Source organism: Rhodococcus sp. DMF-1 (assembly GCF_021441945.1).
Lineage (GTDB): Bacteria > Actinomycetota > Actinomycetes > Mycobacteriales > Mycobacteriaceae > Rhodococcus > Rhodococcus ruber.
In genome coordinates this window covers 1,426,527-1,482,469 of record NZ_CP090442.1, presented here as the reverse complement: position 1 = coordinate 1,482,469, position 55,943 = coordinate 1,426,527, and the positions used below count along the sequence as shown (strand labels likewise).

56 protein-coding genes (2 of these 56 cut by a window edge) are annotated in these 55,943 nt (G+C 71.1%); 28 read left to right on the top strand and 28 right to left on the bottom strand.

Annotated elements, in window-relative coordinates:
* The 6 genes from LZP97_RS06930 to LZP97_RS06905 form a co-directional block, all read right to left on the bottom strand.
* Positions 1–131: the beginning of a shikimate dehydrogenase gene (locus tag LZP97_RS06930; RefSeq protein ID WP_048773559.1), read on the bottom strand. Its footprint begins 712 nt before the window's first position; 131 of the gene's 843 nt are visible here — the first part of the coding sequence; the start codon lies at positions 129–131; the stop codon falls past the left edge of the window.
* Positions 128–1,894 carry an endolytic transglycosylase MltG gene (locus tag LZP97_RS06925; protein ID WP_048773561.1) on the bottom strand — a complete coding sequence of 589 codons (1,767 nt, stop codon included), beginning with the start codon at positions 1,892–1,894 and terminating at the stop codon, positions 128–130. The genes LZP97_RS06930 and LZP97_RS06925 overlap by 4 nt, the downstream gene beginning before the upstream one ends.
* Entirely contained in the window at positions 1,891–2,415 is a 525-nt protein-coding gene (ruvX, locus tag LZP97_RS06920; protein WP_174557569.1) for a Holliday junction resolvase RuvX, read from the bottom strand. Before ruvX ends, LZP97_RS06925 begins: the two co-directional genes overlap by 4 nt.
* A complete protein-coding gene (gene alaS, locus LZP97_RS06915) occupies positions 2,415–5,081 on the bottom strand; it encodes an alanine--tRNA ligase (protein ID WP_010595169.1) in 2,667 nt (888 codons plus the stop codon). Before alaS ends, ruvX begins: the two co-directional genes overlap by 1 nt.
* A gap of 207 nt (positions 5,082–5,288) precedes the next feature.
* Positions 5,289–6,389 (bottom strand): cytochrome P450, encoded by a 1,101-nt coding sequence (locus LZP97_RS06910; RefSeq protein ID WP_172603565.1) that lies wholly within the window; start codon positions 6,387–6,389, stop codon positions 5,289–5,291.
* Between the two features lie 74 nt (positions 6,390–6,463).
* Positions 6,464–7,873 (bottom strand): replication-associated recombination protein A, encoded by a 1,410-nt coding sequence (locus LZP97_RS06905; RefSeq protein WP_010595172.1) that lies wholly within the window; start codon positions 7,871–7,873, stop codon positions 6,464–6,466.
* A 149-nt stretch (positions 7,874–8,022) separates the two neighbouring features.
* Here LZP97_RS06905 and LZP97_RS06900 point away from each other — a divergent pair, with 149 nt between their 5' ends.
* The 3 genes from LZP97_RS06900 to LZP97_RS06890 all read left to right on the top strand — a co-directional run bounded on the left by LZP97_RS06900 (position 8,023) and on the right by LZP97_RS06890 (position 11,449).
* Positions 8,023–9,666: an alkaline phosphatase D family protein gene (locus LZP97_RS06900; RefSeq protein ID WP_082170408.1), complete on the top strand. Its 1,644-nt coding sequence runs from the start codon at positions 8,023–8,025 to the stop codon at positions 9,664–9,666.
* Entirely contained in the window at positions 9,663–10,937 is a 1,275-nt protein-coding gene (locus LZP97_RS06895) for an alkaline phosphatase family protein (protein WP_082170409.1), read from the top strand. The genes LZP97_RS06900 and LZP97_RS06895 overlap by 4 nt, the downstream gene beginning before the upstream one ends.
* Positions 10,938–11,023: 86 nt before the next feature.
* Complete coding sequence (locus tag LZP97_RS06890) at positions 11,024–11,449, top strand: CBS domain-containing protein (RefSeq protein WP_010595175.1); 426 nt, start codon at positions 11,024–11,026, stop codon at positions 11,447–11,449.
* Positions 11,450–11,588: 139 nt separating this feature from the next.
* Here the strand turns inward: LZP97_RS06890 and LZP97_RS06885 are convergent, their stop codons facing one another.
* Both LZP97_RS06885 and aspS read right to left on the bottom strand, forming a co-directional pair.
* Positions 11,589–12,728 carry a kinase gene (locus LZP97_RS06885; protein WP_082170410.1) on the bottom strand — a complete coding sequence of 380 codons (1,140 nt, stop codon included), beginning with the start codon at positions 12,726–12,728 and terminating at the stop codon, positions 11,589–11,591.
* A gap of 215 nt (positions 12,729–12,943) precedes the next feature.
* Positions 12,944–14,722, bottom strand: coding sequence for an aspartate--tRNA ligase (gene aspS / locus LZP97_RS06880; protein ID WP_010595178.1), 1,779 nt, complete (start codon positions 14,720–14,722; stop codon positions 12,944–12,946).
* Between the two features lie 145 nt (positions 14,723–14,867).
* Here aspS and ypfJ point away from each other — a divergent pair, with 145 nt between their 5' ends.
* Together ypfJ and LZP97_RS06870 are read left to right on the top strand one after the other, a co-directional pair.
* On the top strand, positions 14,868–15,782 hold the full coding sequence (gene ypfJ, locus LZP97_RS06875; RefSeq protein WP_010595179.1) for a KPN_02809 family neutral zinc metallopeptidase: 915 nt from the start codon (positions 14,868–14,870) through the stop codon (positions 15,780–15,782).
* Positions 15,783–15,870: 88 nt separating this feature from the next.
* Positions 15,871–17,310, top strand: coding sequence for a lipase maturation factor family protein (locus LZP97_RS06870; protein WP_017681674.1), 1,440 nt, complete (start codon positions 15,871–15,873; stop codon positions 17,308–17,310).
* A 406-nt stretch (positions 17,311–17,716) separates the two neighbouring features.
* Here the strand turns inward: LZP97_RS06870 and LZP97_RS06865 are convergent, their stop codons facing one another.
* From LZP97_RS06865 to LZP97_RS06855, 3 genes are all read right to left on the bottom strand, one after another.
* Positions 17,717–19,123 carry a wax ester/triacylglycerol synthase family O-acyltransferase gene (locus LZP97_RS06865; RefSeq protein WP_017681676.1) on the bottom strand — a complete coding sequence of 469 codons (1,407 nt, stop codon included), beginning with the start codon at positions 19,121–19,123 and terminating at the stop codon, positions 17,717–17,719.
* Between the two features lie 43 nt (positions 19,124–19,166).
* Entirely contained in the window at positions 19,167–19,817 is a 651-nt protein-coding gene (locus tag LZP97_RS06860) for a response regulator (RefSeq protein ID WP_017681677.1), read from the bottom strand.
* A 90-nt stretch (positions 19,818–19,907) separates the two neighbouring features.
* Positions 19,908–20,330, bottom strand: coding sequence for a pyridoxamine 5'-phosphate oxidase family protein (locus LZP97_RS06855; protein WP_010595183.1), 423 nt, complete (start codon positions 20,328–20,330; stop codon positions 19,908–19,910).
* Between the two features lie 211 nt (positions 20,331–20,541).
* Here LZP97_RS06855 and LZP97_RS06850 point away from each other — a divergent pair, with 211 nt between their 5' ends.
* Positions 20,542–22,248, top strand: a complete 1,707-nt coding sequence (locus tag LZP97_RS06850) for a sensor histidine kinase (RefSeq protein WP_048773566.1) — start codon at positions 20,542–20,544, stop codon at positions 22,246–22,248.
* Positions 22,249–22,363: 115 nt separating this feature from the next.
* On the opposite strand, the gene LZP97_RS06845 is transcribed toward LZP97_RS06850, so the two are convergent.
* On the bottom strand, positions 22,364–23,533 hold the full coding sequence (locus LZP97_RS06845; protein ID WP_017681680.1) for an RNA polymerase sigma factor: 1,170 nt from the start codon (positions 23,531–23,533) through the stop codon (positions 22,364–22,366).
* A gap of 7 nt (positions 23,534–23,540) precedes the next feature.
* Positions 23,541–23,948 carry a YciI family protein gene (locus LZP97_RS06840; protein ID WP_026137985.1) on the bottom strand — a complete coding sequence of 136 codons (408 nt, stop codon included), beginning with the start codon at positions 23,946–23,948 and terminating at the stop codon, positions 23,541–23,543.
* Between the two features lie 210 nt (positions 23,949–24,158).
* Here LZP97_RS06840 and LZP97_RS06835 point away from each other — a divergent pair, with 210 nt between their 5' ends.
* A complete protein-coding gene (locus LZP97_RS06835; protein WP_017681682.1) occupies positions 24,159–24,569 on the top strand; it encodes a hypothetical protein in 411 nt (136 codons plus the stop codon).
* Between the two features lie 95 nt (positions 24,570–24,664).
* Positions 24,665–25,834 carry a carboxylate-amine ligase gene (locus LZP97_RS06830; protein ID WP_048773587.1) on the top strand — a complete coding sequence of 390 codons (1,170 nt, stop codon included), beginning with the start codon at positions 24,665–24,667 and terminating at the stop codon, positions 25,832–25,834.
* Between the two features lie 6 nt (positions 25,835–25,840).
* Here LZP97_RS06830 and LZP97_RS06825 read toward each other — a convergent pair whose 3' ends face one another.
* The 3 genes from LZP97_RS06825 to LZP97_RS06815 all read right to left on the bottom strand — a co-directional run bounded on the left by LZP97_RS06825 (position 25,841) and on the right by LZP97_RS06815 (position 28,959).
* Positions 25,841–26,278: a nucleoside deaminase gene (locus LZP97_RS06825; protein ID WP_010595190.1), complete on the bottom strand. Its 438-nt coding sequence runs from the start codon at positions 26,276–26,278 to the stop codon at positions 25,841–25,843.
* 65 nt (positions 26,279–26,343) lie between these two features.
* The gene (locus LZP97_RS06820; RefSeq protein WP_048773568.1) at positions 26,344–28,245 is read right to left on the bottom strand and encodes an ATP-binding protein; all 1,902 of its coding nucleotides are present in this window, start codon (positions 28,243–28,245) and stop codon (positions 26,344–26,346) included.
* Between the two features lie 111 nt (positions 28,246–28,356).
* Positions 28,357–28,959 (bottom strand): LppP/LprE family lipoprotein, encoded by a 603-nt coding sequence (locus LZP97_RS06815; protein ID WP_010595192.1) that lies wholly within the window; start codon positions 28,957–28,959, stop codon positions 28,357–28,359.
* A gap of 118 nt (positions 28,960–29,077) precedes the next feature.
* Between LZP97_RS06815 and LZP97_RS06810 the strand changes: the two genes are divergently transcribed.
* The 4 genes from LZP97_RS06810 to LZP97_RS06795 all read left to right on the top strand — a co-directional run bounded on the left by LZP97_RS06810 (position 29,078) and on the right by LZP97_RS06795 (position 30,546).
* Positions 29,078–29,317 carry a hypothetical protein gene (locus LZP97_RS06810; protein ID WP_010595193.1) on the top strand — a complete coding sequence of 80 codons (240 nt, stop codon included), beginning with the start codon at positions 29,078–29,080 and terminating at the stop codon, positions 29,315–29,317.
* Positions 29,318–29,455: 138 nt separating this feature from the next.
* Entirely contained in the window at positions 29,456–29,965 is a 510-nt protein-coding gene (locus tag LZP97_RS06805) for a hypothetical protein (protein ID WP_017681685.1), read from the top strand.
* Between the two features lie 91 nt (positions 29,966–30,056).
* On the top strand, positions 30,057–30,242 hold the full coding sequence (locus LZP97_RS06800) for a hypothetical protein (RefSeq protein WP_026137988.1): 186 nt from the start codon (positions 30,057–30,059) through the stop codon (positions 30,240–30,242).
* 55 nt (positions 30,243–30,297) lie between these two features.
* The gene (locus LZP97_RS06795) at positions 30,298–30,546 is read left to right on the top strand and encodes a DUF6308 family protein (protein WP_010595194.1); all 249 of its coding nucleotides are present in this window, start codon (positions 30,298–30,300) and stop codon (positions 30,544–30,546) included.
* 44 nt (positions 30,547–30,590) lie between these two features.
* Here the strand turns inward: LZP97_RS06795 and LZP97_RS06790 are convergent, their stop codons facing one another.
* The gene (locus LZP97_RS06790) at positions 30,591–31,034 is read right to left on the bottom strand and encodes a hypothetical protein (protein ID WP_010595195.1); all 444 of its coding nucleotides are present in this window, start codon (positions 31,032–31,034) and stop codon (positions 30,591–30,593) included.
* Positions 31,035–31,326: 292 nt separating this feature from the next.
* Between LZP97_RS06790 and LZP97_RS06785 the strand changes: the two genes are divergently transcribed.
* The 4 genes from LZP97_RS06785 (at position 31,327) to LZP97_RS06770 (ending at position 34,087) form a co-directional block, all read left to right on the top strand.
* On the top strand, positions 31,327–31,686 hold the full coding sequence (locus LZP97_RS06785; protein ID WP_010595196.1) for a hypothetical protein: 360 nt from the start codon (positions 31,327–31,329) through the stop codon (positions 31,684–31,686).
* A gap of 129 nt (positions 31,687–31,815) precedes the next feature.
* A complete protein-coding gene (locus LZP97_RS06780) occupies positions 31,816–32,262 on the top strand; it encodes a hypothetical protein (RefSeq protein WP_010595197.1) in 447 nt (148 codons plus the stop codon).
* A gap of 153 nt (positions 32,263–32,415) precedes the next feature.
* A complete protein-coding gene (locus LZP97_RS06775) occupies positions 32,416–33,081 on the top strand; it encodes a HEAT repeat domain-containing protein (RefSeq protein ID WP_048774352.1) in 666 nt (221 codons plus the stop codon).
* Between the two features lie 4 nt (positions 33,082–33,085).
* On the top strand, positions 33,086–34,087 hold the full coding sequence (locus LZP97_RS06770; RefSeq protein WP_010595199.1) for a MerR family transcriptional regulator: 1,002 nt from the start codon (positions 33,086–33,088) through the stop codon (positions 34,085–34,087).
* A gap of 279 nt (positions 34,088–34,366) precedes the next feature.
* Here LZP97_RS06770 and LZP97_RS06765 read toward each other — a convergent pair whose 3' ends face one another.
* Entirely contained in the window at positions 34,367–34,750 is a 384-nt protein-coding gene (locus tag LZP97_RS06765; protein WP_017681686.1) for a VOC family protein, read from the bottom strand.
* A 149-nt stretch (positions 34,751–34,899) separates the two neighbouring features.
* On the opposite strand from LZP97_RS06765, the gene LZP97_RS06760 reads away from it, so the two are divergent.
* On the top strand, positions 34,900–35,358 hold the full coding sequence (locus LZP97_RS06760; RefSeq protein WP_017681687.1) for a hypothetical protein: 459 nt from the start codon (positions 34,900–34,902) through the stop codon (positions 35,356–35,358).
* Here LZP97_RS06760 and LZP97_RS06755 read toward each other — a convergent pair.
* On the bottom strand, positions 35,345–35,644 hold the full coding sequence (locus tag LZP97_RS06755) for a protease inhibitor I42 family protein (protein WP_017681688.1): 300 nt from the start codon (positions 35,642–35,644) through the stop codon (positions 35,345–35,347). The genes LZP97_RS06760 and LZP97_RS06755 overlap by 14 nt on opposite strands.
* Before the next feature lie 143 nt (positions 35,645–35,787).
* Between LZP97_RS06755 and LZP97_RS06750 the strand changes: the two genes are divergently transcribed.
* A complete protein-coding gene (locus tag LZP97_RS06750; protein ID WP_017681689.1) occupies positions 35,788–36,225 on the top strand; it encodes an SRPBCC family protein in 438 nt (145 codons plus the stop codon).
* 70 nt (positions 36,226–36,295) lie between these two features.
* On the opposite strand, the gene LZP97_RS06745 is transcribed toward LZP97_RS06750, so the two are convergent.
* A complete protein-coding gene (locus tag LZP97_RS06745; RefSeq protein WP_017681690.1) occupies positions 36,296–38,116 on the bottom strand; it encodes an NAD(P)/FAD-dependent oxidoreductase in 1,821 nt (606 codons plus the stop codon).
* A gap of 183 nt (positions 38,117–38,299) precedes the next feature.
* Here LZP97_RS06745 and LZP97_RS06740 point away from each other — a divergent pair, with 183 nt between their 5' ends.
* The 6 genes from LZP97_RS06740 to LZP97_RS06715 all read left to right on the top strand — a co-directional run bounded on the left by LZP97_RS06740 (position 38,300) and on the right by LZP97_RS06715 (position 44,910).
* Positions 38,300–39,286: a glycoside hydrolase family 26 protein gene (locus LZP97_RS06740; RefSeq protein ID WP_017681691.1), complete on the top strand. Its 987-nt coding sequence runs from the start codon at positions 38,300–38,302 to the stop codon at positions 39,284–39,286.
* Between the two features lies 1 nt (position 39,287).
* Positions 39,288–40,529 (top strand): PP2C family protein-serine/threonine phosphatase, encoded by a 1,242-nt coding sequence (locus LZP97_RS06735; RefSeq protein ID WP_010595207.1) that lies wholly within the window; start codon positions 39,288–39,290, stop codon positions 40,527–40,529.
* A complete protein-coding gene (locus LZP97_RS06730) occupies positions 40,526–42,490 on the top strand; it encodes a glycosyltransferase (protein ID WP_010595208.1) in 1,965 nt (654 codons plus the stop codon). The genes LZP97_RS06735 and LZP97_RS06730 overlap by 4 nt, the downstream gene beginning before the upstream one ends.
* The gene (locus LZP97_RS06725) at positions 42,487–42,825 is read left to right on the top strand and encodes an STAS domain-containing protein (RefSeq protein WP_010595209.1); all 339 of its coding nucleotides are present in this window, start codon (positions 42,487–42,489) and stop codon (positions 42,823–42,825) included. Before LZP97_RS06730 ends, LZP97_RS06725 begins: the two co-directional genes overlap by 4 nt.
* Positions 42,815–43,240, top strand: a complete 426-nt coding sequence (locus LZP97_RS06720; RefSeq protein ID WP_010595210.1) for an ATP-binding protein — start codon at positions 42,815–42,817, stop codon at positions 43,238–43,240. The genes LZP97_RS06725 and LZP97_RS06720 overlap by 11 nt, the downstream gene beginning before the upstream one ends.
* Before the next feature lie 260 nt (positions 43,241–43,500).
* Positions 43,501–44,910: an amino acid permease gene (locus tag LZP97_RS06715; RefSeq protein ID WP_017681692.1), complete on the top strand. Its 1,410-nt coding sequence runs from the start codon at positions 43,501–43,503 to the stop codon at positions 44,908–44,910.
* A 1-nt stretch (position 44,911) separates the two neighbouring features.
* On the opposite strand, the gene LZP97_RS06710 is transcribed toward LZP97_RS06715, so the two are convergent.
* The 5 genes from LZP97_RS06710 to LZP97_RS06690 form a co-directional block, all read right to left on the bottom strand.
* Positions 44,912–45,931, bottom strand: a complete 1,020-nt coding sequence (locus LZP97_RS06710) for an Rv2578c family radical SAM protein (protein ID WP_040271206.1) — start codon at positions 45,929–45,931, stop codon at positions 44,912–44,914.
* A 101-nt stretch (positions 45,932–46,032) separates the two neighbouring features.
* Positions 46,033–48,003: a 5-oxoprolinase/urea amidolyase family protein gene (locus LZP97_RS06705; protein ID WP_010595213.1), complete on the bottom strand. Its 1,971-nt coding sequence runs from the start codon at positions 48,001–48,003 to the stop codon at positions 46,033–46,035.
* Positions 48,000–48,656 (bottom strand): urea amidolyase associated protein UAAP2, encoded by a 657-nt coding sequence (locus LZP97_RS06700; RefSeq protein ID WP_010595214.1) that lies wholly within the window; start codon positions 48,654–48,656, stop codon positions 48,000–48,002. The genes LZP97_RS06705 and LZP97_RS06700 overlap by 4 nt, the downstream gene beginning before the upstream one ends.
* 2 nt (positions 48,657–48,658) lie before the next feature.
* A complete protein-coding gene (locus LZP97_RS06695; protein WP_010595215.1) occupies positions 48,659–49,489 on the bottom strand; it encodes an urea amidolyase associated protein UAAP1 in 831 nt (276 codons plus the stop codon).
* A complete protein-coding gene (locus LZP97_RS06690) occupies positions 49,486–51,036 on the bottom strand; it encodes an amino acid permease (protein ID WP_010595216.1) in 1,551 nt (516 codons plus the stop codon). Before LZP97_RS06690 ends, LZP97_RS06695 begins: the two co-directional genes overlap by 4 nt.
* A 198-nt stretch (positions 51,037–51,234) precedes the next feature.
* Between LZP97_RS06690 and LZP97_RS06685 the strand changes: the two genes are divergently transcribed.
* The 4 genes from LZP97_RS06685 (at position 51,235) to LZP97_RS06670 (ending at position 54,924) form a co-directional block, all read left to right on the top strand.
* Positions 51,235–51,912: a TetR/AcrR family transcriptional regulator gene (locus LZP97_RS06685; protein ID WP_048774313.1), complete on the top strand. Its 678-nt coding sequence runs from the start codon at positions 51,235–51,237 to the stop codon at positions 51,910–51,912.
* Between the two features lie 35 nt (positions 51,913–51,947).
* Complete coding sequence (locus tag LZP97_RS06680; protein ID WP_048774315.1) at positions 51,948–52,316, top strand: type VII secretion target; 369 nt, start codon at positions 51,948–51,950, stop codon at positions 52,314–52,316.
* Positions 52,313–53,506, top strand: coding sequence for a hypothetical protein (locus LZP97_RS06675; RefSeq protein ID WP_010595219.1), 1,194 nt, complete (start codon positions 52,313–52,315; stop codon positions 53,504–53,506). The genes LZP97_RS06680 and LZP97_RS06675 overlap by 4 nt, the downstream gene beginning before the upstream one ends.
* 254 nt (positions 53,507–53,760) lie before the next feature.
* A complete protein-coding gene (locus tag LZP97_RS06670) occupies positions 53,761–54,924 on the top strand; it encodes an amidohydrolase (RefSeq protein ID WP_017681341.1) in 1,164 nt (387 codons plus the stop codon).
* A 64-nt stretch (positions 54,925–54,988) separates the two neighbouring features.
* Here the strand turns inward: LZP97_RS06670 and LZP97_RS06665 are convergent, their stop codons facing one another.
* The 3 genes from LZP97_RS06665 to LZP97_RS06655 form a co-directional block, all read right to left on the bottom strand.
* Positions 54,989–55,333, bottom strand: coding sequence for a DnaJ domain-containing protein (locus LZP97_RS06665; RefSeq protein ID WP_048774317.1), 345 nt, complete (start codon positions 55,331–55,333; stop codon positions 54,989–54,991).
* A 269-nt stretch (positions 55,334–55,602) separates the two neighbouring features.
* Positions 55,603–55,908 (bottom strand): hypothetical protein, encoded by a 306-nt coding sequence (locus tag LZP97_RS06660; protein ID WP_010595222.1) that lies wholly within the window; start codon positions 55,906–55,908, stop codon positions 55,603–55,605.
* A 25-nt stretch (positions 55,909–55,933) separates the two neighbouring features.
* Positions 55,934–55,943, bottom strand: the final stretch of a protein-coding gene (locus LZP97_RS06655) for an Hsp20/alpha crystallin family protein (RefSeq protein ID WP_010595223.1). The gene runs 407 nt beyond the window's last position; 10 of the gene's 417 nt are visible here — the last part of the coding sequence; the start codon falls outside the window, past its right edge; the stop codon is at positions 55,934–55,936.

Here is a 55,943-nt window from a genome sequence, read left to right as displayed (position 1 = left end):
GTCCAGTCCGTCAGACCCAGTGCCCGGTAGGCAGCCAGGTGAAGCAACGGGGACTTCGAATGCGCGATGGGGCTGCCGAGGACCGCGGCCCTGCGGGCGCCGGTCACGATGTCATCTGCCACTGTCGTCATCTGCCACTGTCGAGGATTCCGCTGTCCAGCGCCTGCTGCGTATTCGTCAGGTGTTCGTCGTAGTTGTCGGCGAACAGGGTCGTGCCCTGAGCGTCGATGGTCACGAAGTACGTCCAGTTCCCCGCCTCCGGGTTCTCCACGGCCTGCAGCGCCTCGATGCTCGGCGACGAGATCGGGGTGGCGGGCAGTCCCGGGCTCGCGTACGTGTTCCAGGGGGTGACCTGCGCCCGGTCGGCATCGGTGGTCGCCAGCTCGGTTTCGTCGAGGGCGTAGTTGACCGTCGAGTCGAACTGCAACGGCTGCCCGATCTCGAGCCGGTTGAGGATCACCCGGGCGACCTTCGAGAAGTCGTCCGGCAGCGCCTCGCGTTCCACGAGGGACGCGGCGACGAGCATCTCGTACGGCGTCAGTCCCACCTTCGCCGCAGCCTGGGTGATACCCGTCTCGTCGTAGCGCTCGGCGCTGGTGGAGACGAGGTACCGGAGTATGTCCGCTGCCCCGGCGCCGGGATCGAAGTCCCAGCGCCCCGCCGCGATGAGTCCCTCGAGCTGCCGGCTGCGGTCGGGCACGTTCGCGACGGCGGCCCGCGCCCATTCCGGCACACCGAGCGCGGCGAGGTCGGTGCTCGCACCCGCGGCGTCGAGTTCCTCGTAGGTCAGACACGTGCGTTGCCCGTCGCGTTCGAGGCAACTGGCCTCCGCGATGAGCGTGTAGATCCCCTTGCGCACGGCACCGGTGTTGACATCGCGGATGTCGTGCAACTGCCGGCCCTCGGAGATCACCAGCGCCCCGACCCGGTTCGCGGGGTCGACCAGCGCGGCGACGGCCTCGCGGGCGGGAAGCTTGCTGGCGATCGAGTAGAAGCCCGGCTGCAACGAGTTCATGCCGGGGTTCTGGACGGCGGCGTTGTAGAAGGCGTCGGAGCTGGCGACGATGTCCGCTTCCTTGAAAGCGGCGCCGATCTGCTCGGCGGTGTCACCCGGGTGCACCTGCACGACGACGGCCGGACCGCCCGCACCGGTGTAATCGGGCGGCAGGTCGGGGCCGGTGAACTTCTGGTAGGCGAAGAACCCGCCGCCGAGGAGCAGAACCAGCACGGCCGCGACGGCGAGCATCCCGACGATCCGGCCGCGCGTGCGGCGGCCCCGGGCCGAGCGGGCGTGGGCCCGGCGGGCCGGGGACATCCCGACGGGCTCGGGGGCGGCACGGTCGGCGGAGTCGGTCCAGTCCCGTCCCGCCGCGGACGTCTCGGTGTGGCCGCGCGGATCGTCGTCGGCCGCGGCGTACCCGAACTGGTCGTAGCCCGACTCGTCGTAGGCGGGCCGCTGCTCGTAGTCGTCGTGTCGGTAGGCGCCCGGCGCGGGGTCGTATCCGTCGTGGTCGCGGGGGTCGTAGTCGGGCGGCTCGTAGCCCTGGGTCTCGTAGGTCCGGGCCTCGAAGACCTGGGTTTCGGAACCCGGCTCGTCGGCGGGATGTCCACCGTAGGGCCGGCGCTCGGGCTGCGACGGGGCGCCGGGGTCGTATTCGTCGAGCCGGTAGACGTGCTCGGTGGTCGGGGCGTCGTCGTAGGGATGCCCACCGGCCGGATGCGGTGGCGGCTCGTAGCGGTGCCCGCCCCCGGTGTGGTCCGGCGGCTGCGAAGCCTCCGTCCCGTGCCGCGGCCGGTACCACTCGTCCTGCTGGGCGGGTTCGAACCCGGGACGATCCCCGGAGACGTGGTTCGCCCCGGTGGACTCGTCGTCCGGCCTCCCGTGCCGGCTCATCGTCCGCTCTCCGGCTTGCCGTCCTCGGCCACGTTCACCACTGCACTCCGCTCGTCCAACCAACCCTGCAAGATGGCGACGGCGGCGGCCTGGTCGATCACCGGCCGCGCACCGCGCGCACTGACTCCGCTCTCGCGGAGGGCCCGCGCCGCAGTGACCGTCGTGAATCGTTCGTCGGCCATCCGCACGGGAATCCCGGTCAGCCGCCGGCGCAACCGTCCCGCGAAATCACGGGCCAGTTTCGCGGCCTTGCCGGGCTCCCCGCGCAGGGTCTGCGGCAGTCCGACGATAACCTCCACGGCCTCGTACTCCGTGACGATGTCCACAATGCGCCGGATATCCGGCGCGTCGGGCCCGCGTTCCTTCGAGCGCGGCACGGTCTCGACCGGGGTGGCCAGGATCCCGTCCGGATCCGACGAGGCGACGCCGATCCGGACACTTCCGACATCGATGCCGATGCGGCGGCCGCGGCCGGGATCGTCGACACCCGGGCGGTCGGGACCGGCGAAGTCGGCCACGATCAGCCGGCCAGCTCGCTGAGCCGGGCGCGGAACGCGGTCAACGCCGCGGGGATCCCGGCGGGGTCGGATCCCGATCCCTGTGCCATGTCGGGCTTGCCGCCGCCGCGGCCGCCGATGACCGGTCCGAAGCTCGAGACCAGGTCGCCGGCCTTGATGCCCTTGGCCTGCGCGGCCTTGGTGGTGGCGACGACGAACGGCACCTTGCCGTCGGCCGAACCGAGCAGCAGCACCACGGCGGGCTCGCTGCCGAGCCGGCCGCGGACGTCGGAGGCGAGGCTGCGCAGGTCGTTGCCGGCCACGCCCTCGGGGGCCGCCTCGGCGACGACGAGCAGATCACCGGTGCGCTGTGCCTTCTCGGCGAACGTGCCGGCCGAGGCGAGCACTGCGGCGGCGCGGGTGCGTTCGAGTTCCTTCTCGGCCGCCTTCAGCCGCTCGACCAGCGATTCGACGCGCGCAGGCACCTCCTCGGAGGGCACCTTCAGGGTCGAGGACAGACCGGCGAGCAGGGCCCGTTCCTTGGCCAGGTGCCGGTACGAGTCCAGGCCGACGTATGCCTCGACACGGCGCACACCCGAGCCGACGGACTGCTCGCCGAGCAGGGTGACGGTGCCGACGTGGGAGGAGTGCTCGACGTGCGTGCCACCGCACAGCTCCATCGAGAACGGGCCGCCGATCTCCACGACGCGGACCTCGTCGCCGTAGTTCTCGCCGAACAGCGCCATCGCACCCATCTTCTTGGCCTTGTCCAGGTCCGTGACGAAGGTGTTGACCGGGTAGTTCGCCGCGACCGCCTCGTTGGTGACGGCCTCGATGTCGGCCTTCTGCTGCTCGCTGAGCGCACCGGGCCAGGAGAAGTCGAACCGCAGGTAGCCCGGCTTGTTCAGCGAACCCGCCTGCACGGCGTTGGGGCCGAGGACTTCGCGCAGCGCGGCGTGGACCAGGTGGGTACCCGAGTGGCCCTGCGTGGCGCCCTTGCGCCAGGACGGGTCGACCTGCACGAGGACGGCGTCGCCCTCGGTGACCTGGCCCTCGAGCACGGTCACCTTGTGCACCCACAGCTGCTTGGCGATCTTCTGGACGTCGTTGACCTTGATGCGCAGGCCGCCGGCGGTGATGGTGCCGACGTCGGCGATCTGTCCGCCGGACTCGGCGTAGAGGGGGCTGCGGTCGAGGATCAACTCGACGTCCTGGCCGGCCTGCGCCGCGTGCAGCCGCTCCCCGCCGGTGATGACGGCCAGCACCGTCGCCTCGGTCACCAGCTCGGTGAAGCCGGTGAACTCGGTGGGGCCGCGGTCGAGCAGTTCCTTGTAGACGGTCAGGTCGGCGTGGGCGTGCTTGCGGGCACGGGCGTCGTCCTTGGCGCGCTGACGCTGCTCGGCCATGAGGGAACGGAAGCCGTCCTCGTCGACGGTCAGGCCCGCCTCGGAGGCCATCTCCAGCGTCAGGTCGATGGGGAACCCGTAGGTGTCGTGCAGAGTGAAGGCTTCGGTGCCACCGAGAACGGACCTGCCCTGCGCCTTCGCGGACTCGACCGCGCCCTCGAACAGCTTGCTGCCGGTGCCCAGGGTCTTGAGGAACGCCGTCTCCTCACCGACGGCGACGGTCTCGATGCGCGAGAAGTCCGTCGCCAGCTCCGGATAGGACGGGCTCATGGTGTCGCGCACGACGGCCATGAACTCGGCCATCGTCGGCGCGTCGGCGCCGAGCAGGCGCGCGGAACGCACGATTCGGCGCAGCAGGCGGCGCAGGACGTAGCCGCGCCCGTCGTTGCCGGGGTTGACGCCGTCGACGATGAGCATGGCGGCGGTGCGGGCGTGGTCGGCGATGACCCGGAAACGCACGTCCGAGGCATGGTCGGCGCCGTAGACGCTGCCGGTGAGCTCGGCGGCCTTGTCGATGACCGGGCGCAGCAGGTCGGTCTCGTAGACGTTCTCGACGCCCTGGAGCAGGAACGCGACTCGCTCGACACCCATGCCGGTGTCGATGTTCTTCTTCGGCAGTGGCCCGAGGATCGGGTAGCCCTCCTTGGCCCCGCCCTCCCCGCGCTCGTTCTGCATGAACACGAGGTTCCAGATCTCGATGTAGCGGTCCTCGTCGGCCTCGGGGCCGCCCGGGGCGCCGTATTCGGGGCCGCGGTCGTAGAAGATCTCCGAGCAGGGGCCACAGGGACCGGGGATGCCCATGGACCAGTAGTTGTCCTTCATGCCGCGGCGCTGGATGCGCTCGGCGGGGACGCCGATCTTGTCGTGCCAGATCGAGTACGCCTCGTCGTCGTCCAGATACACCGTCGCCCAGAGCTTCTCGGGATCGATGCCGTAGCCGCCGTCGTCGACGGAGCCGGTCAGCAACGACCACGCGTGCCCGATCGCCTCTTCCTTGAAGTAGTCGCCGAACGAGAAGTTGCCGGCCATCTGGAAGAACGTGTTGTGCCGGGTGGTGATGCCCACCTCCTCGATGTCGAGGGTGCGCACGCACTTCTGCACCGAGGTCGCGGTGCTGAACGGCGGGGTCTGCTGGCCGAGGAAGTAGGGCACGAACGGGACCATGCCGGCGTTGACGAACAGCAGGTTCGGATCGGCCAGGATCAGCGACGCGCTGGGCACCTCGGTGTGGCCGGCCTTCACGAAGTGGTCGAGAAAGCGCCTGCGGATCTCGTGGGTCTGCACGTCGATGGTCCTCTTTGTCTGACGGTGTGGACTACCGTGCCCGTCCGGACACGGCGAATCGGCCATCGTTCAGCCTATCGCGCCGACGTCGGCGGCCGCCGTGAGCATCCGCCGGGCGTGAGCGAAGTATCGTTCGGCCCTGTCGACCGGCGGCCCGAGGCGGCACAGCGACCGTCGACGGACCGGCTGACACCCGGCGGTACGCGCTCAGTCGAACTGCAGCGGCAGCTTCGCGAATCCGCCGATCGGATAGCGGGCGCGCACGGCGGCGCACCCGTCGGCCGGCATGATCCGCGCGGTGCGGCCGAGCAACTCCTCGAACAGCACCCTCAGCTCGAGCCGGGCCAGCGGGGCGCCCGGGCAGTAGTGCACGCCCCGGCCGTAGACCAGGTTGTCGGCGGGGTCGCGGTCGAGCCGGAACTCGTCGGGGTCACCGAAGACCGCCCCGTCCCGGTTCACCGACGCCCACAGCACCTGTACCCGCGCATCGACGGGCAGCGGGCAACCGGCGACCCGGCGCTCGGCAGTTACCCGGCGGCGGCTGGCGACGAACGGCGGGTCGATCCGCAGGATCTCGTCGCTCGCGGCAACGAGCAGCGTCGGGTCCGCCCGCAGCCGGTCCTGCACCTGGGGGTGGTTCGCCAGGAAGCCGGCGACCACGCCGACGCTCGCGGCGATCGTCGACAGCTCGCCGACGGTCCAGTTGCGCACGATCGAGACGATCTCCTCGTCGCGCAGCGGCCGGCCGTCCACGGTTTCGTGCAGCAGTTCGCCCGTGGGATCGGTGACGGGCTCGCCGCGACGGGCGTCGAGCTGGGCGCGGATGTGGCCGTCGAACTCGACGGCGATCGTCGACAGCGCCGTCCGGTCCCCGGCGCGGGTGGCGCGACGATTCTTCTCCGCCCACGCCCGCAGCGGCGCCCGCAGCGCATCGGGCCAGCCCATGAACGCGCACGTGACGTTGTCGGCGAACGGCTCGGCCAGCACGGACATCACCTCGACCGCGCGTCCGCGGGGCAGTGCGGCGGCCAGTTCGGCGGCGACGGCGCGGCAGGCCGGTTCGAACGCGGCGAGCCGCTCGGCGGTGAAATAGCGGTCGACGACGGCGCGGTACGCGCGGTGCCGTTCCCCGTCGAGTCCGTTGGGGATCTGCAGGTGCCGGGACACGGCATTGGAGAACGTCGCGGGGTCGTCCAGGATCCGCACGGCCTCGGCGTGTCCGAAGACGGTCCAGCTGCGGTCACCGTCGTACGCGATCGGCCCGCGGGCCCGCATCGCGTCGTACCCGGCGACCTGATCCGCCTGCACCGCCTCCGAGCGGGGATCCCACTCCGCGTGCGCCGTGTCGATGGTCGCCTCCTCGCCTCGGTGCCCGGATCACGCTAACGCGCGCCGCGCACGATCCGTCGGAGTTTCGGCACCCGCTGTGCCAGCTCGCGCTCGGCGCCGTGGCCGGTCGGGGTGTAGTAGTCGACGCCGACGAGTTCGTCGGGCGCGTACTGCTGTGCCAGCACGCCGTCGGGGTGGTCGTGCGGGTAGCGGTAGCCGACGGCGTTGCCGAGCTTCTGGGCGCCTGCGTAGTGGCCGTCGCGCAGATGCGCCGGCACCGACCCGGACCGGCCGGCCTTGACGTCGGCGATCGCGGCGCCGAGCGCGGCGGTGACCGCACCCGACTTGGGTGCGGTGGCGATGTGGATGGTGGCCTGCGCCAGGGCGAGCTGGGCCTCGGGCATGCCGACGAGCTGCACGACCTGCGCGGCCGCGGTCGCCGTCTGCAGCGCGGTCGGATCGGCCATGCCGACCTCCTCGCTGGCCTGGATCATCAGCCGCCGCGCGATGAACCGCGGGTCCTCCCCCGCGACGATCATCCGCGCGAGGTAGTGCAGCGCGGCGTCGACGTCGGAGCCGCGCAGCGACTTGATGAACGCGCTCGCGACGTCGTAGTGCTGGTCGCCGTCGCGGTCGTAGCGCACCGCGGCCTTGTCGATGCTCGACTCGACGGTCGGCAGGTCGATCGTCGCGCCCGTACCGCCGCGGTCGAGGGCGGTCTCGGCGGCCGCCTCGAGGGCGGTCAGCGCGCGGCGTGCGTCGCCACCGGCGAGGCGCACCAGGTGCTCGAGCGCGTCGTCGGTGATCTGCACGCTTCCACCGAGGCCGCGTTCGTCGGTGCGGGCCCGCTCGAGCAGGGCCCGGATGTCGTCGGGGCCCAGCGGTTGCAGCTGCAGCACCAGGGAGCGGGACAGCAGCGGGGCAACGACGGAGAACGACGGATTCTCGGTGGTGGCGGCCACGAGCAGCACGATCCGGTTCTCCACCGCGGCGAGCAGCGCGTCCTGCTGGGTCTTGGAGAAGCGGTGCACCTCGTCGATGAAGAGCACGGTCTGCTCGCCGGCGCTCAGGCGGCGACGGGCCAGGTCGATCACGGCCCGCACGTCCTTGACGCCGGCCGACAGCGCGGACAGTGCCTCGAAGCGTCGACCGGTGGCGCCGGAGATGAGGGAGGCCAGGGTGGTCTTGCCGGTCCCGGGCGGGCCGTAGAGCACGACGGACGCGGCGCCGGAGCCCTCGACGAGGCGGCGCAGCGGCGCGCCGGGGGCGAGCAGGTGCTGCTGGCCGACGACTTCGCTCAGGTCGGCCGGGCGCATGCGGGCGGCGAGCGGTGCGTTCGGTCCGCCGCCGCGGGGCGGACGCGCCGCCGGTTGCGCGGGGTCGGGTTCGGGTTCGGCCGGGCGGGGGGCCTCGAACAAGGCGTCCGGGCCGGTGGGTTCCTCCGCTCCGAAGAAGGTGCTCACCCCACGAAGCTACCGTCCCGTCCCGACGGCGGTCCGGGCCGACGGGACCGTGAACCGACCGTGAACGTTCAGGACGTTCGGCTGTGGTGCTTGCTCATCGCCGGGCACGCTGGTCTGATCGTCCGGTGCCCCCCACCGAACCTCGTGCCGTGTCGCGACGGACCGCGCTGCGCGCGGGCGGCGCCGTCCTCGGCGCCGCGGCCCTCGCGGCCGTCTGCGCCTCCCCCGCCTCGGCGCAGAACTCCGTGTTCGCACACGGCGTCGCCTCCGGCGACCCGCTGCCCGACCGGGTGATCCTGTGGACCCGCGTGACCCCCGCCCCGGGCGCCGTGCCGGGTTCCGGCCTCGGCGCGGCGACGGCGGTCCGCTGGGAGGTCGCCACCGACGGCGATTTCCGCGACGTGGTGGCCTCGGGGTCCGTGACCACGTCCCCGGTGTCCGACCACACCGTCAAGGTCGACGCGACGGGCCTGGAACCGGACACCGCCTACGTCTACCGGTTCACCGCCGGCGACGTGTCCTCCCCCGTCGGCCGTACCCGCACCGCGCCGGGGCCGGACACGGACCCGGACCGCCTGCGGTTCGCGGTGGTGTCGTGCTCGAACTGGGAGGCCGGGTTCTTCGGCGTCTACCGGCATCTGGCGGCGCGCCCGGACCTCGATGCCGTCGTGCACCTCGGCGACTACCTGTACGAGTACGGCACGGGCGAGTACGCCGCCGGTGACCGGGTGGTGCGCCCGCACGATCCGCGACACGAGATCGTCACCCTGGCGGACTACCGGATCCGGCACGGCCAGTACAAGAGCGATCCCGACCTGCAGCGATTGCACGCGCTGGTGCCGTGGATCGTGGTGTGGGACGACCACGAGAGCGCCAACGACGCCTGGTCCGGCGGCGCGGAGAATCACGATCCGGCCGTCGAGGGAATCTGGGCGGACCGGCGGGCCGCGGCCCTGCAGGCGTACCTCGAATGGCAGCCCGTCCGGCCGGGCGGCACCACCGACGCGCCCCGGTTGTACCGGCGGCTGCAGTTCGGGAGCCTGGCCGAGTTGTCGATGCTGGATCTGCGCAGCTACCGATCCGAGCAGGTGAACGGGCGCCGCCTCGACGACCCGGAGCGCACCATCACCGGCGCCGAGCAGATGGCGTGGCTGACCGCGGGCGTCGCCAGTTCGGGCACGCGATGGCAGCTCGTCGGGAACCCGGTGATGATCGCACCCGTGCTGCTGCCGCCGCTGGACGAGCGGACCACGGCGGCGCTGACCGCCGTCGCGGGGATCCCGGCTGCGGGGGCGCCGTTCAACGTCGACCAGTGGGACGGCTACCCCGCGGACCGGCGACGGCTGCTCGACGCGATTCGCGCCTCCGGCCGGGACGTGGTGTTCCTCACCGGCGACATCCACTCGTCGTGGGCCGCCGACATCCCTGTCGACGCCGCGAACTATCCGGGCGCAGGCACCGTGGCCACCGAGCTCGTGGTGCCCTCGGTGACCTCGGCGAACATCGACGAGTTGCTCGGCGTCGCGCCGCGCACCGTCTCCCCGTCGATCGAGGCGGCGGTACAGGCGACGAATCGCCACATCGGGTACGTCGAGCTGGATTCGCACGGCTTCGGAATCCTGGACGTGACCGCCGACGCGGTGCAGATGGACTGGTTCTACGTCCTCGATCCGACCGACCCGGGGACCGGCGTGCGGTACGGCACGAGCCGACGGGTCGCAGCCGGCACGCCGCGGCTCGCCCCGGCCGGCCCGCTCGACCCCGGTGCGCACCGCCGGGCGGACCGGCCGTGAGGCGGCCCGCCGGGGCGATCGACCGGCGCACGATGCTCGCGGGCACGGCCGTGCTGGCCGGCGCGGCCCTGATCGGCGCGGCACCGGCGAGGGCGGCCACGTCGGCGCTGGTTCCGGACGCGGACGTGCACGTCCTCGTCGTCGACGGGATGCGTCCGGACGAGCTCGCGCCGGGTCTCACGCCGCATCTCGTGGCGCTCGCCGACGCCGGCACCCGGTACACCGCGGCCCGGGCGATTCCGGTGGCCGAGACGCTGCCCAACCATGCGGCGATGATGACCGGTGTGCTGCCGCACCGGAACGGGGTGCCCGCGAATTCGGTCTTCGACCCGGCGCTCGGACGCACCCGGGACCTGGATCGGCCGGCCGACCTGCGCGCCGCCACGGTGCTCGACCGGTTGTCCCGCGAACTGGGGTTGACGACGGCGAGCGTGCTGTCCAAGCGGTACCTGCACGGCTTGTTCGGCGGTCGCGCGTCGGTGGCGTGGGATCCGGTGCCGCTGCTCCCGCTCACCGAGCACGCCCCGGACCGGTTCACGGTCGACGCGCTGATCTCCGTGGTGGACGAGCGGTCTCCGCGGTTCACGTTCACCAATCTCGGCGACGTGGACCGCGTCGGGCACCTGGACGTGCTCGGCGCGTCACTGCGGCTCGCCCGGACGGCGGCGCTGCGCTCGGCGGACGAGCAGGTGGCGCGGTTCGTCGAGTTCCTGCGCGCGACAGGGCGGTGGGAACGCTCGGTGCTGATGGTGCTGGCCGACCACGGGATGGACTGGTCGGCGCCGGACCAGGTGATCGGACTCGTCGACGTGCTCGGCGCCGACCCGCTGCTCGCCGGCTCGGTGCGCACCGCGCAGAACGGTGGCGCGAACCTGCTGTACTGGGTCGGCGATCCGGCGGCCCGTCTCGAGGCGGTCGCGCGGATGCGGGAGGTGACCTCCGCCGTGCCGGGCGTGGCCGAGTTGTACGCGGGAGCGGATCTGGGTCTCGGGGCGGCCGCGGGCGATCTGGTCGCGCTGTGCGACGCGGGGTGGCGGTTCTCCGATCCGAGCCCGCTGTCGAATCCGATCCCGGGCAATCACGGTCACGCCGCGACCGTCGAGATCCCGTTCTTCGTCGCCGGCGGGCACGCCAGCCTCCGCCGGGGCTCGACGGTCTCCGAGCCCGTCCGCACCCTCGACGTCGCCCCTACGGTCGCGGCGCTGTTCGGGCTGGCCGAGCCGCCGGGCGGCTGGGACGGCCGCGCGGCGACGCACGCCTTCGCCGGGTGACTTCGATGGCCCCTCCCCCCTTCCACCGCCCGCCGCCGCGCGTGACAATGGAAGGGCAGTAACCGTTTTCAACGGAGGAGGCAGTGATGACCACCGCACGCGACATCATGCACCGTGACGCGGTCTGCATCGGTGAACACGACACCCTCGAGACCGCGGCCCGGCGGATGCGGGAACTGGATATCGGCGCGTTGCCGATCTGCGGCGACGACAATCGGCTCCACGGCATCATCACCGACCGCGACATCGTGCTCGAGTGCGTGGCAGCGGGCGGCGACCCGCGTTCGATGACGGCCGGTGCGCTCGCCCACGGCAAGCCCTACGTGGTCGACGCGGACGCGGACGTCGGCCGGGTCCTGACGGTGATGGAGGAACACCGCATCCGCAGGCTGCCCGTCGTCGAGGAGCATCGGCTGGTGGGGATGATCAGCGAGGCCGACCTGGCCGTGCATCTGCCCGAGTCGGAGGTGGGCCGGTTCGTCGAGGCGATCTGCGCACGCACCGCGCCGTGACCCTTCGAGCGTCCCGCGCCGTGACCCTTCGAGCGTCCCGCTCCGTGACCCTTCGAGCGTCCCGCTCCGGAGCCCTTCGAGCGTCCCGCTCCGGAGCCCTCCGAGCCTCCCGCGCCGGGGCGCTCCGGGCGTGGTGTGGTCAGTCGCCGACGCGCCGCTCGAGCCGGTCGAGGACGTCCCGGGCATGCCCGGCGACGTCGTCGTGTCCGGCGTCGCCGGCGAAGTCGGCGAGCAGCGACCAGCGGGTGCGCAGCGCGTCGGTCCACGGCACGGACAGATGGTGGTCACGCACCGCAGCGATGCGGGCCGGGTCCTCGGGAACGAACAGGTAGGTGCTCAACCACACCCACGCGAGTTGTGCGTCGAGCAACCGCTCGGCGAGCACCTCGTCGAAGCCGAGCGAGGGCCACATGCCCACCACCTCGGCGCGCCACGCGTCGGCCATCGCGCGGGCCCGCTCGAGGGTGAGCGGTGCCTTGCACAGGCAGGCCGGGAAGGAGGTCAGGGCATAGGCGATGTCGAGGGTGGCGTCGCGGAAGCCGCCCCATTCGTAGTCGAGGAACTGCACGCCCTCGTCCCCGACGACGATGTTGTCCGGGCACAGATCCGAGGGACTGAACGCCCGGAACCGGCCGGCGGTGAACAGCTTCGCGGCCCGCTCGGCGCGGTCGATTACGCTCTGCGGCACCTCGAGCCCGAACTCGGTGGCGAAGCGGTCCGGCACCCCGCGGAGCGCGCCGGTGGCCTGCTCGACGACGGCGTCGGCGAAGTGCGCCACCTCGGCGCGACGCAGCAGCGCGGCGAAGTCCTCGTCGCGCCCGACGGTCGCGGCGTGCATCCGGCCGAGGGCCTGGGCGAAGGCCATGAGGGTGTTGGTGACCGTGTCGGTGTCGTCGCTGCGCAGCAGTGTCGCGATCGGAGTGGCGTCGCCGAGATCGCTGAGCACGAGCAGACGGGATTCGAAGTCGTAGGCCAGGAGTTCGGCGCCGGGCCGGTCGTCCTTGGGCAGGGCGGTAGCGAACTGGTAGGACACCGCCTCCCGGAGGAACGCGACCTCGTCGTCGGTGGCGGCACCGCGGAAACCCACCTGCCGGTTCGCGCGTGGCGGCACCTGCTTGAGCACGAGGGTGCGCGGCAGGGAGAACGGGTTCGCCGCGACCCGCACGCGCAGGACCACCGAGCGGCCGCTGCCGCCGAGATCCACCGGATCGGCCAAGGTCACGGGTGCGCCGGTGCGCCGGGTCAGCAGCTTCTCCGCCGCCTCCACCACTTCCGACATGGGCTCCGCCAATGTTGCAGTCATCGCCTGACAATCTACCCGGTTCGGACGACGATCAGTTCGTGCACGAACCGCATCTTGACCGAAACGTGCGTGGGCAGCACGAACGGATGCCGGTCCCGTGACCCGGTGCACCGGGTCCGGCGACGGCCGGTGCCCCGGGGGCGCCACCCGGGGATCCCGGGCGGCGCCACCGGGACGGCTCCGCCGTCCTCTTACTTCCCGGCCGGCTTCGGCTCCGGCTTGAAGTCGATGCCCGAGTCCTTGCGCTGTTCGGCGGTGATGGGCGCCGGAGCGTCGGTCAGCGGATCGACGCCACCCCCGGACTTCGGGAACGCGATGACCTCGCGGATCGAGTCCGCGCCGGCGAGCAGGGCGGTGATGCGGTCCCAGCCGAAGGCGATGCCGCCGTGCGGCGGCGCGCCGTACTTGAACGCCTCGAGCAGGAAGCCGAACTTCTCGTTCGCCTCCTCCTCGGAGATTCCCATCACCTTGAACACCCGCTGCTGGACGTCCATGCGGTGGATACGGATCGAGCCGCCGCCGATCTCGTGACCGTTGCACACGATGTCGTACGCGTAGGCGAGCGCCGAACCGGGGTCGGTGTCGAACGTGTCGAGGTGCTCGGGCATCGGCGAGGTGAAGGCGTGGTGCACCGCGGTCCACGCGGAGGTGCCCAGCGCCACGTCGCCGGACGCGGTGGCGTCGGCGGCCGGCTCGAACAACGGGGCGTCGACGACCCACACGAACTTCCAGTCGTCGGGATCGATGAGATCGAGCTTGCGGGCGATCTCGCCGCGCGCGGCACCGAGCAGCGCACGCATGGGCTTGGTGGGGCCGGCGGCGAAGAAGATGCAGTCCCCCGGCGCTGCACCGACGTGCGCGGCCAGCCCGGCCCGCTCGGTGTCGGTGAGGTTCTTCGCGACCGGTCCGGACAGCTCGCCGTCCTCACCGACCAGTACGTACGCCAGGCCCTTCGCACCCCGCTGCTTGGCCCACTCCTGCCAGGCGTCGAGCTGGCGCCGCGGCTGGCTCGCACCGCCGGGCATGACGACCGCACCGACGTACTCGGCCTGGAAGACCCGGAAGGTGGTGTCCTTGAAGAACTCCTTGCACTCGACCAGTTCGAGACCGAAACGCAGGTCGGGCTTGTCCGAGCCGAAGCGGCGCATCGCCTCGGCGTAGGTCATGCGCGGGATCGGTGTGGTCAGCTCGTGGCCGATCAGGCGCCACAGCGCGTGCAGGATCTCCTCGGCGAGCAGGATCACGTCGTCCTGGCCCACGAAGGCCATCTCGATGTCGAGCTGGGTGAACTCCGGCTGACGGTCGGCGCGGAAGTCCTCGTCCCGGTAGCAGCGGGCGATCTGGTAGTAGCGCTCGATGCCGCCGGCCATCAGCAGCTGCTTGAACAGCTGCGGCGACTGCGGCAGCGCGTAGAAGCTGCCGGGCTGCAACCGGGCCGGCACCACGAAGTCGCGTGCGCCCTCGGGGGTGGAGCGCGTCAGCGTCGGAGTCTCGACCTCCACGAAGCTGTGGTGGGCGAGCACGGCACGCGCGGCGGCGTTGACCTTGCTGCGGAGCCGGATCGCCTTGCCGGGGCCCTCGCGTCGCAGGTCCAGGTAGCGGTACTTGAGGCGGGCTTCCTCCCCGACCTGGTCGTCGAGCTGGAACGGCAGCGGTGCGGCCTCGTTGAGCACCTCGAGCTGCGTCGCGTTCACCTCGACGGCGCCGGTGGGGATGTCGAAGTTCTGGTTGCCCTCGGGGCGGACCTCGACGACCCCGACGACCTTGATGCAGTACTCGGCGCGCAGACGGTGTGCCTGCTCGAGGACGTCGCCCTCGCGGAAGACGACCTGCGACACGCCCGACGCGTCGCGCAGGTCGATGAAGATCACCCCGCCGTGGTCGCGGCGCCGGGCCACCCAGCCGGTGAGGGTGACGGTCTGCTCGGCGTGCTCGGCTCGCAACGAGCCGGCGAGATGGGTGCGCAGCACGGAATTCCTTTCGAAACAACTTTGGCGAGGGACGTCGTCGCTGCAATCCTACGAAAGGCACATATCCGCCGAGGACACCCGTACCCGATCGGCCGTGCCAAGCTGAACCGGTCGGTCACCCTGCGACGAGAAAGCGAAGGCGGCGATGACGTTCAACGAGGGCGCGCGGATGGAGGGCGGCCGGATCCAGCTCGGCGGCGGGGGCAGCCCCGGCGGGCGGATCGCGATCGGCGGTGGCGCCGGCGGCCTCGTGGTGCTGATCCTGGCACTGCTGTTCGGGGGTGACCCCGGTTCCCTGCTCGGCAGCGGCGCCCCGGAGCAGTCCGGACAGTACGGTTCGGGCACCCTCGAGGGCTGCGAGACGGGTGCGGACGCCAACGCGAGCGTCGACTGCCGCGTCCAGTTCACCGTCGGCAGCCTCGACGCGGTGTGGGAACAGCAGCTCGGTCGGCAGACCGGCGTCGAGTACGTCCGGCCCGACGTCGTGCTGTTCTCCGGCGCGGTCGCGACGGGCTGCGGCAACGCCACGAGCGACGTCGGGCCGTTCTACTGCCCGGCCGACCGGACCGCGTACTTCGACACCAGCTTCTTCCAGGATCTGGTCACCCGGTTCGGTGCCAACGCGGGCCCGCTCGCGCAGGAATACGTCGTCGCGCACGAGGTGGGTCACCATCTGCAGAACCAGCTCGGCGACCTCGGCCGCGCGCAGGCCGATCCGCGTGGCGCCGACTCCGGGGCGGTCCGCACCGAACTGCAGGCCGACTGCTACGCCGGCGCGTGGGCGTACCACGCCGACAAGCAGCCGGATCCGAACACCGGGGAGCCGTTCCTGCAGCCGCTCAGCGACCAGGACATCCGCGACGCCCTGTCGGCGGCCTCCGCCGTCGGCGACGACCGGATCCAGGCCTCCGCCGGCGGGCGGGTCAACCCCGAGGGCTGGACGCACGGCTCGTCCGAACAGCGGCAGAAGTGGTTCCTCGCCGGGTACACGACGGGGCAGATCGCGGCGTGCGACACGTACACGGCGCGGGACCTGGACAACCCGCCGGCGCTGCGCTGACGCCGCCTCGCACCGCGGGGATTCCGTACCCGGAACGCGGTGCGCGTGCCATGCTCGAGGGGTCCGCACCGGTACGAGGTGACCTGCCGTGGAATGGTACGACGCCGAGGGGTATTCGCTGGGACGGTTGCTGTGCACGCGCGCGCTCGCCCTGGTCTACCTCGTCGCGTTCCTCGTGGCGCTCAATCAGTTCCGGGCGCTGCTCGGATCCGCCGGCCTGACGCCGATCCCCCGCTTCCTGAGCGCGACGTCGTTCGGGCGTGCCCCGAGCGTGTTCCACCTGCGCTACTCGGACCGTCTCTTCGCGGCGGTCGCCGGTCTCGGCGCGGTCCTGGCCGCCGCGACGGCCCTCGGGGTGACGGACCGGCTGCCGCTGATCGCCTCGATGCTCGTCTGGTTCCTGATGTGGCTGCTGTACCTGTCGATCGTCAACGTCGGTCAGGTCTGGTACTCGTTCGGCTGGGAATCGTTGCTGCTCGAGACCGGATTCCTGGCGATCTTCCTCGGCAACGCGGACACCGCCCCGCCGCTGCTCGGCCTGATCCTGCTCCGCTGGCTGCTGTTCCGGCTCGAGTTCGGCGCGGGCCTGATCAAGATGCGCGGCGACCGGTGCTGGCGGGACCTGACGTGCCTGTACTACCACCACGAGACCCAGCCGATGCCGGGGCCGCTGAGCTGGTACTTCCATCGTCTGCCGAAGCCGCTGCACCGGGTCGAGGTGGCCGGGAACCATGTCACCCAGCTGGTGGTGCCGTTCTTCCTGTTCGCGCCGCAGCCGATCGCGGGGATCGCGGCGTCGATCATGATCGTCACCCAGCTGTGGCTGGTGGCCAGCGGGAACTTCTCCTGGCTGAACTGGCTGGCGATCGTGCTGGCGCTGTCGGTGATCCCCGACGACTGGTGGGAGCGTCTGCTGCCGCTCGAGCCGGGCACGGGGTACGGGCCGACACCGACGGTGTTCGTGGCCGCGGTCCTGGCGCTGACCGGGGCGGTCGCGGTGCTGAGCTACCTGCCGGTGCGGAACATGCTCTCCCACCGGCAGGCGATGAACGCCTCGTTCAATCGATGGCACTTCGTCAACACCTACGGTGCGTTCGGCAGCATCACCCGGCACCGGCACGAGGTGATCGTCGAGGGCACCTCGGATCGGGACGTCGGTCCCGGCACCGTGTGGCGTGAGTACGAGTTCAAGGGCAAGCCCGGCGACGTGCACCGCCGGCCCCGTCAGTACGCGCCGTACCACCTACGGCTGGACTGGTTGATGTGGTTCGCTGCGCTGTCCCCCGACTACGCGCGGTCCTGGTTCGGGCGGCTGCTCGAGAAGCTGCTCACCAACGACGAGCACGTGACGGCGTTGCTGCGCCGTAATCCGTTTCCCGACGAGCCGCCGCGGTGGGTGCGGGCCCGGTATTTCAGTTATCGGTACACCACGCGGCGCGAGCGCCGGGAGACCGGCGCGTGGTGGGTGCGTGAATACATCACCGAGTACATGCGACCGGTGACCCTGGCCGAGGGCGACGTCGGCTGAAACTGCCGCGACGGCGACGTTACCGATTGTTTGTTTTCCGAAATCGAGATATTTACCCGCGGGAATTCACAAGAAGGCGGCCTGCGGTTGTGCAACCGCAGGCCGCCTGCTCGTCGAGTCGAGCCTACGCAGCAGCCTCGGAGCTGCCGGCGGCCTCAGCCGAACCCGAGAAGAAGTCGAGCGCGTCGAAGAGCGTCGACACGGCGTCGAAGAATTCGCTGAGGAAAGCGAGGTCCATTAGGTAACTCCATTTCTGATGCTGTACACGGCGGTGCGGGTCGCGCACCGGCTCAATTGTTACCGGAGGCTCCGAGCGTCTGCAATTCGAGACACAATCCGGCAGATACGACGTTCCGCGGAATTCCCGCAATACGGACCGCGGTGGCAATGCCCGTCGCGTCGCAATTCACGCAGGTCGTCCCGCTTCGGGGCGCGCAATCGGCGCCGCACACAATTCGTCGACGGCGGCGGAGAATCCTTCGGCCACGATCTCGAGATCGGGAACGAGCACCGCGTCCGCAACCAGATCGATATTCAGCCGGCCCGCGTAGGAGAGGACGCCGACGGCGAGCCCGACATTGCCCTGCACCACCCCGATCTGGAACATCTCGCGGATGCGGGCACCGACGAAGTGCAGCGGCACGGGCGGGCCGACCAGATTGCTGACGAACAGGTTCACCAGTCGTTGACGCCGCATGACCCGCACCGTCCAGCGCTGGAGCAGCCGGCCCCCGGGCTGCAGCGGCGGCTCCCGCCGGAGCCGGGCCGTCTCGCGGGCAATCGCCGCGAGGCGGGCGGCGACCGATCCGGCGCCCACCGGAAGGGCCACGAGCAGGATCCCGACCCGATTTCCCGGGCTCCGGTCCTCGGCGGTACGCAACGACGCCGCCACCGACGCCGTCAGCACCAGGTCCGGGTCGCGTACGCCGCGTGCGTCGAGGAGGCGCCGCACGCCGGCCGCGACGGCGGCGAGTACGACGTCGTTGACCGTCGCTCCGTGCGCGTGGGCGACGCGACGGATCTCGGCGAGGTCGCAGCGCACCAGGCTCAGCCGGCGGTGTGGTCCGACGGGACCGTCGAACGGTACCCTCGGGGCCTTGCTGCGCCGCACGAGCGCGCGCACCTGCCGCATCCGCAGGGCGGCCCGTCGCGCCGCCACCGTCGGCCGCACCGCCCGGATCCGATGCCGCGCGGCCGTGGTCCGGCGGCGCAGGTTGTCGCGGACGAGGGCGTGCACCGAGGGCACCTGCACCGGGGTGGGCACGGGAACCTGCCCCTCGTCGGCCGGCCCCTCGTCGGCCGGCACGGAGGCGGTGTCGAGGAGCGCGCCGAACAGTTCGAGGGCGGCGATACCGTCGGCGACCACATGGTGCAGCCGCACGAGCAGCGCGATCGTCTCGTCGTCGCGACCGGTGAGCAGCCACATCTCCCACAGTGGCCGCGACCGGTCGAGGCGCGGCTCGTCGAGTTCCGCGCACGCGCGCACCAGGGCTGCCTCGTCGCCGGGCGCGGGCAGGGCGCGGGTCCGGACGTGGTACGAGATGTCGAAGCGCGGGTCGTCGACCCACACCGGCGGTCCGGCACCCGGCGGCGGCCGGTGCAGCCGCTGGCGCAGCCGCGGTGCTCGACGGGTGCGGCGCTCGACGTGGTCGCGGATCGCCGCCAGGCGGAGCCGTCCGGCTGCATCGCACAGCGGCGTCCCGTCCACGACGACGAGCGCCGCCACGTGCATCGGCACCCCGCGGTCCTCGACGCGCAGGTTGCCCACGTCGAGCGGACTCAGCCGCTCGAACCGGGGCCGCTGCTCCGCCATGGATTCGTCCTGCCGTCGTGGCCGCGCGGGGCCCGGGGACCGCTCAGCGCCCCCCGGGGCGTCTCGGTGGCATCTTCGTCGCCAGGACCGCGGCCTGGGTGCGGCGCTCCACACCGAGCTTGGCCAGCAGCCGCGACACGTAGTTCTTCACCGTCTTCTCGGCCAGGAACATCCGTTCGGCGATCTGACGGTTGGTCAGCCCCTCGCCGAGCAGCGCGAGCAGGTTCCGCTCCTGCTCGGTCAGGTTCGCGTACGGGCCGTCGCCGCCGCTGGTGTCGGCGCGCAGCTTCGCCATCAGCGTGGTCGCGGCGCGGCTGTCGAGCAGGGACTTGCCGGCGCCCACGTCCCGCACGGCCCGGATCAGCTCGGTGCCGCGGATGTCCTTGAGCGCGTATCCGCTCGCGCCGGCGAGGATCGCGTCGAGCATCGCCTGCTCGTCGGTGAACGAGGTCAGCATCAGGCAGCGCAGTTGCGGCATCTGTGAGAGCAGCTCCCGGCACAGCTCGATGCCGTTGCCGTCCGGGAGCCGGACGTCGAGCACGGCCACGTCGGGTTCCGCGGCCGGAACCCGGACGAGGGCCTCGCCGTACGACGACGCCTCCCCCGCGATCGTCAGGTCGGGATCCGTGGTGAGCAGATCCGCGATGCCACGGCGGACCACCTCGTGGTCGTCGACGAGAAAGACCCTGACCATGCGGCAGCCTCCAATCCCCGGACAGCACGGTACCGCACGGTGAGCCCGCTCACACCGGCTGGGACCGGGCGGTCGACGGCCGCAGAACGATCAGCTGCCCGCTCCGGGCCACCACGGCAGCGTGGTGCGCCGCCCGCTGATGTGCTCGACGTCGATGACGAGGAGCGGATCCGTCGGGCCGATGCCCCACGGCACACCGTGGTCGCCGTCGAATCCGAGGAGGCCGTCGGTGCCCCGCACGAGCCGGGCGCGGCCGATCGCGACCACGCTCCATCCCGTCCGGACCGCCTCCTCGAGCTGCTCGGCATGGAAGGCGAGCAGCCCGCCGTCGAAGCGCTCGAACCACCCGTCGTCCCCGGTGGGAACGACGATCTCGCCGTTCGGGGCGGCAAAGGTCACCGGATGCACCGCCGGCAGTGCGCCGTCGGTGTAGACCAGACGGCCGGTCGGCACCGAGCGCAACAGCGCCATGCACCGCCCCGGGGGGAGCGGGGATTCCGGACCCGTCGTCATCCTGGACCTTCTTCACCTGTGGAGACGTTCTCCGACTCCACAGTGGTCCGTCGTGTCCGCAAGCAGCAGGGTCGAAAGTCGTCACCGTGGGGGCGCAAGTCACCGCGGCGGCGGCGGTCCGCGGATTACCCTCGGCACAATGGGAGAAACCGGGCCTTCCGAAGCGGCCGGGGCGGGGCCCGGGGCCCGGGATCCACTGAAGGGGTGAGCGATGGCTGCCGACGAGGAACCGTCGCTCTCGGGCACGCTGTCCCAACTGCGGCTGCGGGAGCTGCTCGCGGAGGTCCAGGACCGCATCGACCAGGTGATCGTCGCGCGCGATCAGATCGACGGGCTGCTCGAGGCCGTGCTCACGGTCGCGTCCGGCCTCGAGCTCGAGGCGACGCTCGCACGCATCGTGCACGCGGCCATCGAACTCGTGGACTGTCGTTACGGCGCCCTGGGCGTGCTCAATCGCCGTGGCGACGGACTGCAGAACTTCGTGTACGAGGGCATCGACGAGGACGCTCGCGCGTCGATCGGCGACCTCCCCACCGGTCACGGCCTGCTCGGGCTGCTGATCGAGCAACCGAAACCGATCCGTCTCGACAACCTGGCCCAGCACGTGGCCTCGTCCGGCTTCCCGGACCACCACCCGCCGATGCGGACCTTCCTGGGTGTCCCGGTCCGGGTGCACGGGGAGGTGTTCGGCAATCTCTACCTCACCGAGAAGGCGAACGGCCAGTCCTTCACCGAGGACGACGAGGTGATCGTGCAGGCCCTCGCGGCCGCGGCGGGCATCGCGGTGGACAATGCGCGCCTGTTCGAGGAGGCCCGGCTGCGGCAGCGCTGGCAGGAGGCCACGAGCGAGATCCGGGCGGAACTACTGGCCGATACCGCCCCGCAGGACGTGCTCGACCTGATCGCCCGGCGCGCGCTGGTGCTGGCGGAGGCGGACCACGTCCAGATCGCCCAGCCCGAGGACACCGACGTGCCGCCGGAGGAGGTCTCGGCCCTGGTCGTCACCGCGTACGCCGGTTCGGACCCCGCGGCGTTCGAGGGCAAACGGATCCGGGTGGAGGGCACCGCGACCGGGGTCGTGTACCGGGGCGGGCGACCGCTCCAGGTCACGGAGTTCGACGGCGACGGCGACCGGCACGGACCGGCGCTGCTGCTGCCCCTGCGTGCCTCGGCCGACACCGTGTCGGGGGTGCTGTCGGTCGTTCGCACCGCGGGTCGGGAACCCTTCGACGACCGTCAGCTCTTCCTCGCCACGTCCTTCACCGACCAGGCGGCGCTCGCGCTGAAGCTGGCCGACGACCAGCGGCGACTCAATTCCCTGACCGTGTTCGCCGACCGGGACCGGATTGCGCGGGATCTGCACGACCATGTCATCCAGCGGTTGTTCGCCCACGGCCTGAACCTGCAGAGCACGCATGCCCGCACCCGCTCCCCGGAGATCCGCGGGCGCCTGGCCGACATGATCGACGACGTGCAGAGCATCATCACCGATGTGCGCACCGCGATCTTCGACCTGCACAGCGGGCCGGAGAGCGGCCGGCAACTGCGCCAGGCCCTGCAGGACATCGTCGCCGAACAGACCGCCGATGCGGGCCTGCGCACCGTGGTGCGCATGTCGGGGCCGCTCAACGTCATCACCGGTCCCCTCGCCGACCACGCGGAGGCGGTGCTGCGGGAGGCGATGAGCAACGTGGTGCACCATTCCGGCGCGGACACCGTCACCGTCACCGTGTCGGTCGACGACTACCTCACCCTCGACGTCACCGACAACGGCATCGGTCTTCCGGCCACCGTCGCGCGCAGTGGACTGCACAACCTCGCCTCCCGGGCGGAGGACGCCGCCGGCACCTTCGCCGCTGCCGCGCTCGCCACCGGTGGCACCCGTGTGCTGTGGTCGGCTCCCCTGCCCGAGGACTGAGCTCGCGCCGCCGCGATGCGAGCATGGCCCGCCCCCGCCGCTCACCCGGGTACCGCCACCCAGTTCAGCGGCCTCTCCCGTTCAGCGGCCTCTCCCGTTCAGCGGCCTCTCCCGTTCAGCGGCGCACCCGGGCGTTGAGCCGGGCCGCCTGGCGGGTCAGGTGGTCACGCTCGGCGAGGTTCGGAGCCTTCCGGGCTGCCTCGGCGTACAACCGCGCCGCCGTCGCCGGGTCGCCGGCACGCTCGTGGAGGTACGCCGCCACCGCGCTATAGCGGGGCAGCGAGTCGTCCAGCGCCGCGAGCGCGGCGAGGCCGGCCTGCGGCCCGTCCGCCTCACCCACGGCCACCGCACGGTTGAGCCGGACGACCGGGTTGTCGGTCAGCCGGACGAGCTCGTCGTACCACTCGACGATCTGCACCCAGTCGGTCTCCTCGGCGCTGGGGGCATCGGCGTGGAGTGCCGCGATGGCCGCCTGGGCCTGGAACTCGCCCAGCCGGTCACGGGCGAGCGCCGCCTGCAGGATCTCGACACCCTCGGCGATCGACTCGGTGTCCCATCGGTTGCGGTCCTGCTCGGCGAGGGGCACCAGACTGCCGTCGGGTGCCGTCCGGGCGGCGCGCCGGGCGTGGTGGAGCAGCATGAGAGCGAGCAGCCCCGCCACCTCGGGATGGTCGATCGCGGCGGCGAGCTGCCGGGTGAGCCGGATGGCCTCGGCCGCGAGATCGACGTCGCCGGAGTACCCCTCGTTGAAGACGAGATAGAGCACGCGCAGCACGGTGGCGACGTCGCCGGGCCGGTCGAACCGCACCCCGGAGACGGTGCGCTTGGCCCGGCTGATGCGCTGCGCCATGGTCGCCTCGGGCACCAGATACGCGCGGGCGATCTGACGGGTGGTCAGTCCGCCGACGGCACGCAACGTGAGGGCGACCGCGGACGACGGCGTCAGCGACGGGTGGGCACACAGGAAGTAGAGCTGGAGAGTGTCGTCCACCGCAGGAACAGGCGCCGGCTCGGCGCCGTGGCCGCTCGGCCGGCTTCGCTCCGCGTAGACGAGGTCCTCGCGGCGCCGGCGGGCGCCGTCCGTGCGGGCGGCGTCGAGGAACCGGCGCCAGGCCACCGCGATCAGCCAGCCCTTCGGGTCCCGGGGTGGGTCGGCCGGCCAGGTGCGGATCGCCTCGACGAGCGCGTCCTGCACGGCGTCCTCGGCCGCCGCGAAATCTGCTCCGCGGCGGACGAGGATTCCGAGCACGCTGGGCACGAGAGTGCGGAGTTCGAGCTCGTTCACCGGACGGTCACTCCGTCACGTTGGGCGGTGCCGTCAGGAAGGGGCGCACCTCGAGCCACTCGTGGATCGGCTTTCCCCCGGCGCCGGGGGCGGCCGACAACTCGCCGGCGAGCTCGACGGCGCGTTCGTAACTGTCGACGTCGATCACCATCCAGCCGGCGATGAGGTCCTTCGTCTCGGCGAACGGGCCGTCGGTGACGGGGGGCCGGCCCTCGCCGTCGTACCGCACGAACACCCCCTCCGGGGCGAGTGCCTGACCGTCGACGAACTCGCCGGACTTTTCGAGCCGGGCCGCGAAATCGTGCATGAACTGCATGTGGGCCGAGATCTCCGCCGGCGTCCACTGGTCCATGGGCACGTCGTTGACGGCAGCCGGGGCGCCGCGGTAGTGCTTGAGCAGCAGGTACTTGGCCATCGTGTTCTCCTCGGTGCTGGTGCGACCCATTGTGGTCGCATTCGATTCGGGGACGGAGTCGGTCGCGGGTTCTCGACATCGCCGTCCGAATTCTCTCGAATCCGGCCCGAATCCGGGATGCGCCACCCGGAGCCGAAAGGTCGCGTTTCTCCGATATGCGCCGGATCGTCGTGGCGCAGGGACTACCATCGAATACGGCGAGGGAACCCGATGAACACGAATTCGAACGCACTGGACGACCAGGTCCGGGCCGTACACCAGTTGGTACGCACGCAACTGCGCATCCTCGAAATCCGCCACGCGCACAGCACACGTCCGAGGGCGAAGCGGCACATTGCGGCGGACATCCGCCACGTTTCCGAACGATGCGACGCGCTCGAACGAATTCTGCATTCGCGCACGACCTCTGCGACCGGATCGTCGTCCCGGGCAGCGCGGCTGAGCGACTGCATCGCCACCATCGCCGGGTCGGCGGACAGGCGCAGCGTCGTCGCCCTCGAACACGTCCTCGCGGACCAGCTGGCCGACCGGCTCCACACCCTCGAATCCCTCGCGATCGCCCTCGGGGACCGGCCGCTGCAGCAGTGGGCACGTGGACTCCACTCCGTCGGCGCCGCCTGATTCCGCTGCCGTTTCCGTCCCGCCCGCCGGGGTGACGTGCCAGGCTGGAGCCACGGTCCTGCCGAGCTGTGTCGGCGGCCCGGTTGGAGGAGACGATGACGTCCACGGTGCCTCGACGTGCCGGATCCGACCGCGACGATGTCCGGATGCTGACCATGGGCGTCGAGGAGGAGTTGCTGCTCGTCGATGCCGACTCCGGCCGGCCCCGGCTCAACAGCGCGGCCGTCGTGGCGGGTGCCCGCGACGCCGGGCTCGACCTTCAGCTCGAACTGTCGCGCTGCCAGGTCGAGACCGCCACCTCGGTCTGCACACGGATCGACGAGCTGCGCCGGGAACTGCGCGTCTCGCGGGCGGTCGCGGCGGCCGCCGCCGCGAGCGCCGGGTCCCGCCTGCTCGCGGCGGCCGTACCTCCACTGGAGACCACCCCGCCGGGGGCGCTGACCGACGCCGCCCGGTACCGGCGGATGGCCCGGCACTTCGGGGCGGTCACCGACCAGGTGATCTGCGGCTGCCACGTCCACATCGGCGTCCCCGATCGCGAGGTTGCCGTGCAGGTCTGCAATCACCTGCGGCCCTGGCTGCCCGCCCTGCTCGCGCTCACGGCGAACTCGTCCGTCACGGCCGGCGCCGACACCGGCTACGCGAGCTGGCGACACATCCAGTGGGGGCGCTGGGCCAGCGGCGGGCCGCCGCCCTACTTCCGGTCGGCTCGGCACTACGACGACGTCGTCGCGATGATGCTCGACGCCGGCGTCGTCCTCGACCCCGCGATGGTCTACTGGGACATCCGGCTCTCACCGCACCTGCCCACTCTCGAGATCCGGATCTGCGACGTGCCCGCCACGATCGAGGAAACCGTCACCGCCGCCGCACTCGTCCGTGGGCTCGTGTCCACCGCACTCACCGCGGTCCATCGCGGGGACCCGGCACCCCGGCTCGAGGCCGAGCGGCTCGAGGCCGCGTGCTGGCGCGCCGCCCACGAGGGCATCGACGGACACGGAATGGACCCGCTGACGCAACGGCCCGTCCCTGCCGCCCGGTTACTGGGTTCGCTGCTCGCACACGTGCGACCCGGCCTCGAGGAAACCGGCGACTTCACGTCCACCCGCGCGTCCGTGCGGCGGATCCTGCGCCGGGGCAACGGCGCGCGACGGCAGCGGCGCGCGCTCGCGATGTCCCGCACCGCCGCGGACTTCGTCGCGGAACTGGCCCGCAGCACCGTCGAGGACTGTGCACCGTCCGCTCCCCCGCCGCCGGCCCGGTGAGCGCCCCTACCCGGCCGGCGCGGCGCCGATGTCCTCGTGCCACAGATCCGGGTGCTCGGCGACGAACGTCGTCATCATGTCGATGCAGCGTCGATCGTCGAGCACCGTCACCTCGACGCCGTGCTCGGCGAGCCAGTCGTGGCCGCCGGTGAAGGTGACGCTCTCCCCGATCACCACCGCGCCGATCCCGAACTGCCGGATCAGGCCACTGCAGTACCAGCACGGTGACAACGTCGTCACCATGATCGTCGCACGGTAGTCGCGGCGGCGGCCCGCGGACCGGAAGGCGGCGATCTCGGCGTGCAGCGACGGGTCGTCCTCCTGCACGCGCCGGTTGTGACCGCGGCCGAGCAGGGTCCCGTCCGCGGCGAACAGGGCCGCGCCGATCGGGATGCCGCCCTCGGCGAGGCCCAGCCGGGCCTCCGCGAACGCGACGTCGAGCATCGCGTCCGCCGAAGGGCTCCCCACCGACCCGCGTGCGTTCGTCACGGCACCACCCCGAATCCCGGTCAGGTGAACGACTTGTGGATCTGCGCGCCGTAGCGGCGGACGATCTTCTGCTTGGTCGCAGTGTAGGCGTGGACGTCGTCCTGCAAGCCCCTGTTCTCGAGGGATCGTCGTGCGAGTTCGCCGGCGATCACATCGAGGAACAACTCGGCCAGCAGCAGCCGCGCCGAGTCCCGGAACCGGCCCCGGCCGTCGAGGTACAGCTGCACGGTGGGATCGCCGGTGTTGATGAGAATCGTGCGATGCTCGGGGTCGTACACGGCGCGTCCACCGTCGTCCCCGAGATAACGCAGGTCGTAGCCGACGAACATGTCCTCGCCGTGGTCCCGGGACACCCGCCGGCGCTGCACCGGACGAGGCGGCGCCGGGTGCGGCCGCGGGACATGGTGCGGCGACGGCGCGTCCTCGGCGACGACGATCTCACACCACGCCCAGAACGCACCGGACCGCACCATGATCTCGCCGCGCTCCCCGGGTGTGTCGCCCACGACGGTCCATTCCAGCCGCTGCACACCGGTCCTCTGCTCCACGGCGATCTCGGTGGGCCGTGGGTCGATCCGCAGCGAGTCGGGCAGCGTGTACGAGATCGTCAGCCGGTCGTCGCCGGGAAGGCGCTCGGTGTCGACCTCCAGGGTGACGTGGAACGGGTGGCCGGGCCGGCGGTAGTAGAACGGCGTCGTGAACTGCAGGACGACCGCGTCCTCCGTTCCGGTTGCCGCCGGCGGCGCCGAGGCCGGCGACGGGCCGAGACCGAGGTCCCGGATCGCGGACTCGCTCATCCGGTGCAGCAGGCGGTCGATCATGTGCGCGGTGGTCCCGGAGGTCGTCGCGTGCTCGAGGCGTGTGAGCTGATCCCGTTCGGCGAGAACGTATTCGGTGAGCCGGGCGCTGACCGCCTTCGCGAACGCGGCGACGAACGGATCCTTCTCGTTGAGGCCCTCGCGCTCGTCGCTGACGACCGGCTCGCCCCGACCGAGCCGCTCGATCAACGCCTCGCAGCGCACCGTGCCGAACAGGTACTCGGCGCCCACCTGGTTCTCGTACGCGAACAACTGGCAGTCGAGCACGGCGAGGCCGGACACGACGACGAGGCCGTTGGTGCGCTCGTCGCCCGACATGGTCAGTTCGACGCCCTTGGCCCGCTTCACGGTGAGGGTGAAGCTGTGTTCGGTGCCCTCGTAGACGAAACTGCCGGGCGCCTCGGGACCGATCAGGACGACCGCCGGGGGTTCGTCGAAGAGCACCCTGCCGCTGCGCTGGATCTCCCGCCGGCCGGCGACGTGCACCACCTCGACGGTGCGCCGCGACAGCACCTCCCGCAGATACACGTTGTCGGACAGTGCCTGCACCACGGTCTGGAACCGGGAGATGACCACGTGCGGGTTCTCCACGACCAGGGTCACCCGGGTGCCGTTGCCGTCGAGACCGAGGCGTGCCCGGTCGTCGTCCTCGACGGGCCGGTCGCCCCCGTGGTCGTCGTACAGGTAGCCGCCGTTCTCGCCGCGGAACAGGTCGATGCGGGTGAACCGGCCGTCCCTGACGGTCTCGAGCGTCCCGGCGCCGACCCCGAACACGGCCTGTTTGAGGCCGCGGCCGAAGTAGCCGCGGCCGTGTCCCTCGCCGCGCGAGAGCGGACTGTGCGCGCCCCCGTACGCCAGGATGCGGGCGGCCTGGTCGAACGGCATCCCCTCGGCGTGGTCGGTGACCTGCAGGACCGCACCCGACTGGTGGCGCTCGTAGGTGATGTCGATGCGGGCCTCGGCTGCGGCGCCGCCGTTGCCCAGACGCGAGTAGCTGTCGTCGCTGTTGGTGATCAGCTCGACGAGCGCTTTCTCGATCGAGGCGAAGCGTCGCGAATCGATGCCGATCACGCGCTGGTCCACGGGAATGGGGGCGACTGCCATCGTTCCTGCCTTGTCTGTTCCGTCGGGAAGCCCCGGGGGTGGCGTCCCGAACTTGCCGTGATCGTACCGACGTCCGCGCCGATCCCGGCGCACCCGCATCGCCGGGCGGCGTCACCGCATTTCGTCGCACCCCGTCGACTCCAGGTACTCGTCCGGCAGCCGTCCTTCGGTGACGACCTCACCGCCGGTCCACGTGAACGTCAGCTCCGCGAACCCGGTGGCGGCCGCGTGCGGCTCGCCCTCGCGCGGGTAGGTGTATTCGACGTCGAGGGAGTCGAAGGCCGTGGCGACCACCGCCGGGTTCAGCGCGCACGGCGTGGCCGTGCCGACGTACTCGCCGCGGTGGAACAGCAGCAGGTGGGTCGGTGACGACCCGGTCGCCCCCACGATGCCGACCTGCGCGTAACTGAGGTCGCTGCAGCGGTTGTAGTTGCCGTTGTACGCCCGCAGCCATGTCGCGTCGGGGATCTGCTGGGGCGGGGGCAGCTGCTCGATCACCGCGAACACCTCCGGCGCGTCGAGGTCGACGGCGGGATCGCACGGCTGCTCGTCCGCCGTCGTGGCCGCCACCGACCCGCCGACAGGTGCCTGGCGGGAGGACGTCGCGGTAGCCGGTTCGGCCACCGGCTGCCCGTCCTGGGTCTGCGCGCATCCGGCGAGGAATGCAATCGCGGCGACCGACACGACGCTGAGACCGGCTGTGCGACTCGACATGGGGCTCCTCGGGCACTCGGGTGCGACGGCGGTCGCCGCGACGGGAACGGATTCTGTCAGTTCGGACCGGTCCGGACGGGAGCTGCGTGGAAGTGTCGCCGTGTGGAAGTGTCGCGGAATGGATGTACCGAGCCTCGACGCAACGCCCACGGTCCCGAAGGCGGGGAACGAACCGCTGCACGAGTCCGGGCGCCTCCTCGGGCAACAGTTGCGGGACTTCTGGGCGTGGGCGTACTCGGACCTGCTCGGCAACGCGATGCGAGGCGTTCTCGCCGAATACCTCGTCGGCACCGCGCTGGGGTGTGTTCACGGTCGTCCCCGACCACCAGCGGCACAGCCGCCGCCGGCCGGGAGTTAACGTGTCCTGCGAGTCCCGCGATGAGAAGTGCGTTCCACTCGGGTCGTCCGAGGACGGACCGAAGTCCGACAACGGTTCACGCGGAAGCTCGAGGTTGCGGCGCCCAGGTTCAAGTTCAAGTGGTCGAACCTCCTACCCGTGCTTTTTCGGGACCTGAGCGATGCGCTCCTCGAGATCTACGACCCCGATGCAGGCCCGGCCGACGCGCTGCGAACGGTCTACGGCGCCCGCCCCACAGTCGAATTCGTTCGCGAGGCGTGGCCCACGCTCAGGGAATCCTGGCTCCGGAGCGACAAGGAATCCCGGCACCGGATCGTCGACGCGCTCCAAAAGGCGCGGAACGAACACGGCCTGGCCAAGGGCACCAGGGCCCAGATGACGTACCTCCGGAATCTGAGGAACTCCAAGACACTGCGGGACATCGTAGGGGCGGAACTGATCGAGGTCGGTGAGGTGGACCGACACGACGAGCCCGGCCCGCGAGCAGCGATCGACACGGCGGCGACCACCCACCGACCGGACAGCGCGGGGAGGACGACACCGTCCGTCCCCGACCGGGCGCACGCGGCGCCGAGGAGGGTGCCGGCATCATTCCTCGCAACGGACCGGTCCTTGTCGATCACACCAGAAAGCGGGTATCCGAGTTGAGCGCCACGTCGAGTTCCGCCGAGTCGCCGGTAGTGGACGCGGCGGAACTCGACGTCGCCCCCGGCTCGATCGTCGTGGTGCGGGACGAGGAGTGGCTGGTCACCCAGGCCGAGGGGGCTCCGACGGGTGGCTCGTCCGAGCGCGGGGCCTGTCGGAACTCGTCGCCGACAGCACCGCCGCGTTCTACTCGAATCTGGACCGGATCGAGGTGCTCGATCCGGCGAAGGCTCAGGTGGTGGCCGACGGCTCCGACGGGTATCGCAACAGACGTCTCTGACTCGAGGCGCTGCTGCGCAAGACGCCCGTCCCCTACGGCGTCGCCGAACAGCGCGATGAGTTCGGTGCGCTGCCCACCGCGGCCGGACCGCGACCTCGTCGACGAGGAGGACGAGATGATTCCTGCGTCACTGGTGTGGCAGCTCGAGCAAGCGTTGCGCATCGTGCCGAGCGTCCGCCGCACTACCGCGTCCAAGCTGATCGCACGCAAGCGTCCCCGGCTGTATCCGATCTACGACGCGGTAGTCGGCAACGTACTCGGTACCGAACGCGCCTACCTCGAGCACCCTGTTGCGGGCAGATAGCCAGGGTCGTCGAGCGGGTCCGCCTCAGGGCACGGTGCTCGGGCTCAGTCCTGCCACGGCGGGAACTCCCCCTCCGCGCGCATGTTCGGATCGTCCCACCATGGGTCGCCGTAGAGCTCGTAAGGATCGCCGAGTTCACGCAGCCGCGTCTCGCCGAGGGCGGTGATCGCCGCGCGAAACACCTCCGTGGTCGCCGCCTGACGGGGGGACGCCTCCAGGTAGCCGACCTCACCGTCGAAGCCGTGCGCGATCCGGTCCATTGCCTCGTCCAGTGGAACGTCCCACGGCTCCCACGGCCGACCGTCTCCGGGCCAGCCGCCGAGGCAGAGGAATCCGCGTTCCGCCAGGTCGCGAATGATCGCGAGGACCCGACCGGACGAGCAGTCGTCGGGGGTGATCCGTTCCGTCAGGGCGACGAACGATCCCAGGGGCATCCAGTCGTCGGACAGTTCGTATAGCAGGAAGTGCTCGAGCCGGGGATTGATCATGCGACATGCACCTTCATTCTCCTCACATTCGGAAATACCACGTCGATGGTGGTGCCGTCCGAGCGCGCCGTGACTGTCGCGCCCCGTCTCACCACCAGCTCGCCTTTCGGTACTGCGACAACGCCTCAGGGCATTGATCCTCGAATCCGCCAGTGCCGCCACCTCGTCGACCGCGAGCGTTGTGTCACAGGGACTTCCGCAACGTTCAGCCTCGCCGGACCCCGTAACGCCGGACCGGCCCTTCCCGATCATGAAACGAGCCGGATCGGTACCGAGCGAAGGAGACCCTGCAGTGATCGGACGAATTCTGACAGTCACGGTCGCGGCCGTGGCCGCCACCATGGCGATCGCGCCTGCGGTCGCCCTCGCTCAGGACGGCGCTCCGCGCTACGACGCGACCGAATTCTTCGTCACCCCGTTCGATCCCGGGGCGTTCGGCGAGAACGCGCACAAGGCACTGATTCTCAGCCCGTACGGCACCGGACACCGGATCGAATGCCAGTCCTTCCACGGGCAGACCGCCAACTGCATCCAGCACATCCCGGGCGGGCAGACGAACCCGCTGATCCGGCTCAGTCCCCTTCCTGCCCCCGGCCAGAGCATCCGCCAGGTATGGGCGTACAACCCCATCGCTACCGGCAGCGCCGGCTGACCCAGGACGCGCGGCGAAGTGACGATGCGCCAACACGCCCATCCGGTCTCGAGCACACCTCGAGCCGCCTCGACGCCGTACCCGCTTGTTCCGGCCTCCGGATACCCGCCGCCAAGACAGGACCGCACCATGCTGACACGATCTCCGCTGCGCACGTCGCTGCGCCGCCTTGCCACCGTCACCGCGACCGTCGCCGCCGCGACCGGGCTGACGGTGCTCACCGCCCCGACCGCGTCCGCGTCGACGTTCACCCGCACCGTCGGCGTGCACGACATTCCGGGCATCTTCATCGGAAACACCGGCTCGGTCGGCAATATCACTCCCTTCATCAACGCGGCGGTATACATGCGCACCGATCCGAGTACTCCGCCGCTGCACGGGTGGACCATGGACTTCGACTACTGCCCGTGCACGGTGCACTGGCGCAACGAGACGACCGGCGTCACTGGCACCGCCGACCCCTTCACCGACCTGCTGCCGGCACAGACCGGAGCGGGCACCATCACGGCCACGGTCACCATCGACGGAGCAAGCATCACCGTGCAGTCGGGCACCGCGACCTGGCACGCCGCGTGAACGAGCCGTGACCCCAGGGCCGGACAGCCCACGCACAGTTCCGATTCCACACACGGCGGATGTGACCGAGGGGGATGCTCCCGCCGGCGAGCGTGCCCCTTGACCTTCACACTGTGACAAGCGCTCGAATGGTCTGCGAAGGAGGTGCTTCCCATGAACACAGCCAGCTACGGCGAGCCGGATGCTCGCCTCGTCGATGCCCTCACCGGTGACGATCCGGCGACTCGTCTGCGGGCGGCGCTCGAGGCCGGCACCGTCGCCGACGAGCGGCTCACGACCGTCCTCGTCGACCGGTGCGGCGTCGAACCGGACTTCTTCGTCCGCGACATGTTGACGTGGGCACTGTGCCGGCTCCCGGCCGACGTCACCGTGCCGAGACTCCTCGAGGAACTCGACTCCGGCACCGCGCAGGCCCGCAGCCAGGCCCTGCACACGCTGTCCAAGATCGGCGACCGGAAGGCCTGGCCTGCGGTGTCGACGATGCTGCACGACGGAGACGACGACGTCGCCCGCAGCGCATGGCGGGCCGCTGTCGCGCTCGTGCCGGCCGGCAGCGAGGGCCGGCTCGCCGCGGCTCTGGGGATCGCACTCGGACGAGGCGACCACGACCTGCAGCTCAGCCTCAGCCGTGCACTGGCGATGCTCGACGAGGCGGCCGTGCCGGTCCTGGAAGCTGCCACCGCGAGCTCCGACCCCGGCATCCGGGCGCATGCGGAAGCCACCGAACGGCTCCGCCTCGATCCCGACAGCGGGTTCACGCTGTCGCTGGAGCTGGCGAAACGGGTCGCCGCCACCGCACCGGACCGAGCCGGCAGGTGATGGGATGTTGATCGGTGAGGTCTCGCGGCGTTCCGGCGTGAGCACTCGCATGCTGCGCCACTACGACGGCCTGGGTCTGGTGAGGCCGACGGGCCGCACGTCCGGCGGCTACCGCGAGTACACCACCGACGACATCCGCCGCCTCTTCCATGTGGAGAGTCTCAGGAGTCTGGGCTTGTCACTGCACGAAACCAAGCGCGCGCTGGACGAACTCGACTTCGCGCCGGCCGAGTTGGTGCGCGACCTGATCCGGCACACCCGGGCGCGGATCGCCGCCGAGACGGAACTGCTCGCGCGACTCGAGCGGGTCGATTCGGCCGCGCCGGAGGCGTGGGAGGACGTCCTGCGCATCGTCACACTGCTGCACGCGTTCGACTCCGAGTCGGGGTCCCACCGTCAGCAGGCCGTCCTGTCACAGCACGAGAACGCCGCGCTGCCCGTCGAAGCCCTGGCCGAGGCAGTGCTCGCAGAGGACGACCCGAACGTCGCCGGGGCGCTGCGCTGGTCGTTGGCGAGGGCCGGGGCTGCCGGGCTGGCGGAGTTGGCCGCCGGGCTGGACTCGGCAGACGCCGACGTCCGGCGGCGGGCGATCGTCGCTGTCGCGGAGATGCACCTCCCGGACGCGACCGCACTGCTGAAGAAGGCACTCGACGACAGCGACACCACCGTGCGCGACCGTGCCGCCGTGGCCCTCGGCTCCCGGGGCGCCGGGGAGGCCGTGCCGATCCTGCTGGAGATGGTCGTCGAGGGCCGGGCCGACGTCGAAGCCGCCGAGGTTCTGGGCATACTGGCCGCCGCATCGGTGTCCACGGTCGACGTCGTCCGAGCCGTGCAGGAGGTGCTCGACGGCACGCTCGACGCAGCCGCACGCTTGCGCGTCACGCAGGCGCTCGCCGAGATTCCCGGACCTGCGGCGCGGGACGTCCTCGTCGCACTGACCGGCCACCACGACCGGGTGATCGCAACGACCGCGTCCGTGATCCTGGACAGGCGCGCGTCACCGTGAACGATGCGGGCGAGCGGTGACCGCCGGGGTGTTGCTCGATCGCTCTGTACCGGTAGGTGTCCTGATCGGCGACCCGTTCCCGGTCGACGGTGACGGCGGCCCCGACGGTCGGGGTGCGGAAACCCTCGGCGGCGATGCCGCTGTAGTGCGCCCAGCACCCGTCCGCGTCGGGGCGGTCCTTCGGGAAGCACCTCGACGCCACCGGCGGTCGGTGCTCGGTCGGCGTCCAGGAAAGCCCATGCCACCCGCGCTCGTCGAACGCCGCGAAGCGACGGCCCCCTACGAGTCGTGCCTCGACTCCCACAACCCGATCACGTTTCCCTCGGTGTCGGAGAAGTACGCCGCGAATCCCATGTCGCCGACGGGCATTCGGGCGGAGATCGTCTTCCCGCCGAGCGATTCGATCTTCTGCAGCGCGGCGTCGATGTCCTCGACGTCGACGGTCACGACGGGACTTCTCAGTTCGTCGCGCCGGAACATGCCGCCGTTGATGTACCCGGGTTCGGTGGAGGAGCCGGTCTCGTCGACGGGCCCCGTGGTGACGAGGGTGTAGTCCATGCCGGGAACGTCCGAGAGCGACCAGCCGAACGCGTCGCGGTAGAAGGACCGGGCGCGGTCACCGTCGTCGTAGGGCAGCTCGAAGTGCACGATACGTCCTGCCATGGCGTTCGCCTCCTGTGCGACCGGACGGCTTTCAGCGTAGTCCCCGCGAACGGGTGTACCCGCCCGATCGTGGCCGATCCGCGCTAAGCCGCAGCTAAGCGCCACCGGGTTTGCTCGACGGTGACGATACGGGCGAGCGAGGAAGAACGATGGACGAGAGCACGTTGGCCACGCATTTTCGGGCGGTGCTGCAGTTGACGCGGACGCAGGTCGAGGTACTGGAGGCGCGTCGTCGACGCACCTGCGACCCGGTGGAGCTCGGTGGGCTTCGCCACCGACTGGAGTACGCGCTCGGCTACCGGGACGCCCTGGAACAGGCCCTCCGGGAGGGCGGCGCGCCGCCCGAGCGCGCGTCGGTGCGGGCTGCGCGCCTGAGTCGCTGCGTGGAGCAGATCGCGACGTCCGGCGACCGGCGCCAGGTGGCGATCCTGGAACGGGTACTGCACGAGCAGCTGGTGGACCGCACCCGCGCCCTCGCCCGGCTCACCGCGGCCGGCGACCATCGCTCGGTGCACTACTGGGCACGGCGCTACCTGGCGCACTGCCGGAGCCTGGGCGACCCGCACCCGGCCGGGGTCGACGAGCGGTGGTCCGTCAGGTCACGGTGACGGTCATGCTCCGCTCGTCCGCCGACATGTGCTCGGCCCGCTGCAGCTGCAGCGACACCGGCCAGGTCCCGGCCCGCTTGGCGCGCAGGTAGAGGATGCGCTCGCTGCCGGCTCCGGGCAGCGGATTCCGGGACGGCACGAATCGCACGTCGCTGAGCAGCAGCCCCTTGCCGATGTGGGTCGGGCACCAGGTGTAGTCGCGGGAGGTGTTCTCCGGCAGGTGCAGTTCGATGGTGTCGCCCACGGCGACCTGCAGGTCCCGGGGTCCGGTGGTCACGTGCCTCATTGGACCAGCGTACGGCGGTTTTGTGATCTATGTCACTATCGAGAGCGATTCGGGGGACTCGTTCGTCGGAACACGTGTCGTGGGTCCGCGAGGCGGGTATCCGGAACACCGGCATGGGAATCGACCAGGAAGTGGGAAGGCATATGGCCGCATCGGTGTCAGACGAGTTCGAGATCGAGGCGACGCCCGAGCAGGTGATGCGCGCATTGACCGACATCGAGCGCATCCCGGAATGGTCGTCCTCTCACAAGGACGTGCAGGTCGAATCCCGACACGACGACGGCCGGCCCCGCGTCGTGCGCATGACGCTCGCCCTGTTCGGCATCTCGGACACACAGGTGATCGAGCACGAGTGGACCGAGGAGTCCACCTCGTGGACGCTGCTCGAGAGCGAGATGCAGCACTCCCAGGACGGCGAGTATCTCCTGACGCGCACCGAGCGCGGGACGTGCGTGCGGGTGACGATGTCCACCGACCCGAAGATCCCGGTGCCGGGCTTCATGCTCAGGCAGGGACAGAAGCACGCGATCAAGACCATCCGCAAGGGCCTGACCGAGTTCGTCCTGCGGCACTACGCCTGACCCGGCACAGGCCCCGGCACGCCGAGCCGCCGGCGCGTCGTGCGCGCCGGCGGCTCGTCGCTTCCCGGGATCAGCTCAGGTGGTGGACCTCCTGAAGCCCGTACACCGGCGTCGGGATCCCCTCGTGCCGGGCTTTGAGCTGCAGCGCCAGGTACAGCGAGTAGTGCCGCGACTGGTGCAGGTTGCCACCGTGGAACCACAGCCCTTCCTGCCGGGTGGGCTTCCACATGTTGCGCTGCTCACCCTCCCACGGGCCGGGGTCCTTGGTGGTGTCCGAGCCCAGGCCCCAGCACTTGCCGACCTTGTCGGCGACGTCCTGGCCGATCAGATCCGCCGCCCAGCCGTTCATCGAGCCGTAGCCGGTCGCGTAGACCACCAGGTCGGCCTCGAGCTCGGTGCCGTCCTCGAGGATCACGCTGTTCTCGGTGAGCTCGCGGACGCCGCCGTGGGCCAGCTTGATCTCGCCGTCGGCGACGAGTTCGGCGGCGCCGACGTCGATGTAGTAGCCGGACCCGCGGCGCAGGTACTTCATGAACAGCCCGGAGCCGTCGTCACCGAAGTCGAGCATGAACCCGGCCTTCTCGAGCCGGGCGTAGAAGTCGGCGTCGCGCTCACGGATCGCGTTGTAGACCGGGATCTGGAACTCGTGCATGATCCGGTACGGCAGGGACGCGAACGTCAGGTCGGCCTTGGCCGTCGTCATCCCCGCGGCCAGGGCCCGCTCGGAGTACAGATCGCCGAGGCCGAGGTCCATCAGTGAGTCGGACTTGACGATGTGCGTCGACGAGCGCTGCACCATCGTCACGTCGGCGCCGACCTCCCACAGCGCGGCGCAGATGTCGTGCGCCGAGTTGTTCGCGCCGATCACCACGGCCTTCTTGCCCGCATACGCGTCCGGTCCGGGGTGGTGACTGGAGTGGTGCTGGTCGCCGCGGAACCTGTCCATGCCGGGGAAGGTCGGGATGTTGGGCTTGCCGGACATGCCGGTGGCGAGTACCAGTTGCTTCGGCCTCAGCACGAGGGGTTCGCCGTCGCGGACCACGTTCACGGTCCACTCGCCGGTCGTCTCGTCGTAGGACGCCGAGGTGCACGTGGTCTTGGACCAGTAGGGCACCTCCATGACCTTGGTGTACATCTCGAGCCAGTCACCGATCTTGTCCTTGGGCGCGAACACCGGCCAGTTCTCGGGGAACGGCATGTACGGCAGGTGGTCGTACCAGACGGGATCGTGCAGGCACAGCGACTTGTAGCGGCCGCGCCACTGGTCGCCGGGCCGGTCGTGCTTGTCGAGCACGAGCGCGGGCACGCCCAGCTGGCGCAGACGGGCGCCGAGAGCGATGCCGCCCTGGCCGCCGCCGACGATCACGACGTACGGCTGGGTGGTGTAACCGAGTTCGCGCTCCTCGGCCTCGCGCTTCTCGGACCAGGTGACGCGGTTGCGGTCGGCGCCGTGCTGCACACCCTTGGGCCGGCGGACACCCTTGCTCTCCTCGTGCCCCTTCAGCTCCTGCATCGTGGTCAGCAGGGTCCAGGCACCCTCGTCCTTCAGCCGCAGGTGCCCGACGCCGCGGCCGACCGCGGTCTCGAAGGCGATCCAGGCGCTGACGACCCCGCCGTCCTCGGTGGGCGGCTCGGTGGTGCGGAACCCGCTCGGGTCGGTGTCGTGCAGCCGCGCGTGGAGCATGTCGGCGACGCCTTCCCGGCCCTCGACGGTCTTGAGGTTCCAGGTGAAGGCGACCAGGTCGCGCCAGAAGCTGTCGGTGGCGAACATGCCCGCGGCGGCCTCGACGTCCCGCGCGGCCAGCGCGGCCTCGAAGTCGGCCAGCCAGGCGTCGACCCGTTCCTGCGGTCCGGCGAGCGCGGCGTCGGGTGGGGTCAGTGTGTCGGTCATTGCGTGCTCCTCGTCCTGAACGGCTTGTGACTCAGAGCACACCGCACGGGGGGTGGGTGCGGCCAGCGTTGCATCGTGTTGCACACGGCCGACGGATCCGGGAACCCCGCATCGACGCGGGTCGTCTCGCATCGAGAAGCCGCAAACCCGGCGGCGGTTCGTCCGGGATGCGAGGGTGGAACGGTGAGAAGCGGACATGCTCGCCCGGCGTCGGTCGCGGCGGGTCTCGCCGTCGCGGTGTCGGCGGCCGTGGGATGCGCGCCGGCCGTCGACTGCGGCGCCGTGGTCACGCCGCTGCACGAGCCGGTGGGCGCGTGCCTGCGATTCGGTGTGAGTACGCCCGGCGGCCCGACCGCCGTCGACGAGTTCGAACGGGTCGCCGAGATCGCGGGCACTCCCCCGACCGTGGTGCTGTCGTTCTCCGACTTCGCCTCACCGCCGCCCGTCGCCGGACTCGCCGCGGTACGGCGGCTGGGCGCCGACCCGATCGTCACGTGGGAGCCGTGGCGCTGGCTCGGCGACGGACGGTACGAGCGCAGCGAGTTCACGATGGCGTCGATCGTGGCGGGCGTGCACGACGACTACCTCTACCGCTGGGCCGACGAGCTCGCCGCGTGGGGTTCGACCGTCTACCTGCGTTTCGCGCACGAGCCGAACGGCACCTGGTACCCCTGGAGTCCGACCGGGGGGACACCGCCGCACGTCTACGTCGCAGCGTGGCGTCACGTGCACGAGTTGTTCGCGTCGAAAGGGGTGGCCAACGTGAAATGGGTGTGGGCTCCGAACGTCTCGTTCGAGGGCAGCAGCGCGATCGCGGACCTGTACCCGGGGGCGGAGTACGTCGACGTGGTCGGGGTCGACGGGTACAACTGGGGCGCCACGCAGCCGTGGAGCCGCTGGACGTCGCCGCGGGAGCTGTTCGAGGAGACCCTCGACGAACTCGGCCGGATCGCGCCGGGCAAGCCGATCGCGGTCACCGAGGTGGGCAGCACCGACGTGGGCGGGTCGAAGCCGGACTGGGTCGCCGACCTGATCTCGTTTCTCGACGATCGAGCGGACGTCGCGGCGTTCGTCTGGTTCGATCACGACAAGGAGACCGACTGGCGGCTGGCGAGTACCCCGGAATCGGCGGCGGCGCTGGCGGAGGCCCTGCAGCGGAGGCAGCGCTGACATGACGACCGACACCTCGCACATCCCCGACGACCTCGAGGACGAGCGCGTGCGCGACCTCGAACGGCTCGAGGTCCTCGACACGCCGCCGGAGGACCGGTTCGACCACATCACCCGCATGGCCCGGCACGTGTTCGGGGTGCCCATGGCGAGTGTCGCGCTGCTCGACCGGGACCGGCTCTGGTTCAAGTCCCTCCAGGGGCTCGACCTCGTGCAGGTGCCGCGCGAGGAGAGCATGTGCAAGACCACGATTGCGCGCATCTACCGTCACCCCGGTGATCCGACGCTGATCGTAGAGGACGCCGCCGCCGATCCCCGGTTCGCCGGCATTCCCGGGGTCGGCGGCGACGACGGCGTCCGCTTCTACGCGGGTTACCCGTTGTACGGTCCGGCGGGTCATCCCGTCGGCACGTTCTGCATCTACGACACCGAGCCGCGGACACTCGGACCCGACCAGCTCGACGCGTTCGCCGAACTCGCCGAATGGGCGCAGCGGGAACTGCAGCGCGCCGACGAACTCGATCGCGCCGCCGCGATGCAGTCCCAGCTGCTGCCGCGACCGTTGACCGGGCTGCCCGGATACGAGGTGCAGGCTGTGTGCATTCCGGCGTTCGTGGTCGGCGGCGACTTCTACGACCACTATCTGTTGCGCGGCGGACTGGTCGTCACCGTCGCCGACGTGATGGGCAAGGGCCTCGGCGCGGCGATCCTGTCCTCGGCGGTGCGCTCCACGTTCCGCGGCGCGTCCCGGGTGATGGAGCGGTTCAGCCACGCCGAGGCATGCAGCGTCCTGGACACGGGCGCCGCGTTGAGCGCCGCGGCCGAGAACCTCACGGACGACTGCGAGCACACCGGCACCTTCGTCACCGTGTTCCATGCCGCCGTCGAGTTCGCGAGCGGGTCGGTGGACTACGTCGACGCCGGGCACGGCTTGGCCGCGATCCGCCGCACGGACGGCTCCGTGGCGCCGCTGGCGGGCACCGGGCTACCCGTCGGCGTGCTCCGCGAGACATCGTGGCAGGCGCAGTGCACGCGCCTCGAACCCGGTGACACGCTGGTGATCTGCTCCGACGGGCTGCTCGACCTGCTCGACGAGCACAGCGACCGGGCGGCCCTGTACCGGTTCGTGGCCGAACATGCGACGCCGCACGACCTGACCCGGGCGGCGCGGGCACTGGCCGAGGGGAACGCACCGATGGACGACGTCACCGTCGTCGCCGTGCGTCGCTGCGAGGACGCGTGAGTGCGGCCGGCGCGGACCGCTACCCGTCGCCGGGCCTGCGGATCCTGATCGCCGCGACGGTACTGCTCGGCCTGAACTACGTGGTGTGGCGCTGGCTGTTCTCCGTCAACTGGTCCGCGTGGTGGATCGCGGTGCCTCTCGTCGTCGCCGAGACGTACAGCCTGATCGACTCGATGCTGTTCGGGCTCACGATGTGGCGGTGGCGACGGCGCGCCGCGCCGCCGGCCGCACCGGACGGGCTGACCGTCGACGTCTTCATCACCACCTACAACGAGCCGGTCGACCTGGTGACACGGACCGCCGAGGCCGCGGCGCGCATCCGCTACCCGCACGAGACCTGGATCCTGGACGACGGTGAGCGACCCGAATTACAAAGTGCAGCAGCCGAACTCGGCGTCCGATACATGACGCGGGCGGCCAGCTGGACGAACAAGCCCCGCCACGCCAAGGCGGGCAACCTCAACAACGCCCTGCTGCACACACACGGCGAGTTCATCCTCGTCCTCGACGCAGATCAGGTGCCGGACCCGGAGATCCTGCACCGCACCCTGGGCTATTTCCAGGACGAGCGCACGGCCCTGGTGCAGACGCCGCAGTACTTCGTCAACGTGCCGGAGTCCGATCCGCTGGGCAGCCAGGCCCCGCTGTTCTACGGCCCGATCCAGCAGGGCAAGGACGGCTGGAATGCCGCATTCTTCTGCGGTTCGAACGCGATCCTGCGCCGCGAGGCGCTGATGCAGCTGGGCATCACCGGCTACGTCCGTGCCGTCGAGGAGGGCGTGGTGCGGGCGCTGCGCACGGCCGGCAAGGTGCTCGACCGGGCGCGATCCGAGCTCGGCGCGAACCAGCCGGAGGTTCTCGCCGCCCTCGATTCGGTGCGGGTGGCCGTGCGCACAGCCCGCGCGGCGGTCCGGCAGGGACAGCCGCTCGCCGAGGTGACCTACCGGTTCCAGCAGAGCGTGGACGAGGCCGCACGTGCCGTGGTCGACGCGGACGCCGGATCGATCCGCGCAGACCTGGAGGCGATCGCCGCCCTGACCGCCACCCCCGGGTCCGACGCCGACGGAGTTCTGCTCGACGAGACGACGTTGTCGCGCCTCGCCGACCGCGAGTGGTCGCCGCTCGGGGCGCTCGAGTCGATTCGCACGATGATCCGCGCCGTCGACGTCAGCCGCGACGACGAGGCGGAGCCGACGCTGGCGCTGGCGACGATCTCGGTGACCGAGGACATGGCCACGTCGATGCGCCTGCACGGGATGGGCTGGAAGTCGGTCTATCACCACGAGGTGCTGGCGCACGGTCTCGCGCCCGAGGACGTGGGCACGATGCTCACCCAGCGGCTGCGCTGGGCGCAGGGCACGATCCAGGTGATGTTGCGTGAGAATCCGCTCGTGCAGCGGGGATTGACGATCGCGCAGCGTCTGATGTACTGGGCGACGATGTGGAGCTACCTCGCGGGATTCGCGGCCCTCGCCTACATCGCCGCGCCGGTGATCTACCTGATCTTCGGAGTCCTGCCCGTGCAGGCCTACAGCTGGGACTTCTTCGGCCGGCTCGTCCCGTTCCTGCTGTTGAACCAGGTGCTGTTCGTCGTCGTCAGTCGTGGCACCCCGACCTGGCGGGGGCAGCAGTACAGTCTGGCGCTGTTCCCGGTGTGGATCCAGGCGTGCTGGACGGCGTTTCGCAACGTGTATCTGCACAAGCCCCTCGACTTCGCGGTGACCCCGAAGACGCGGCAGCGCCGTGCCGGGCCGCCCTGGGGCAAGGTGCGCTACCAGATCGCGGCGATGGTGCTGCTGGTGCTCGCGTCGGCGGTGGGCGTGGTGCGCCTGTATCTGGGTGCGAGCTCGGTGCTGGGCGTCGGCGTCAACCTGTTCTGGGTGCTGTTCGACCTGGCGATCCTCAGTGTGGTGATACCGGCGGTCCGCTACCGCGGGCCCGACACGGAAGGAAACGGATGACGCACTTCGCAACCCGCACCACCGGCTCGGACGTGGTGGTGGTGCGGCCCGAGGGCCGACTGAACATGGTCGCCGCACCACGGCTGCGGGAACAGCTGCGCGACCTCGTCGACAGCGGGTCCGCCCGGGTGGTCGTCGACCTCGCCGCCACGGAGTTCATCGACTCCTCGGGGCTCGGGGCACTGGTGTCCGGGCTCAAGGCCGCCCGGCAGGCCGGCGGTGATCTTCGGCTGGCGTCGCCTACGGCCCAGGTGCGCAGCGTGCTGTCGCTGACGAGCCTGGACCGGGTGCTGCGCACCTACGACTCCGCGGACGCCGCGTTCGATGGCGACTGACGACGGCACACGCTCCTGGACCCTGACGACCGTCACGGACGCCGACACGCTCACCCGGGTGCACGCACTGATCGAGGAGATGATGTCCGCGGGGCGTGTCGAGGACGCGGATCGCTTCCCGTTCGAGATCGCCGTCGCCGAGATCGCGGCGAACATCATCGAGCACGCCGCCCTCGGGCAGGCTGTGTCGATGAGCCTGCAGCTGCGTGCGCTCCCCGAGCGCCTCGAGGCCGAATTCACCGACGAGGGGCGGCCGGCCCGGGTGGATCTCGAGGCCGTCGAACTGCCGGATGCGCTGGCCGAGCGGGGGCGCGGGTTGGCGATCGCCATGGCGGCGCTGGACGAGTTGTCGTACCGGAGGCGCGGCGGTGTCAACCGGTGGATCCTGGTGCGGGAGCGAGCCGAGCCGCGGTAGCCGTGCGGCGGTACGGCCGCCGGGCGAAATGCCGACTTTGCCCGGACGGCGTCCGTTAACTTCCCGTTAAGTCGGCCCGCGCGCGGCCCCGCCGACCGCCGGAAAACCCCAGGCCGTGGGCGCTCATCTGCCGTTTCGTCGAGCCTCGGACTCCTCGGCTTGCCGATGTGTCCATTACGGCGCCGGACGCGGAACCTCAGACTCAGGCAGTCGAGAGGTGCATCACACTCGATACCGAACCTGGTTGTGAAGGGGATCCCATGTCGAACAGTGCCGAACCCGGACTGAGGCACACGCTCCAGAAGCGACATCTGTCGATGATCGCGATCGCGGGAGTCATCGGTGCAGGCTTGTTCGTCGGCTCGGGCGCTGCGATCCGGGAGACCGGCCCCGGCGTGCTGGTCGCCTACGCACTCGCCGGGGTCGTCGTCGTGCTCGTGATGCGCATGCTCGGCGAGATGGCGGCGGCCAATCCGCAGACGGGGTCGTTCTCGGCGTACGCCGACCGCGCCATCGGGCGATGGGCCGGCTTCTCCATCGGATGGCTCTACGCCTGGTTCTGGATCATCGTGCTGGGCATCGAGGCGACCGCCGGCGCGGTCATCATGAACCGCTGGATGCCCGGCGTGCCCCAGTGGACGTGGGCGCTGGCGCTCATGATCGTGCTGACGCTGACCAACATCGCGTCGGTCAAATCGTTCGGCGAGTTCGAGTTCTGGTTCGCCGCGATCAAGGTGACGGCGATCGTCGCATTCCTCGTGCTCGGCGTCCTCGCGATCTGCGGCCTGCTGCCCGGCGTCGACACGCCCGGAATGAGCAATCTCACCGGTCACGGCGGCTTCTTCCCCAACGGGACGGGTGCCGTGCTCGCCGGCGTCCTCGTCGTGGTGTTCTCGTTCTTCGGAGCCGAGATCGCGACCATCGCCGCCGGCGAGTCCGCCAACCCCGCCGAGGCGGTGCGCAAGGCGGTGCGGTCGGTCGTGTGGCGGATCCTGATCTTCTACATCGGCTCGATCGCCGTCGTCGTCACCCTGCTGCCGTGGGACGACGCCTCGGTGGCGCTGAGCCCGTACGTGGCGGTCATCGACTCCTACGGCATCCCCGCGGCCGCCACCATCATGGACGTCATCGTGCTGACGTCGGTGCTCTCGTGCCTGAATTCGGGCCTGTACACCGCCAGCCGCATGATCTTCTCCCTGTCGCGCCGCGGGGACGCCCCGCCGTCGCTGGCCCGCATCGGGCGGTCCGGGGTGCCGCGCAACGCGGTTCTCGTCTCCACCGTGGTCGGATTCCTCACCGTGGGCCTGAACTACCTCTACCCCGAGACGGTGTTCCTGTTCCTGGTCAATTCCTCCGGCGCGATCGCGCTGTTCGTGTGGCTCGTCATCGCGGCATCGCAGCTGCGTATGCGGCGGTCCCTCGAGGCCCAGGGCCGGGAGCTGTCGCCGAAGATGTGGCTGTTCCCCTACCTCACCTGGGTCACCATTGCCGCGATCGTCGCGCTGTGCGTGGGCATGGTCGCCCTGGAGAGCACGCGCAGTCAGATGCTGACGTCCTCGGCCCTCGCCGCCGTCGTCGTCGGTGTCGGGATCTACCGCCAGCGCCGTCGTCCCGCGCCGTCGGTGGAAGCGAACGCCGACGTCGCCGTCCGGGTCCCGGAAACCACCTGATTCAGAACAGCGTGGGATCCGCCGGTGCGGTGCCCGGCCGCGGGGATGCCGCGGCCGGGCGCCGGTGCTCGGTCACGCGTGCGCCGAGTCCGTAGCGGGCCACCAGGGGATCGACGCGGCCCTTCAGCCACGTCCTGTACTCCGGCGAGACGTACGCGCCGCGGCCGTAGATCTGCCGATACCGCCGGATCAGGGCCGGATGTTCCCGGCCCAGCCACGACAGGAACCAGCCGCGGGTGGCGCCGCGCAGGTGCATCGGCAGCACCGTCACGCCGGTGGCCCCGGCGGCGGAGAGCGCGCCGAGCAGGTCGTCGAGGTGCCGGCTCGAGTCGGTGAGGCACGGGATGACGGGGGCGACCATGACGTGGCAGGGCAGGCCGGCGTCGCTGATCGCGCGGATCAGGTCCAGCCGCGCCTTCGGTGTGGGCGTGCCGGGCTCGATCTGCTGTTGCAGTTCGGGGTCGCCGATCGCGAGCGACACCGCGACCCCGACGTCGACCTGCCCGGCGGCCAGGGTGAGCAACGGCAGGTCGCGGCGCAACAGCGTGCCCTTGGTGAGGATGGAGAACGGGGTGCCGGACTCGGCGAGGGCACGGATGACACCGGGCATGAGCCGGTAGCGGCCCTCGGCCCGCTGGTACGGGTCGGTGTTGGTGCCGAGGGCGACGTGCTCGCGCTTCCACGACCGTCGGGCGAGTTCGCGGCGCAGGACCGCGGCGACATTGGTCTTGACGACGATCTGGCTGTCGAAGTCGCGGCCCGCATCGAGGTCGAGGTACTCGTGGGTCGGCCGGGCGAAGCAGTACCGGCAGGCGTGCGAGCACCCGCGAAAGGTGTTGACGGTGAAGCGGAACGGAAGCTGTGAGGCCTCGGGCGTCTTGTTCAGCGCGCTCTTGCACAGCACCTCGTGGAAGGTGATTCCGTCGAATTCGGGGGTCCGGACGCTGCGGACGAGCCCGGCCCGTTCGAGACCCGGGAGCGCGCCGTCGTCGACGTCGAGAGTCTGTGCCGCCCACCGCATGCAGACAGTCGAACATACGTGCTAATCGCAGTCAAGCGCAGGCGGCTGCGCCGCCGGTGTGCCCTTTGGGCTGTCCCAGCAGCCCAAAGGGCACACCGGCGCTATGCGCCTCCGGCCTCCCAGCGGGCACGTTCGGCGCCGAACGCCACCGACTGCACCCGCCGGAACGCGTCGATCGACGCGGCGTGGTCCGCGAGGAACCGCTCGTGCTCGGCGAGCGAGAAGGTGCCGTCGACGATCTCGACTCCCCCGCCCCGGCCGGCGGCGAGGTCGGCGCGCAGGTCCAGCAGTTCCTCCGGCTCGACGGGATACCAGGAGATCCGGTCGAAGAAGCGCAGCAACCAGGGCGTTCCCGCCTCGAACGGCCCAGCCGGCTGCGGATGCCGGTGGTTCCACACCTGCGTCGTGCGGCCGACGAACTGGTAGCCGCCCGGACCCTCCATCCCGTAGATGCACAGGTACGCCCCACCGATGCCGACGGCGTTCTCCGGCGTCCACGTCCGCGCCGGGTTGTACTTGGTCGTCACCAGCCGGTGCCGCGGGTCGAGCGGCGTCGCGACGGGCGCCCCGAGGTACACGTCACCGAGGCCGAGCACCATGTAGTCGGCGGCGAAGACGGTGTCGAACACGTCGTTCACCGAGGCGAGGCCGTTCATCCGCCGGATGAACTCGATGTTCCACGGGCACCACGGCGCATCCGCCCGCACCCCGTGCATGTACCGCTGGATGGCCTCACGAGTGGCCGGGTCGTCCCACGAGAGCGGCAGCCGCACCTGCCGGCTCGGCACCACGAGCTCGTCGCTCGCCGGGAGCTGCCCCTCCACGTCGGCGAGCAGGTCGAGCAGCGCCGGCACCGGCAGCACGTCGGGATCGACCTTGACCTGCAGCGACCGGATGCCGGGGGTGAGCTCGAGCAGACCCGCGGGGCGTTCGGCGTCGAGCCGCTGGTGCAGGGCGTGCACCCGGGCGCGCAACGCGAGATCGAGGGTCATGTCGCCGTACTCGACGAGGACGTTGTCGTCCCCGCTGCGCCGATAGGTCACCGGGGTGTCGCCGTCGCGACGGGCGAGCACGCCGTCGTCGCCGTCCCCACCGGGCGAGACCACCAGCGACAGCCCCGCCCGGCGGGCCACCCCCAGCGCCCGCCGCGACGCGGCGTGCTCGGCCCGGACCGGGACGAACCGCACCCGGTGCCCGGGGGCGAGCTGACCCAGCTTCCACCGCTCGGCCGCGACGACGGTGACGGGACAGACGAATCCGCCCAGACTCGGCCCGTCGGGCCCGAGCAGGATGGGGGTGTCGCCGGTGAAGTCGAGGGCGCCGACGGAGTAGGCGTTGTCGTGGATGTTCGACGGGTGCAGCCCCGCCTCCCCGCCGTCGGGCCGGGCCCACCGCGGCTTCGGCCCGACGAGCCGCACACCGGTGCGGTCGGAGTTGAAGTGCACCTCGTACTCGGTGGCGTAGATCGTGTCGATGTCGGTGCGGGTGAAGAACTCCGGGGCACCGTGCGGACCTTCGGTGACGGCGATGTCCCAGCGGGTGGTCATGGCCGGGACGTGCTCGGCGGGAACCGGGACCGCCGGGCCGCTCGCCGACTCCCCCACGACGAGCACGTCCCCCTCGGCGAGCGTCCTCCCCTCGTGACCACCGAACCGCCCGAGCGTGAACGTCGCTGCGCTGCCGAGGAACTCGGGGACGTCGAGACCACCCTGCACGAGTACGTACACGCGCAGCCCGGGGCCGGCGAGGGCTCCGACGTCGAGCACGCCACCGGCGGGGACGGTGACGGGGCGCCACTGCGGGACCACCGTGCCGTCCACCCGCACGGTCGCCGGGGCACCCGTGACGCACACCCGCGTGGCGTCGGTGAAGCGCAGTGCCGGCCCGGCCATGACGGATTCGAGACCGGGCGCCCCGTCGGGGTTGCCGAGCGAGGCGTTGCCGAGGCGGAACGACAGGTCGTCCATGGGGCCGGACGGCGGGACCCCGATCTGCCAGTAGCCGGTGCGTCCGGGGTAGTCCTGGACGGTGGTGAGCATGCCGGGCCGGTCGACGGTGATCTTGGTGGTCATGACGGGCAAGCCTCCGGTCGGGTGACGATCATCCGCACCTCGGTCGGGTCGAAACCGTTGCACGGGTTGTTGATCTGCGGACAGTTGGAGACGAGGACGAGCACGTCGCGGTCGGCGCGCAGTGCGAGGCGCTTGCCGGGGGCGGACAGGCCGTCGACGATGCCGAGGGTGCCGTCGGGGTCGACGGGCACGTTCATGAAGAAGTTGATGTTGGAGACGAGGTCGCGTTTGCCCAGGCCCCACCGGGCGCCTTCGGCGAGGAAGTTCTCGACGCACGCGTGCTGATGCTTCGTGTGGTGGCCGTAGCGCAGGGTGTTCGATTCCTGCGAGCAGGCGCCGCCGACGGTGTCGTGATTGCCGACCTCGTCGGCGACGAGGGTCATGAGGGCCTCGCCGTCGCCGGCGCGCAGCACGGATCCCGTGGTGAGGAACAGGTGTTGCTGGGCAGCGATCGTGGCGGGTGCGCTGTAGCGGACGGCGGTGTCGTGCGCGTCGTAGATCAGGGTGTCGACGGCCTGGTTGCCGTGCAGGTCGACGACGGTGAGCACGTCGCCGGCGGCGACGACGGCCGACCAGGGTCCGCGGGCGCCGGCGATCTCGTCGCGGATCACCGTCCCGGGCACGAGGGCGGGCAGGTCGAGGGTCGAGGTCATGATCAGTGCTCCGTTCCGGTGGCGGCGATCCAGGCGTCCTCGGTGTTGAGGACGGCGCGCCGGTATTCGGGGTCCGTGTTCGGCAGGGCGTCGAGGTCGCGCGGGGCGTGCCAGGCGAGCACTTCGAGGGTCGTGGTGGAGAAACGTGGCGCCGGGTCGAGGGGGTGGGCGGTGTTGGCGATCAGCGCGATGACCGGCAGGTGGATCAGCAGCTCGACGCAGGCTCCGGCCCCGGCGCTGCCGGTGCTGGTCAGCGCGCCGTCGCCGCCGACGTGCACGCCGTGGAAGAACGACAGCGACGGCGGGAGGTCGCGGGGGGCCAGGCCGTGCTTCGCCGCGGCGACGGTGAACAGCTCCCGACCCGCGGGCGCGTGCGAATGCAGGCTGCCCGCACCGTATTTCGTGGTGTTCCCGGCCAGGTGGGTGGTGCCGCACAGCGCGTCGTGCCGGCCGGAGGTGTCGGCGACGACGGTGGCGAGCACCCGGCCCTGGTCCGACAGCAGCGGATGTCCGACTCCGAGGTAGGCCTGCCACGGCACCTTGACGGTGTCGGCGACGTTGAGGCGCTCGTGCGGGGCGTCGGCGCGGAAGAGCAGCAGGTGGGCGCAGGCGGCGCCGTCGAGGTCGCGCAGGCGCAGCCGGGTGCCGCGGGCGAGGACCTTGGTGGTGTAGCGGCCGCCGGGCACGGTCTCGGCCCAGGTCATGGGGGCCGTGCGGCCGCCGGGTGGGGTCGGGTGCGCCGAGGCGGGGACGGTGGGCATGCCGGCGGTGACGGTGCCGGCCTGCGCTCGGGCGTGTGCCTTCGCGGCGCGGGTGGTCGCGGTGTCGGTCATGCTCGGGCTCCGATCGTGACGGGGTTCGGGTGCGCGGTGCGGCGCGGGAAGCACAGGGCGCCCAGGGCGACGACGGCGGCGACGGTGAGCGGCGCGGCCCACTGCAGCAGCGGCATGGTGCCGTCCGGGTCGAAGATCTCGGCGCGCGGCCAGGACAGGTTGATCACCATCAGCAGGCCGTACGCGACGGCGAGGACGTTGACGGGAAGACCCCATCGGCCGAGGGAGAACAGCGGGTTGCCGTCGGCGTCGGTCGTCGCGGCGTCGTGCGGCCGGCCGCGCAGCCGGCGCAGCAGCAGCGGGACGGTGACCATCAGGTAGGCGAGGTAGATGAGCACGATGCACACGCTCGACAGGGTGGCGAAGATCGCGCTGTTGCCCATGTTCACCGCGAGGATGCCGATGCACACCACACCGATCAGCACGGCCGGCGCGATGGGAGTGCCGGTACGGGCGTTGACGTGCGACAGGACCTTCGAGGCGGGCAGGCGCTCGTCACGGGCCATCGAGAAGATCAGGCGCGACGCGGCGGTCTGGATGGCCAGGGTGCAGATGAACACGGCGATGGCCACGTCGACGAGGAGCAGCGTGCCCCACGGCGAGGACAGGATGGCGCCGAGCACGTAGGGCAGGCCCTCGGCGGCGAGGCGACCGTCGGTGAGACTGGGGGCGGCCATGAGGGCGCCGAGGATCATCAGGCCACCGCCGATCGCGGAGACGGACAGGGCGAGGCGGATGGTGCGGGGGGCGACCCGCCGCGGGTTGCGGGTCTCCTCGGCGAGTTCGCCGGCCGAGCCGAAACCGACCATGACGTAGGCGGCCATGAGACCCGAGACGATCCAGGCCCAGCCGTACCCGGGGCTCGCCCCGGGCACGCCGGTGTCGAGGACGACCTGCGGGCCGCGGACGGCATGGGTGAAGAACATGCCGATCACGGCGACGACGCCGACGATCTCGCAGGTGACGCCGATGCTGTTGATCCGCGACATCCAGTTCACGCCGATGCTGTTGATGATCGTGGTGAGCACGAGCAGCACCGACCCGAGCAGGACGGCGTTGGCGGCCCCGGACGAGGAGGTCAGTGACGGGTCGTCGCCGATGATCTGGAATCCACTCCAGACGGCCGGGAGAACCACCTGCAGGGCGATCGCGGCGGCCGCGGCGGTCACCATCTGCGCGAGGATCATGAACCAGCCGGCGAACCAGCCGACCACCTCGCCGCCCATCCGGCGGGACCACTGGTAGATCGCCCCGGAGATCGGGTAGCGCGCCGCGAGTTCGGCGAAGTTCAGGGCGACCGTGAACTGGCCGGCGAACACCACCACCCACGTCCAGAAGAAGGCGGGGCCGCCGAAGCCGAAGCCGAGGCCGAACAGCTGGAAGATGGTCGTGAGGATGGAGACGAACGAGAAGCCGGCGGCGAAGGAGGCGAACCTGCCGAGGTTGCGGTGCAGCTGTTGCTGGTAGCCGAATTCGCCCAGGTCGCCCGCGTCCTGGTGCGGGGCGGCCGGTGCAGCGGCAGCCGGCCGGGTGAGCGTCAGGCTCATGGCGGTGTCCGTTTCTGTGCGCGGTGCGGCGGCCGGATGACCGTCGAAAAACTGTCGAGTGACAGTTTTCGCGAGGCCACGTCTTGTCCGAATGACCGCGGCGTAACGAGTTCGTGACCGACGTTTCCACCGTGTGACGGTCTGCTCACCGCGCGCCCGCTCGGCCGCGGTCGCCGGATCTGTGCCATCGTCGACGGCGTGACCCATGCCCGCCCCGGACGCCCTCGACTGCACGGGCCACGCCGACCCGGTGCCACCGCACGCGCCGAGATCCTCGACGCCGCAGCGGAACTGTTCACCACCCGCGGATTCGCATCCACCTCGACGCGACTCGTCGCCGAGGCGGTCGGCGTCCGCCAGGCCTCCCTGTACAACCACTTCGCCACCAAGGACGACATCCTCGCGGCGCTGCTCGAGCAGACCGTCGCCCCCACCCTGTCGTTCTGCGAGCAGCTCGGCGACGACGCGCCGGCCGAGGCACGGCTGTACGCCCTGGCACTGTTCGACACCGCACAACTCGTCACGGGACGGTGGAATCTCGGTGCGCTGTATCTGCTCCCGGAGGTCCGCACCGACCGGTTCGCACACTTCCACGCCGCCCGGGCCGGTCTGCGCGCGTGCTACCGCCGGCTCGCGGTCACCGTCCTCGGCCCTCGCGCCGCCGGAGCCGAGGCCGACGATCCCCGGGCCGACCTGCCGTTCCGGTTGGTCGAATCCGCCATCAACACCCGGGCGGACGGGGGCAGGGACGACGTCGCCGACCTGCCGGAGGTGCTGGCGGAGGCGGCCCTGCGCGTGCTCGGGTTCACCGGCCCCACAGAGCCCGTGCGCGACGTCGCCCGCGCGCTCGTCGCCCGTGTCGCCCCCTCGAGTTAGAGTGCTGCGCACGCGAATCTGATTGGGGGGTCATCATGAGCGGTTTGTTCGACGCTGCCGGCTCGTTCTCGACGGGGGGCGGCGTCCGTGTCGTGCCCGACGGGGTGCGGGCGTTCGGCAGCACGTCCCTGCGCGCCGCGGAGGAGGTCGCCCGTGCGGGCGGAGTGGATCTGCAGGCGAATGTCTCGTCGCTGAGCCCGGCCATGGGCCTGATCGGTGCGGACTTCGTCGCCGCGTTCGCCGTCGCGCAGGGTGCACACACTCGCGCCGTCGCCCAGCTGGCGTACGTCTACGCCTCCGGCGGTGTCGCCGCGCACGACGCCGCCGCCCGGTACGAGGCGCTCGACGCGGCGACCGCCGCGGGTCTCGGCACGGCCGTCGCGGGAATCGGGGGCGCGCGATGACGGCGCAGGGGGCGCCGGTCGCCTCGCCCACCGTCCTCGACGCGCTCCGCGCGTCCCCTGCCGGCCCGGTCCTCGACCTGCCCCTGCCCGCGCCGGCCCCGGCCCCGCCGACGTGGTCGCCGGAATCCGGGCTCGATGCACTATCCGAGGTGCTGCAGTCGATTCCGGTTCCACCGGTGCCGGGAATCGACGAATTGCTGCGTCCCCTGCGCGATCTGGGCGACCTGTTCGGCACCGGGATCGTCGAGGCGCTCGACCCGTCTGCGGTGCTGCAGCAGTCGTCGCGGGTGCTCGAGGGCGCGGCGTCGCTGACGCGCACGGCACTGCATGCACTGCCGGACTCGTGGGAGGGGGCACCCGCCGAGGCCGCGCTCGACAAGGGTCGCCAGGCACAGCTGAGCGCGGTCGAGCTGGGCGAGCGGGGCGACGAGATCGGAGCGGTCACCCGCGCCGCGACCGCCAGTGTCGAGCGCGGCAACGTCGAACTCGGCGGAATCGCGCAGTCCTTCCTGGCGTTCGCCGCGGCGACGGCGCCCGTCGCGCTGACACCACCGGGACAGGTCGCGCTGCTCACCGCCGCCGCCGAGCACGTGTCCGCGGCGCTGGCGGTGGTCGCGCGTACCCGCGGCGAACTGCTCGGCCACACCGCGGCGATGAACGCGCTCGCCGCGCCGATCACCGTGCCTGCGCCCGTCGCCACGCCCGGCCTGCCCGCTCCGTCGGACGTCGCCGCGACCGCCACGAAGGCCGTGGAGATCGTCGCCGCGACCGGTGCGCCCGGCGATCTGCCCGCACAGACGCAGGCCGCGGCGTTCGCAGGCGGCACCGGACCGGCGACCCCGACGCTCGCCGCCGCCACCGCCCCGGCGAGCAGCGCGAGTGGCGTCGCACCGGGCGGGGGCGGTGTCTCGCTGGGCGCGGCAGGCGCGGCGGCCCTCGGGGGCGCGGTCGGCGGTCTCGGCGGCGCCCCGTCGAACCCCCGGTCCACCGCGACTGCTCCCGTGTCCACCGTGGCTTCGACCGCCCGTCATCCGCTCGCGGCCGCCCTCCCGGCCACCGGACGCGCGGACGACGACACGCCCCGGCGGACCCGTCCGGCGATCCTGGTGTCCGCGGCGAACAGCACCGCCGTGATCGGCGAGCTCCCGCCGGCGACGGCCCCGGTGATCGGGGGCGGTGACGACTGGTGATCCCCGGGTTCCCGTCCCGCCGGGGTGTGGGGCGGGAACCGGGCCTTTCGTGACCGGCGTGGCCGTAGCGGCGGTTCGGTGCGGGCATCGCCGTCGAGGTGGCGAGGGCGCCGAGTCCTGGGCGCGACGAGCACACGGCGTCACCGAACGCGAGAACCGGGACGTGGTCGCCCCGACCGTGGTGAACTGACTGACGAACCGGTCCCCTCTCGACCGGCCCGTAGTTGTCACCGACCCGACGGAGTTCTCGAGGGATGACGATCGACCACGACCGCGTCGTCGCCTGGCGACGGGACCTGCATGCCCACCCGGAGCTGTCGTTCGCGGAGTTCCGGACGACCGCGCTGGTGCGCGATCAGCTGGTCTCGCTCGGGCTGAGCCCGGTGACCCTGCCGGGGGGCACCGGACTGTGGTGCGACGTCGGCCCGGACACGAGCGAATGCCTCGCGCTGCGGGCCGACCTCGACGCCCTGCCGCTCACCGAGACCACCGGGTTGCCGTACGCATCGACCGTGGCGGGCGTGTGCCACGCGTGCGGGCACGATGCCCACACCGCGATGCTGCTCGAGGCAGCCACCGTGCTCGCGGCGGACCCACCCCCGCAACGGGTGCGGTTGATCTTCCAGCCGGGCGAGGAGACCACGCCGGGCGGCGCCCTCGAGGTCGTCGCGGCGGGTGGTCTCGAGGGGGTGTCCCGGATCTTCGCGCTGCACTGCGCCCCGCAACTCGAGGCGGGCAAGCTCGCCACCCGCGCCGGCCCGATCACCTCGTCCGGGGCCGTGCTCACGGTCCGGTTGTCCTCCCCTGGGGGCCATTCGGCCCGTCCGCATCTGACCGGGGACCTGATCCACGCGGCGGCCGTCCTCGTCACCGGTCTGGCATCGGTGCTCGATCGACGCCTCGACGCCCGTACCGCCACCGTCCTGACCTGGGGACGGGTTCGGGCCGGGCACGTCGGCAACGCCATCCCCGAGGAAGGCGAACTGGTGGGCACGTTGCGCAGCGCGTCGCACGAGACGTGGGCGACGGTCGAGCCCCTCGTGCGACGCAGCGTCGCCGAACTGCTCGCCCCCTACGACGTGGACCACGAACTGGAGTACGTGCAGGGCGTTCCGCCGGTGGTCAACGACCCCGAGGCGGTGGCCGAGATGCTCGCCGCGATCGAGTCCGTGGTGGGCCTCGAGAACCTCGCCGAGGCGGGACAGTCCAGCGGCGGCGAGGACTTCGCGTGGTATCTCGAGCACGTCCCGGGCGCGATGGCGCGGCTGGGGGTCTGGGACGGGACGAGTCCGCGGCACGATCTTCACCAGCCCGACTTCGTACTGGACGAACGAGCCCTGGCGCACGGGGCACGCACCCTGCTGGCCCTCGCCTACGGCGGAAAGCACGAACCCCGTACCCCTGACCCGAGCGAATGAACCGTGCGGCCGGACCGAGCGAGGGAGCGACGGGCTCCGCGAGACGCGCCCGTGCGTCGCGGGGTCACCGGTGGCGGCGGACGGGTCCGGCCCGGATGGGTGGATCGGCCGCGGGAGTCGGGTCCGGGCGGTGCACGGTCACGCGGACGGACCGCGCGGCGGACCGGGTGACCGGGCCGGCGCGGCGACGGTCGTACTCCGCGCGACGATCCGGGTCGCGCAGGACGGAATACGCCTCGACGATCCGGCGCAGTTCCTCGTCCTCGTCCGGGCCGTACGGGAGGGCCGGGTTGCGGAGGTCGGGGTGGTGCGCGCGCAGCTTGCGGCGGAAGGCCGCCGTGATCGCCGCCTGCCCGGCGGAATCGGAGACGTCCAGCACCGCGTAGAGATCGGGTTCGCTGCCGGACACGGCTGCGCCTCCTTCGTGTCGTCGTCGGCGGGTTCGCCCACGACGGACCGCTGCGGCCACAGGAGCGAACGCCCGGCGACCCACCTCGCGACGGAGAGGGTCGCCGGGCGTCGGCGATGAACGGGTGCGGCCCGCACTGGGTGTGCCGAGTACCGGCGGTGCGCCGACCGGTTCCGGCTGCGGGCCGGTGACCGGCTCGGCGCGTCGTGGTTGTCGTCCGGGCGGGCGGCACGCACGTCAGCGCCTCGCACTACTGCTGCGACGTCGCATCACCGTCCTTTCACGACGAGATTCCGGGGATCGTTTCCGGTACGACCCGGAGGAGAGCGCTGCGTGGCCACCACTTCCCCCGGGGCTCGCGTCCCGACTCGTCCGAGCGGTCCCCGGGAGCATGCCGCCTCGCGCGGAGGCCGGACTGCGGCGGCCCGGCATCCCGGGATGTCCACCGGCGATCGCGGCCGGGGCACCTCGAGCATGTCCAGCTCGAGTTCGAGCAGGAGCAGCTCGAGGTCCGCACCGTCGACGGGTTCTTCGGGCCCGACGAGCGGTTCGGCGATCAGGTCGAGTGCGTCCATGACTGTCTCCGCGGACACCGGTGGGTCAGGCGTCG

Bases quoted from the DNA above. Each gene is read 5' to 3' on its own strand.
- LZP97_RS06925 (WP_048773561.1), bottom strand. From the start codon at position 1,894: ATGAGCCGGCACGGGAGGCCGGACGACGAGTCCACCGGGGCGAACCAC.
- LZP97_RS06890 (WP_010595175.1), top strand. From the start codon at position 11,024: ATGACCACCGCACGCGACATCATGCACCGTGACGCGGTCTGCATCGGT.
- LZP97_RS06885 (WP_082170410.1), bottom strand. From the start codon at position 12,728: ATGTCGGAAGTGGTGGAGGCGGCGGAGAAGCTGCTGACCCGGCGCACC.
- ypfJ (WP_010595179.1), top strand. From the start codon at position 14,868: ATGACGTTCAACGAGGGCGCGCGGATGGAGGGCGGCCGGATCCAGCTC.
- LZP97_RS06865 (WP_017681676.1), bottom strand. From the start codon at position 19,123: ATGGCGGAGCAGCGGCCCCGGTTCGAGCGGCTGAGTCCGCTCGACGTG.
- LZP97_RS06860 (WP_017681677.1), bottom strand. From the start codon at position 19,817: ATGGTCAGGGTCTTTCTCGTCGACGACCACGAGGTGGTCCGCCGTGGC.
- LZP97_RS06855 (WP_010595183.1), bottom strand. From the start codon at position 20,330: ATGACGACGGGTCCGGAATCCCCGCTCCCCCCGGGGCGGTGCATGGCG.
- LZP97_RS06850 (WP_048773566.1), top strand. From the start codon at position 20,542: ATGGCTGCCGACGAGGAACCGTCGCTCTCGGGCACGCTGTCCCAACTG.
- LZP97_RS06840 (WP_026137985.1), bottom strand. From the start codon at position 23,948: ATGGCCAAGTACCTGCTGCTCAAGCACTACCGCGGCGCCCCGGCTGCC.
- LZP97_RS06835 (WP_017681682.1), top strand. From the start codon at position 24,159: ATGAACACGAATTCGAACGCACTGGACGACCAGGTCCGGGCCGTACAC.
- LZP97_RS06830 (WP_048773587.1), top strand. From the start codon at position 24,665: ATGACGTCCACGGTGCCTCGACGTGCCGGATCCGACCGCGACGATGTC.
- LZP97_RS06825 (WP_010595190.1), bottom strand. From the start codon at position 26,278: ATGCTCGACGTCGCGTTCGCGGAGGCCCGGCTGGGCCTCGCCGAGGGC.
- LZP97_RS06820 (WP_048773568.1), bottom strand. From the start codon at position 28,245: ATGGCAGTCGCCCCCATTCCCGTGGACCAGCGCGTGATCGGCATCGAT.
- LZP97_RS06815 (WP_010595192.1), bottom strand. From the start codon at position 28,959: ATGTCGAGTCGCACAGCCGGTCTCAGCGTCGTGTCGGTCGCCGCGATT.
- LZP97_RS06810 (WP_010595193.1), top strand. From the start codon at position 29,078: ATGGATGTACCGAGCCTCGACGCAACGCCCACGGTCCCGAAGGCGGGG.
- LZP97_RS06795 (WP_010595194.1), top strand. From the start codon at position 30,298: ATGAGTTCGGTGCGCTGCCCACCGCGGCCGGACCGCGACCTCGTCGAC.
- LZP97_RS06790 (WP_010595195.1), bottom strand. From the start codon at position 31,034: ATGATCAATCCCCGGCTCGAGCACTTCCTGCTATACGAACTGTCCGAC.
- LZP97_RS06780 (WP_010595197.1), top strand. From the start codon at position 31,816: ATGCTGACACGATCTCCGCTGCGCACGTCGCTGCGCCGCCTTGCCACC.
- LZP97_RS06775 (WP_048774352.1), top strand. From the start codon at position 32,416: ATGAACACAGCCAGCTACGGCGAGCCGGATGCTCGCCTCGTCGATGCC.
- LZP97_RS06770 (WP_010595199.1), top strand. From the start codon at position 33,086: ATGTTGATCGGTGAGGTCTCGCGGCGTTCCGGCGTGAGCACTCGCATG.
- LZP97_RS06765 (WP_017681686.1), bottom strand. From the start codon at position 34,750: ATGGCAGGACGTATCGTGCACTTCGAGCTGCCCTACGACGACGGTGAC.
- LZP97_RS06760 (WP_017681687.1), top strand. From the start codon at position 34,900: ATGGACGAGAGCACGTTGGCCACGCATTTTCGGGCGGTGCTGCAGTTG.
- LZP97_RS06755 (WP_017681688.1), bottom strand. From the start codon at position 35,644: ATGAGGCACGTGACCACCGGACCCCGGGACCTGCAGGTCGCCGTGGGC.
- LZP97_RS06750 (WP_017681689.1), top strand. From the start codon at position 35,788: ATGGCCGCATCGGTGTCAGACGAGTTCGAGATCGAGGCGACGCCCGAG.
- LZP97_RS06745 (WP_017681690.1), bottom strand. From the start codon at position 38,116: ATGACCGACACACTGACCCCACCCGACGCCGCGCTCGCCGGACCGCAG.
- LZP97_RS06735 (WP_010595207.1), top strand. From the start codon at position 39,288: ATGACGACCGACACCTCGCACATCCCCGACGACCTCGAGGACGAGCGC.
- LZP97_RS06725 (WP_010595209.1), top strand. From the start codon at position 42,487: ATGACGCACTTCGCAACCCGCACCACCGGCTCGGACGTGGTGGTGGTG.
- LZP97_RS06720 (WP_010595210.1), top strand. From the start codon at position 42,815: ATGGCGACTGACGACGGCACACGCTCCTGGACCCTGACGACCGTCACG.
- LZP97_RS06715 (WP_017681692.1), top strand. From the start codon at position 43,501: ATGTCGAACAGTGCCGAACCCGGACTGAGGCACACGCTCCAGAAGCGA.
- LZP97_RS06710 (WP_040271206.1), bottom strand. From the start codon at position 45,931: ATGCGGTGGGCGGCACAGACTCTCGACGTCGACGACGGCGCGCTCCCG.
- LZP97_RS06705 (WP_010595213.1), bottom strand. From the start codon at position 48,003: ATGACCACCAAGATCACCGTCGACCGGCCCGGCATGCTCACCACCGTC.
- LZP97_RS06700 (WP_010595214.1), bottom strand. From the start codon at position 48,656: ATGACCTCGACCCTCGACCTGCCCGCCCTCGTGCCCGGGACGGTGATC.
- LZP97_RS06695 (WP_010595215.1), bottom strand. From the start codon at position 49,489: ATGACCGACACCGCGACCACCCGCGCCGCGAAGGCACACGCCCGAGCG.
- LZP97_RS06690 (WP_010595216.1), bottom strand. From the start codon at position 51,036: ATGAGCCTGACGCTCACCCGGCCGGCTGCCGCTGCACCGGCCGCCCCG.
- LZP97_RS06680 (WP_048774315.1), top strand. From the start codon at position 51,948: ATGAGCGGTTTGTTCGACGCTGCCGGCTCGTTCTCGACGGGGGGCGGC.
- LZP97_RS06675 (WP_010595219.1), top strand. From the start codon at position 52,313: ATGACGGCGCAGGGGGCGCCGGTCGCCTCGCCCACCGTCCTCGACGCG.
- LZP97_RS06670 (WP_017681341.1), top strand. From the start codon at position 53,761: ATGACGATCGACCACGACCGCGTCGTCGCCTGGCGACGGGACCTGCAT.
- LZP97_RS06660 (WP_010595222.1), bottom strand. From the start codon at position 55,908: ATGGACGCACTCGACCTGATCGCCGAACCGCTCGTCGGGCCCGAAGAA.